Source organism: Rheinheimera riviphila, assembly GCF_004005945.1.
In the GTDB taxonomy this organism is placed as follows: domain Bacteria; phylum Pseudomonadota; class Gammaproteobacteria; order Enterobacterales; family Alteromonadaceae; genus Pararheinheimera; species Pararheinheimera riviphila.
In genome coordinates this window covers 57,672-115,342 of the sequence record NZ_SACS01000015.1, presented here as the reverse complement: position 1 = coordinate 115,342, position 57,671 = coordinate 57,672, and the positions used below count along the sequence as shown (strand labels likewise).

41 protein-coding genes (1 of these 41 only partly in view) are annotated in these 57,671 nt (G+C 50.0%); 28 read left to right on the top strand and 13 right to left on the bottom strand.

Features of this window, described 5'->3' with window-relative positions; all coding sequences use genetic code 11:
• The 4 genes from EOE67_RS14065 to cysW all read left to right on the top strand — a co-directional run.
• Positions 1-91 carry the 3' end of a hypothetical protein gene (locus tag EOE67_RS14065; RefSeq protein WP_127699966.1) on the top strand. 230 nt of this gene lie to the left of the window's left edge, so the window shows 91 of its 321 coding nt (coding positions 231-321); the start codon falls outside the window, past its left edge; its stop codon occupies positions 89-91.
• A complete protein-coding gene (locus tag EOE67_RS14060) occupies positions 88-1,512 on the top strand; it encodes a PepSY-associated TM helix domain-containing protein (protein WP_127699965.1) in 1,425 nt (474 codons plus the stop codon). Before EOE67_RS14065 ends, EOE67_RS14060 begins: the two co-directional genes overlap by 4 nt.
• Positions 1,513-1,752: 240 nt before the next feature.
• The gene (cysT, locus tag EOE67_RS14055; protein ID WP_240652822.1) at positions 1,753-2,595 is read left to right on the top strand and encodes a sulfate ABC transporter permease subunit CysT; all 843 of its coding nucleotides are present in this window, start codon (positions 1,753-1,755) and stop codon (positions 2,593-2,595) included.
• On the top strand, positions 2,592-3,491 hold the full coding sequence (cysW, locus tag EOE67_RS14050) for a sulfate ABC transporter permease subunit CysW (RefSeq protein ID WP_127699963.1): 900 nt from the start codon (positions 2,592-2,594) through the stop codon (positions 3,489-3,491). Before cysT ends, cysW begins: the two co-directional genes overlap by 4 nt.
• Positions 3,492-3,516: 25 nt before the next feature.
• On the opposite strand, the gene EOE67_RS14045 is transcribed toward cysW, so the two are convergent.
• Both EOE67_RS14045 and EOE67_RS14040 read right to left on the bottom strand, forming a co-directional pair.
• Complete coding sequence (locus tag EOE67_RS14045) at positions 3,517-4,353, bottom strand: polysaccharide deacetylase family protein (protein ID WP_164852342.1); 837 nt, start codon at positions 4,351-4,353, stop codon at positions 3,517-3,519.
• A gap of 119 nt (positions 4,354-4,472) precedes the next feature.
• Positions 4,473-4,835: a hypothetical protein gene (locus tag EOE67_RS14040; protein ID WP_127699961.1), complete on the bottom strand. Its 363-nt coding sequence runs from the start codon at positions 4,833-4,835 to the stop codon at positions 4,473-4,475.
• Positions 4,836-5,525: 690 nt separating this feature from the next.
• Here EOE67_RS14040 and EOE67_RS14035 point away from each other — a divergent pair.
• The 7 genes from EOE67_RS14035 (at position 5,526) to EOE67_RS14005 (ending at position 12,037) form a co-directional block, all read left to right on the top strand.
• Entirely contained in the window at positions 5,526-5,978 is a 453-nt protein-coding gene (locus EOE67_RS14035; RefSeq protein WP_127699960.1) for a hypothetical protein, read from the top strand.
• Between the two features lie 115 nt (positions 5,979-6,093).
• Positions 6,094-6,348, top strand: coding sequence for a type II toxin-antitoxin system ParD family antitoxin (locus tag EOE67_RS14030; RefSeq protein ID WP_127699959.1), 255 nt, complete (start codon positions 6,094-6,096; stop codon positions 6,346-6,348).
• Positions 6,341-6,643: a type II toxin-antitoxin system RelE/ParE family toxin gene (locus tag EOE67_RS14025; protein ID WP_127699958.1), complete on the top strand. Its 303-nt coding sequence runs from the start codon at positions 6,341-6,343 to the stop codon at positions 6,641-6,643. The genes EOE67_RS14030 and EOE67_RS14025 overlap by 8 nt, the downstream gene beginning before the upstream one ends.
• An 84-nt stretch (positions 6,644-6,727) precedes the next feature.
• Positions 6,728-7,012, top strand: a complete 285-nt coding sequence (locus EOE67_RS14020) for a hypothetical protein (RefSeq protein ID WP_127699957.1) — start codon at positions 6,728-6,730, stop codon at positions 7,010-7,012.
• A gap of 565 nt (positions 7,013-7,577) precedes the next feature.
• A complete protein-coding gene (locus tag EOE67_RS14015) occupies positions 7,578-9,977 on the top strand; it encodes a TonB-dependent receptor (protein WP_127699956.1) in 2,400 nt (799 codons plus the stop codon).
• Between the two features lie 30 nt (positions 9,978-10,007).
• Positions 10,008-10,748, top strand: a complete 741-nt coding sequence (locus EOE67_RS14010) for a response regulator transcription factor (RefSeq protein ID WP_476748468.1) — start codon at positions 10,008-10,010, stop codon at positions 10,746-10,748.
• Positions 10,749-10,750: 2 nt separating this feature from the next.
• A complete protein-coding gene (locus EOE67_RS14005) occupies positions 10,751-12,037 on the top strand; it encodes a sensor histidine kinase (protein ID WP_127699955.1) in 1,287 nt (428 codons plus the stop codon).
• A gap of 67 nt (positions 12,038-12,104) precedes the next feature.
• Here EOE67_RS14005 and EOE67_RS14000 read toward each other — a convergent pair whose 3' ends face one another.
• The gene (locus EOE67_RS14000) at positions 12,105-12,932 is read right to left on the bottom strand and encodes a MipA/OmpV family protein (RefSeq protein ID WP_127699954.1); all 828 of its coding nucleotides are present in this window, start codon (positions 12,930-12,932) and stop codon (positions 12,105-12,107) included.
• A 367-nt stretch (positions 12,933-13,299) separates the two neighbouring features.
• Between EOE67_RS14000 and EOE67_RS13995 the strand changes: the two genes are divergently transcribed.
• Both EOE67_RS13995 and EOE67_RS13990 read left to right on the top strand, forming a co-directional pair.
• On the top strand, positions 13,300-13,635 hold the full coding sequence (locus tag EOE67_RS13995) for a hypothetical protein (RefSeq protein WP_127699953.1): 336 nt from the start codon (positions 13,300-13,302) through the stop codon (positions 13,633-13,635).
• A gap of 317 nt (positions 13,636-13,952) precedes the next feature.
• On the top strand, positions 13,953-14,615 hold the full coding sequence (locus EOE67_RS13990; protein WP_127699952.1) for a hypothetical protein: 663 nt from the start codon (positions 13,953-13,955) through the stop codon (positions 14,613-14,615).
• Positions 14,616-15,056: 441 nt separating this feature from the next.
• On the opposite strand, the gene EOE67_RS13985 is transcribed toward EOE67_RS13990, so the two are convergent.
• Both EOE67_RS13985 and EOE67_RS13980 read right to left on the bottom strand, forming a co-directional pair.
• Complete coding sequence (locus EOE67_RS13985; protein WP_127699951.1) at positions 15,057-15,767, bottom strand: LytR/AlgR family response regulator transcription factor; 711 nt, start codon at positions 15,765-15,767, stop codon at positions 15,057-15,059.
• A gap of 5 nt (positions 15,768-15,772) precedes the next feature.
• The gene (locus EOE67_RS13980; RefSeq protein WP_127699950.1) at positions 15,773-17,086 is read right to left on the bottom strand and encodes a sensor histidine kinase; all 1,314 of its coding nucleotides are present in this window, start codon (positions 17,084-17,086) and stop codon (positions 15,773-15,775) included.
• 270 nt (positions 17,087-17,356) lie between these two features.
• Between EOE67_RS13980 and EOE67_RS13975 the strand changes: the two genes are divergently transcribed.
• Complete coding sequence (locus EOE67_RS13975; protein ID WP_127699949.1) at positions 17,357-18,277, top strand: ABC transporter ATP-binding protein; 921 nt, start codon at positions 17,357-17,359, stop codon at positions 18,275-18,277.
• 11 nt (positions 18,278-18,288) lie between these two features.
• Positions 18,289-21,564, top strand: a complete 3,276-nt coding sequence (locus EOE67_RS13970; protein WP_127699948.1) for a M1 family aminopeptidase — start codon at positions 18,289-18,291, stop codon at positions 21,562-21,564.
• A 123-nt stretch (positions 21,565-21,687) separates the two neighbouring features.
• On the opposite strand, the gene fusA is transcribed toward EOE67_RS13970, so the two are convergent.
• The gene (gene fusA / locus EOE67_RS13965) at positions 21,688-23,787 is read right to left on the bottom strand and encodes an elongation factor G (RefSeq protein WP_127699947.1); all 2,100 of its coding nucleotides are present in this window, start codon (positions 23,785-23,787) and stop codon (positions 21,688-21,690) included.
• Between the two features lie 313 nt (positions 23,788-24,100).
• Between fusA and EOE67_RS13960 the strand changes: the two genes are divergently transcribed.
• Positions 24,101-25,870, top strand: coding sequence for a GGDEF domain-containing protein (locus EOE67_RS13960; RefSeq protein ID WP_127699946.1), 1,770 nt, complete (start codon positions 24,101-24,103; stop codon positions 25,868-25,870).
• Between the two features lie 2 nt (positions 25,871-25,872).
• On the opposite strand, the gene EOE67_RS13955 is transcribed toward EOE67_RS13960, so the two are convergent.
• Both EOE67_RS13955 and EOE67_RS13950 read right to left on the bottom strand, forming a co-directional pair.
• Positions 25,873-26,892, bottom strand: coding sequence for a helix-turn-helix domain-containing protein (locus EOE67_RS13955; RefSeq protein ID WP_240652821.1), 1,020 nt, complete (start codon positions 26,890-26,892; stop codon positions 25,873-25,875).
• Positions 26,889-27,803, bottom strand: a complete 915-nt coding sequence (locus EOE67_RS13950; protein WP_127699945.1) for a GGDEF domain-containing protein — start codon at positions 27,801-27,803, stop codon at positions 26,889-26,891. Before EOE67_RS13950 ends, EOE67_RS13955 begins: the two co-directional genes overlap by 4 nt.
• Before the next feature lie 244 nt (positions 27,804-28,047).
• Here EOE67_RS13950 and EOE67_RS13945 point away from each other — a divergent pair, with 244 nt between their 5' ends.
• From EOE67_RS13945 to EOE67_RS13930, 4 genes are all read left to right on the top strand, one after another.
• Positions 28,048-30,840: a TonB-dependent receptor gene (locus EOE67_RS13945; protein WP_127699944.1), complete on the top strand. Its 2,793-nt coding sequence runs from the start codon at positions 28,048-28,050 to the stop codon at positions 30,838-30,840.
• A gap of 9 nt (positions 30,841-30,849) precedes the next feature.
• A complete protein-coding gene (locus tag EOE67_RS13940; protein ID WP_127699943.1) occupies positions 30,850-32,328 on the top strand; it encodes a purple acid phosphatase family protein in 1,479 nt (492 codons plus the stop codon).
• A gap of 53 nt (positions 32,329-32,381) precedes the next feature.
• The gene (locus tag EOE67_RS13935; RefSeq protein ID WP_240652820.1) at positions 32,382-34,367 is read left to right on the top strand and encodes a phytase; all 1,986 of its coding nucleotides are present in this window, start codon (positions 32,382-32,384) and stop codon (positions 34,365-34,367) included.
• Between the two features lie 411 nt (positions 34,368-34,778).
• Positions 34,779-35,504 (top strand): Crp/Fnr family transcriptional regulator, encoded by a 726-nt coding sequence (locus EOE67_RS13930; protein WP_127699942.1) that lies wholly within the window; start codon positions 34,779-34,781, stop codon positions 35,502-35,504.
• 129 nt (positions 35,505-35,633) lie between these two features.
• On the opposite strand, the gene EOE67_RS13925 is transcribed toward EOE67_RS13930, so the two are convergent.
• Positions 35,634-36,449, bottom strand: coding sequence for a class I SAM-dependent methyltransferase (locus tag EOE67_RS13925; RefSeq protein ID WP_127699941.1), 816 nt, complete (start codon positions 36,447-36,449; stop codon positions 35,634-35,636).
• Between the two features lie 279 nt (positions 36,450-36,728).
• Between EOE67_RS13925 and EOE67_RS13920 the strand changes: the two genes are divergently transcribed.
• The 6 genes from EOE67_RS13920 to EOE67_RS13895 all read left to right on the top strand — a co-directional run bounded on the left by EOE67_RS13920 (position 36,729) and on the right by EOE67_RS13895 (position 45,140).
• The gene (locus tag EOE67_RS13920; protein ID WP_206099603.1) at positions 36,729-38,069 is read left to right on the top strand and encodes an amino acid deaminase; all 1,341 of its coding nucleotides are present in this window, start codon (positions 36,729-36,731) and stop codon (positions 38,067-38,069) included.
• An 86-nt stretch (positions 38,070-38,155) separates the two neighbouring features.
• Positions 38,156-39,007, top strand: a complete 852-nt coding sequence (locus EOE67_RS13915) for a MurR/RpiR family transcriptional regulator (RefSeq protein WP_127699940.1) — start codon at positions 38,156-38,158, stop codon at positions 39,005-39,007.
• A gap of 2 nt (positions 39,008-39,009) precedes the next feature.
• Positions 39,010-40,521 carry an N-acyl-D-amino-acid deacylase family protein gene (locus EOE67_RS13910; protein WP_206099602.1) on the top strand — a complete coding sequence of 504 codons (1,512 nt, stop codon included), beginning with the start codon at positions 39,010-39,012 and terminating at the stop codon, positions 40,519-40,521.
• A gap of 54 nt (positions 40,522-40,575) precedes the next feature.
• Positions 40,576-40,959: a RidA family protein gene (locus EOE67_RS13905; protein WP_127699939.1), complete on the top strand. Its 384-nt coding sequence runs from the start codon at positions 40,576-40,578 to the stop codon at positions 40,957-40,959.
• Between the two features lie 42 nt (positions 40,960-41,001).
• Positions 41,002-42,576: a sodium:solute symporter family protein gene (locus EOE67_RS13900; RefSeq protein ID WP_206099601.1), complete on the top strand. Its 1,575-nt coding sequence runs from the start codon at positions 41,002-41,004 to the stop codon at positions 42,574-42,576.
• A 44-nt stretch (positions 42,577-42,620) separates the two neighbouring features.
• Entirely contained in the window at positions 42,621-45,140 is a 2,520-nt protein-coding gene (locus EOE67_RS13895; protein WP_164852340.1) for a beta-N-acetylhexosaminidase, read from the top strand.
• Between the two features lie 99 nt (positions 45,141-45,239).
• Here the strand turns inward: EOE67_RS13895 and EOE67_RS13890 are convergent, their stop codons facing one another.
• The 4 genes from EOE67_RS13890 to EOE67_RS13875 form a co-directional block, all read right to left on the bottom strand.
• Positions 45,240-51,668 (bottom strand): beta strand repeat-containing protein, encoded by a 6,429-nt coding sequence (locus tag EOE67_RS13890; RefSeq protein WP_127699937.1) that lies wholly within the window; start codon positions 51,666-51,668, stop codon positions 45,240-45,242.
• Positions 51,669-52,272: 604 nt separating this feature from the next.
• Positions 52,273-53,706 carry an HlyD family type I secretion periplasmic adaptor subunit gene (locus tag EOE67_RS13885; RefSeq protein ID WP_127699936.1) on the bottom strand — a complete coding sequence of 478 codons (1,434 nt, stop codon included), beginning with the start codon at positions 53,704-53,706 and terminating at the stop codon, positions 52,273-52,275.
• Positions 53,703-55,901, bottom strand: a complete 2,199-nt coding sequence (locus EOE67_RS13880) for a type I secretion system permease/ATPase (protein ID WP_127699935.1) — start codon at positions 55,899-55,901, stop codon at positions 53,703-53,705. The genes EOE67_RS13885 and EOE67_RS13880 overlap by 4 nt, the downstream gene beginning before the upstream one ends.
• Before the next feature lie 177 nt (positions 55,902-56,078).
• A complete protein-coding gene (locus tag EOE67_RS13875; protein ID WP_127699934.1) occupies positions 56,079-56,615 on the bottom strand; it encodes a cysteine hydrolase family protein in 537 nt (178 codons plus the stop codon).
• A gap of 89 nt (positions 56,616-56,704) precedes the next feature.
• On the opposite strand from EOE67_RS13875, the gene EOE67_RS13870 reads away from it, so the two are divergent.
• The gene (locus tag EOE67_RS13870; protein ID WP_127699933.1) at positions 56,705-57,118 is read left to right on the top strand and encodes a DUF3703 domain-containing protein; all 414 of its coding nucleotides are present in this window, start codon (positions 56,705-56,707) and stop codon (positions 57,116-57,118) included.
• Complete coding sequence (locus EOE67_RS13865; RefSeq protein ID WP_127699932.1) at positions 57,115-57,519, top strand: DoxX family protein; 405 nt, start codon at positions 57,115-57,117, stop codon at positions 57,517-57,519. Before EOE67_RS13870 ends, EOE67_RS13865 begins: the two co-directional genes overlap by 4 nt.
• Positions 57,520-57,671: the final 152 nt, after the last annotated feature.

The following is a 57,671-nucleotide window of genomic DNA, read 5'->3' as shown; positions in this document are numbered from 1 at the left end:
GGGGTTATGGCCAAAACGGTTGCGCTGGGTGCTGGCGGCTTTGCTGCTGTTAAGCTGCTTATTGCAGTTTAGCGTCGGAGGCGTGCTGTGAACGGTTTTGTGCAGCGGTTAAAACAGCTACATTTGCTGCTGGGTTTGTTGGTAGGCTGGTTATTGCTGTTAATTATCTTCACCGGCAGTTTGAGTTTTTACCGGGCAGAACTGGATAATATTCAGTTGTTTAAGTTTGATGGTGCGCCGGAGTTTACGTCTACCAGCGCTGCCACTGCCAACAGTGTCGCGTTAGCTCAAGCATTTTTGACGCAGCAGGCGCCAGCTGCGACCCAGTGGTATATCGAGTTACCACAACAGCGTAAACCTTATCTGACGTTGCACTGGCTGCAAGCAGCCATGAGCGGGCAAGGAGCGACTGGTCAGGGTAATTCGCAGCTTTATCAACAACTGCTCGATGCCAAAACCGGTGTGCCAATCACCGAAGCATTGCCCATCAAATTTGGCGCCACCGACCATCAACTCGGTGGTTTATTTTTCCAGCTGCATTACAACTTACTGCAGCTGTTTGGCCCAATCAGTCGCAGTCTGGTGGCGTATCTGGCGCTATTGTGGTTGTTGCTCTCCATCGCCGGATTGCTGAGTTTACGTGGCCGCTGGCGGACTTTGTGGCAGATTAAACCCTCTCCTTCGAACCCGGAAACAGCCCGAACCTTAAGACACAATCAGCTGGCGGTTCTAACCTTGCCGTTTGCATTGCTGTTTGCCAGCAGTGGCTGGTTAACCCAGATGTTTAGCGATAACAGTGCGCCGCAACGCCAACTCTATCCGGATAATCCTTATCAGTTTTATGCCGAATTATTTCCACCAGCACAGCCGTTTGCCGGTGCGAGGCAAGACGATCCGGCGCCATTGCCGAATTTGGCAGCTTTGGTAATCACAGCAGAACAACAGCTCGGACGACCAGTGGGTAAAATCAGTCTGACATTGCCTGGAACAGCCCAAAGCACCGTGCTGCTGAGCGGTAGTGCAGCGGCGCAGATCAGTAACCAGTTACCGAATGTCCTGTTTAGGTTTGACGCTTCAGGCTGGCAACAACATCAACAACATCAACAACATCAACAACATCCATCAGAAGAAGCCGCGCCTGTTGCGGCGAGCTTGTCGCCAATCGCCCAAATCCGTAGTGTCTGGTACGGCTTGCATCAATCGCTTTATGCTGCATCCTGGTTACGCTTTGGTTTGTTTCTTTCCGGCATATTGTGCTGCTGGATGATCTGGCTGGGCCTGTGTAGTTGGTTGCAACGTCAGAGCGCAACTTATTGGCGACAGATAGTCTTGCCTGGAACAGTCGTGGCTTTCGCCTCGTTCGTCTTCGGCTGTGCTTTATTGATTGCGATGCAACTGTTATCGCACAAGCTGCTAACAGGATATTCGTTGCTTCAGCAACTGCTGATGTTCACTGTTGGCACTGCACTATTGTTGTTTTCTAGCCGCTGGCTACGAATAAAACCAAGCTGAACCGAATACCGACGAAGGACAATCGGTATTTTATGCAGATGCTATATTTCTTTTGGTTATACCGAATGCGTTTTTGATTCTTTTTATCCCTGCCAATTTGCATTAGTCTGGCACTCATATAACTGGGTGTTCAGACGTCTGAATATCTGAAAGTGAGTTTTTGCTTGAACTGCTCTGTTACAGACAGAATGCTCAATCTACCCACGACACCAGAGCACAACCAATCGCATGGGGTTTATCTTGGCCTTTTTTTCGAAACGTAAAAAATCGGTTTTACCAGGTTTTGGCCTGTCGATGGGCTTTAGTATTTTTTACTTAAGCCTGATCGTATTTTTACCGCTGTCGGCGCTGGTGTTAAAAACTTTTGAGCTGAGCCTGGACGAATTCTGGCAAGTGGTGGCGAGTGAGCGGGCGATTGCCAGTTATCGCTTAACCTTTGGGGCGTCTTTTGTCGCGGCATCGATTAATTTAGTCTTTGGTTTATTGGTAGCCTGGGTGCTGGTGCGCTACAGCTTTCCCGGTAAAAAAGTCATTGATGCGCTGGTCGATTTACCTTTTGCTTTGCCGACCGCCGTTGCCGGTATTGCATTGACTGCCTTGTATGCGCCGAACGGCTGGATTGGCCAGTTTTTCCATGCTGCCGGCATTAAAGTGGCGTATTCGGCTTTTGGGGTAACGTTGGCCCTGGTGTTTATCGGCCTGCCGTTTGTGGTGCGCACAGTACAACCAGTGCTGGAAGATGTTGAAAAAGAACTGGAAGAAGCCGCTGCCAGCCTTGGTGCCAACCGCTTACAAACTTTTTGCCGGGTAATTTTTCCGGCGTTATTGCCATCCTTGCTGACCGGTTTTGCGCTGGCCTTTGCCCGCGCCATTGGTGAATATGGTTCAGTGGTGTTTATCAGCGGTAATATGCCGTTTAAAACTGAAATCACCCCGCTATTAATTATGACCCGGCTGGAGCAGTTTGATTACGCTGGTGCTGCGGCACTTGGTACGGTGATGCTGCTGATTTCATTCCTGTTATTGTTATTGATCAACCTGTTGCAACACTGGAGCAACCATCGGCACGGAGGTGCAAAATGAGTTCAGTTGTGATAGATAACACCAACAGTACAGCTCGCATCACCATCCGCCAGGCCACTGCTGAGCCGTTGTGGCTAAAAGTGTTGCTGACAACGCTGGCTTTAAGTTTTCTCACACTGTTTTTATTGCTGCCGCTGGTGATCGTGTTTGGCGAAGCTTTTGCCAAAGGCTGGCAGGTGTATGTCGCCTCCATTACCGAACCTGCAGCGGCGCACGCGATTAAACTGACGTTGCTGGCGGCTGCAATCGCGGTGCCTTGCAACGTGATTTTCGGTTTGGGTGCCAGCTGGGCCATCGCCAAATTCCAGTTTCGCGGCAAACAGCTGCTGATCACTTTGATTGATTTACCGATTGCAGTGTCGCCAGTGATCGCCGGTTTGTGTTTTATGTTGTTATTTGGCGCCCGCGGCTGGTGGGGCGAATGGCTGAATGATCACGATTTTGCAGTGATGTTTGCCGTACCTGGCATCGTGCTGGCGACCATTTTTATCACTTTTCCGTTTGTGGCGCGTGAGCTGATCCCGCTGATGCAGGAGCAAGGCCGCGAGCAGGAAGAAGCAGCGCTGACGCTTGGTGCCAGTGGCTGGCAGACTTTCCGGTTGGTGACCTTACCTTCGATTAAGTGGGCGCTGTTATATGGGATTATTTTGTGTAACGCCCGCGCCATGGGCGAGTTTGGTGCGGTGTCGGTGGTATCGGGGAAAATCCGCGAGCAAACCAACACCATGCCGCTGCATATTGAAATTCTATACAACGAATATCAGTTCGCCGCTGCTTTTGCCGTGTCGTCGTTGTTAGCTTTACTGGCCTTGCTGACCTTGGTGCTAAAAAGCGCATTGCAATGGCGCGCAGCGAAAGACTACGCAGAAGCTGCTAAATTGCGGGCGGTGGAGTAAGGTAAATGGTGGCGACTACAGCTGGTTAAATCAGCTGGTTAAATGTCACCATCCGAATATTGCGCGCCTGAACCATTTCAATCACCGTCGCCAAATCGGCTCTAGTGATGGCCCAAACCCCACGATAACGAGCTTTGCTGTCAGTGGCCGGGCGGTCGACGATTTTGTGGCTGGCGAGAATAAGGGTGCCACAACTGCTGTGCAGTTCGTCCAACACCAGCGCCAGTTCGGCAAAATTCAACCGGTGTGAATCAATCGAAAAGGCCATTTGCAAAAACGGGTCCCGATATTTCTGATAGTTTTTAAAGTATTTTTTGCCTTCCATCTCGGTGGTAAAACCCCGTACCCTGGAAAAATGTTGTTTCAGCTGCTTGGTAAAGGCTGGAACTTCGGCACCAAATGGGTAGGCAAAAGTTTGAGGGGCAAAGCCGTGCTGGCGCAGCAAGGCCAGATCCGGGGCAATTTCCTTTTGATAATATTGTTTCCAGCTAACCCCTTGTTGTGACAGTAACTTCGCATTTTTATGCGACGTTGAGTGATAGCCAATTTCATGGCCGTCGTCCCGTAACACCGTCAGTTTGTTCAGTAAGGTCGCATCGGAGCTGCGCAGAATTTTTTTGCCAAAACGACTGACAAAAAAGGTCGCTTTCACATTATAACGGGTAAAAATATCCCGACTGGCGTACCAGTCATCCACCGACGAATCATCAAAACTCAACACCACCCGAGCCTGATCGCAAACCTTTATCGGTGCAACCTGCACAGCAGCGCTGTTTTGTCCGGCGCAGCCCGCAAGCACAAACCCGGTCAGGCAGATCAGGGTTTTCAGGTTCTGCTGCAGAAAGAATTTCTGTAATGTCAAAGGTCTGCTCCAGAGCTGTATAGACCCGTCATCCTTGAAGATTCGGGGTATGTGTTTGTGATCGATCGCAACTGCCGGCAATATCCACTGCCGGTAAGGTCAGATTGACCGCTGGCGGGCTAGTCCGGCTTCGAGGATTGTTGCCGACGTTGTTTTTTCAGTTTGGCAATTTGGTAAATCACCAACAAGTAACTGATTAAAAATAGCAAATTAAAGCTACCAACGGCGGTGGTGGTAAATGCTTGTTCGCTCGGCAACAGCACTATTTTCACCAGTGGTAATAACATCGTGGCAAACATCACGGCCAGCACAGTTCCGCTTTGCACAAACTTCACCAATAACGCCAAACCCAGGCTCGCCAGCGCATATTGCAAATGCCACTTCCCCTGATAAAGGCTCTGGCTGGTCAGCGCAACATACGCCAGCACCAGCAGATAACTCAGCACAAAAAAATACCCCAGATAACGCACGGCGTTTTGCATTTTTGTCTCCTTGGAAGCGTTTTGGCGGCAGTATGCCTGAGTGATGTTGGATCGCCAACAGGCTTTGTTGCATCGGTTTCTGTTTACTCCAACTGCGTTGAGCGGGTTTCGCCTACGGCGAGTTACTTATTTTGCTTCGCCAAAATAAGTAACCAACAAAAGGCGACCCCTGATCGCTCGAAAGCCCGGAAGTTTGTCTCGATTTTGAGGCCGCAGCGCAAACTCGCGATTTGCTAACGTCAAATCGCTCAAACAGTGCGCTGGCTTAAAACCTCAAAACCGGCCAAACCACCGGCTCGCTTTACGGGGACAAACGCGGCTACGACTACGATTTATGCTGGGGTTGTGGTTGTTCTCGAAAACGACTTATCCTCTAATCAATGTTGATACACGGTTGAATCCAAAGTCAAAAGCAGATAGCTTGAATCATAAGTTGATGTGAAATATGGAAAAGTTTTGCAGGTGCGACAACACAAAAACTGTAAGGATGCTGGTTATGACAAATGTAAACAACTCGGTTCAAGATAGATTTTCGGAAATCTTACAGTTGCTCGGCACTTTGTGTGAGTGTTACGACACTACTGGTAAAGAGTATCTTTCATTGTCGCTCAGCGTCGCATCGCAATCCGTATTCTTGTGCATGATACATGGAAAGATGGCAGGCCAAATAGTATATCCCTATTAACCCTGATGCATAAGAAAGAGGGAAAATTCTTATCTACCAACACCGTTAATTCAAAAGAAAGTATTCAACTTGGATTGGTTAAAACAATCAACGTTGGCGTACGTGATGGGCATGGTGGCGAATCTAAATATTGGCCGCTTTGTGATGACCGCTATTTCCCTTCTAAGGGCTCAAAGAGATATTTAGACTTTAATGCTTGGTGGGAAGAAGTTGTTTTTCTAACCCCTAATGCGAGCCTTACAAGACAAGACCTTGTATTGCAAATGGCGAACAAAGATGGTGGTGCACATGTAGACGCCAAAGTTGAAGAGAAATACGACAGGTTTCGCAATAGCTGGGTCGCTGGCTCGTCATTGGTTGGAATTAAGTCCGGGACCGTGAGAGGTTATGACAACATTCCAACTTATCCGGCAATAAGGCAAATTGCATTCGAACTTCTTGCAAGTTTACAGCCCTGAGGCTTAGGTGTTACACCGTTGTGCTGGCAGAAATGCATATCAACCAAATATTGAATTGCGCATGTTATGCGCATATTATGCCTGTAATGGAGGCGTTGGTTGGCGAGGCAAAAAAATGAACATCACTCTTGGTTCTGAATTTGAAAAGCGGATTAATGAAAAAGTTGCTTCCGGCTTATATACCTCTGCCAGCGAAGTGATCCGTGATGGCTTACGTTTGCTGTTTGAAAAAGATCTGGCAAAGCAGCAACAACTGGAGATCCTCAGGCTCGAAGTTGCACGCGGTTTTGAGCAACTAACTGCAGGAGAGAAATCTTCAAAGAGTGCTTTGGATATTTTTGACGAGGTAAATCGGGGAATTCATGGCTGAGTATCAGCTTTCGCCGCTGGCAGAAGCTGATATCCGAGCAATTGCTACCTCAACGTTTACCAACTGGGGTTCCGATCAGGCACGAACATATCTGGAAAGCCTGGATCGAACTCTGCTGTCGCTGGCTGCTAATCCGGGATCGGGCAGGCCTCGTGATGAAATCCATGTCGGTGCAAAAAGCTTTCCGTCGGGCAAGCATGTCATTTTCTACCGTATCTCAGCGTCAGGTATTGAAGTCGCGAGAGTGTTGCACCAACGGATGGATATACAAACTCTATTCAGTGACGATTTCTGACGCGATAGATCATCTGAGTTACCACAGTCGCAATTTAAACTTTCAGGTACACTGATCTTCAGCCATCCCACCACAGGAATAAACATGAATCTGGATAAAGCGAAAAAACGAATCGCAAAACAAGTGAAAAAAGGTTTTGATGGTTATCCTTTGATTTCATTGGCCTATTTTGGTGCTACCGCCGATTATGCCACCGAAGTGGATGTGACTTTTCTGGCGGAAGCCGGTGCTGAGGCGCAGGTGCAGAAATTTACTGGCAGCAGCGATGTGCGCGAAGATGAAACGATTCAGTCGGTGTTGGTGAAAATTATTGAACGGGCTGAGCCAAAAACGGTGACTGAAGTGGCTGGTGTTGCCATTCGTGCTTAGCTGAACTTTATCTGATTTCAGATCTACGGCCTCGTACACACTCTGAGAGTCGTATTGCGCCAACAAAGGTCGACCAAAATTTCTGAAACTGAATCGCTGCTGTTCAATCAAAGCGGGGTTTCTGAGAACAACTGTATTCGAGACTTTCGAAAATTCCGAGTCATCAACGCATTGCCATCACATTAGAAATACCAACAATATTCACTGGTTTTAAGACATCCCACAATACGCCTAAAATAAATTAATCAATACAATCAAATTATTACATTTTTTATGTGGCGAAACGTGGTGGTGTACTTTGTTTCCAAAACATGTTTATCCGCGTTTGACTGCGTGTTGCCGGTATTTTCCACGAGTTGACGCGGCTGGCGGCATCGTGCACTGCTGTAACTTTGATCTTTCGGCGACTTTTTAGTCACATTTACTCTGCTAGCCTGCCTGCGTTTCTGCAAATAGTTTCTTCAAATAAATACGGTCGATTTTTGGAGGTTAGCAAGATGATTAGGCAATTAAAACAGGTACCGTGGTTAACTCTTAGCCAGATGACATTCAGAGGGATAACAGTATGAGCCGGCAATTCAGACAAGTATCCAAACAAATATCGACCTTGACGCTGTGTGCGCTGCTGCTGAATTTGCCACTAGTTACCCACGCAGCTGAGGCACCTGGTGCGCTGACGGTGATCGTCAAAGATCAGCATACGGACCGGCCACTCGCAAATGTGCAGATCACGTTCAAGAAACGGGAAACGGCTGCCGAGCAAACTTTAACAACCGACGACCAGGGTCGTATTGTCGTGGCACAGCTCGATCCGGGTCTTTATTCGGTGAACGTTGCTAAAGGCGGCTTCGCATCTTCGTATGAGCCAAGTGTCCGTGTGGTAACGCGCAAAAATATCCAGCTTGAATTTGAACTGCTGAAAGAAGATGCAATTGAAATCGTCGAAGTTCGGGCACGGCAGGCTGATACCTTTGCATCCGCATCAAGTAGTTATCTCGACCGGGAAACGTTGCAAAGCGCAGTCGGCGGTGGTGCCGATCCGCTGCTGTCGCTGGACGGCTTACCTGGCCTGGCCGCCACCGGTGAATTCGCCAACTTTAGCGTGCGCGGCCGTGGTCCCAGAGATAATTTGTTATTTGTCGATGACCTGCCCTTTGACAAAGCGGTGCACTTTGATGCCACCTTGGGTGAAGACGAAGATGTGGGTGGTGGCGGTCGTTTCTCGATTTTCGCGCCGAACGTGATCAGCGGTGCCGAGTTCTCCCCCGGCGGCTGGGGGCCGGCTTATGGTGGCCGGGCGGCATCGCTGTTGAAATTAGAAGTCGCCGATGGCAATCCAAGCCCTTCCGCCAGTTTCCGCTATGACCTAGCAGGCTATGAAGTGGGTTACGACGGTCCTACCGGGATCACCGATGACTCGACGATGCTCATTTCTGCCAGGCGACTGGATTTCGGCGCTTTTTTTGAAACTATTGAAGAGCTGGATATTGGCGAGCCGGTGTTAAGAGACATCATCGTCAAGTCGGTCGTTCCCATGAATGAAAATCACACGGTTGAAATTCTGCTGATGGACACCTATGAGGACTATGTTCGTGATGTCACTCATGTATTTGCATCGCCGAATTTCGAAGATGCAGCGCTGCTGGATTTCAAACAAGATAGTGATTTGTATGGTCTGACGTTGCGATCATTGGTCGGTGAAAAAGCCGTGTGGACCAATAAGCTTTATTACCGCAACAGCGACAAGTTAAGCTCTGAGGGCGAAGCATTTCCTGATCTGGTCCCGCCGGGTTCACCTGCCGCTAGTTTTCCAATACGGGAGGACATTATCACCATCGGTGAAGCGGAAACGGAGCTAGGCTGGCGCAGCGATTATAAAACATCAAATCAATGGGGTGTGTTTAGTGCAGGTAGCCAGGTCACCCAAATTGAACTGGACTATAGTACGGTGTTAGATGGCAATTGGCAGCGATTTATCTATGACAGCAATGATTTCAGACCAAACCCGGCACAGCGTTATATTGTACTAACGCCTGGTAACATCAACTCTGCCATCAAGCAAAAAGAAACCAGTTATGCAGGTTACGTCGACCAGGTTTTTGAACAGGGGGATTGGGATTTTGGCACTGGCTTGCGGCTCGAACGCGACGGTTTTGCCGATGAAAGCTTTGCGTCGCCAAGGTTTAGCGTCAATTGGCAGCCGAGTAAGACGGTGCGATATTTTGCCACCGCAGGACTCTTTCATCAGTCGCCACGGTTTTTAGAGCTGGCCGCGAACGCGTCAAATAATCTGAAGAACGAAAAAATCACCCACAGTAGTGTTGGTTTTAAATATTTCCTGGACAACAATTGGTCGGTGTTAACGGAGGCCTATTATCAAAGTCTCGACGATCTGGTCGTAGACCTTGATCGGGCAAAGGGTACCTTTGCTAACAAGGGGGACGGCACCTCCTACGGCGTCGATGTTGTGGTCAACGGTACTATTCGCGAAGGTCTTTACACCACCGCGACCTATTCTTACAACGATATCGTTATCGATCAGCAGGACGGTCGTGGTGACCAGGCTGCCGACTTCAGCCGTGAGCATGTCGCGACCCTTGGGCTGACCTGGGAAATCAACGACCGCTGGAAAGTCGCCGGACGCTACAAATATCTTTCTGGTAGGCCAGATCAGGAGTTTGTGATCCACTCAGACGTGTTGGGACCCGGACAACCGCGACGGTTCTCAAAAGAGATCACCCGGCGTAACGTTGGTCGGCAAAGTGGTTACAGCTTGCTGAACCTTCGCGTGGACTATCGGCGGGCATTTGGGCCTATTGATGTCACCGCCTTTCTTGATGTCATCAACGTCACGTCAGCCTCGTCCAGCGACGACACCGAGTTTGACTACCGTCGGGGCGTGGAAGTGGAGGATGATAGCGAAGCCGAGCCACTGATTGGCCTGCGAATGGATTACGCCTGGTAAGAACTGATCGCAAAAGCAGGTAGCAAAAAAGTGGGTAGCAAAAAAGTAGGTAGCAAAGGGGAGAAGCAAATGGTCCGCATACTTGGCGAAGCGCCGATCCGAGTGTTGATTGTCGAAGATAACCGCGACATTTGTGCAAACATTGCCGCCTATCTGGAAAAGCATCCTTATATTCTGGATTTTGCCTACGACGGGGTAAGCGCAATGCACCTGGTGTTGACGAATCCGTTTGACGTCATTGTATTGGATCTGATGCTTCCCGGGATGGACGGCTTAAGTTTCTGCAAAAAGCTACGCGCTGAGGCCAACATCGATAAGCCGGTGCTGATGCTGACGGCGCGCGACACGCTGGACGATAAGCTGAAGGGATTTGCGGCGGGGGCTGATGACTATTTGGTCAAGCCCTTCGCCTTACAAGAGCTGCATGCCAGGTTACAAGCGCTTTACAGGCGCAGTCACGGCAAAACCGACAACCTGCTGACTGTTGGTGAGTTGACTCTGAACAGGTCCACGCTGCAAGTGCATCGCGCGGGACGGCGTGTCGAGCTGAACCCGACGGGCATGAAACTGCTGCAACGATTGATGGAAGAAGCGCCGGCGGTGGTGGATCGCGATGCGCTGGAAACCTTGTTGTGGGCGGACGAACTGCCCGATGGTGATGCGCTGCGCTCACATATGTACAAGCTGCGCCAGGCTATCGATAGGCCCTTTGATAGCCCACTCATTCATACGGTGCATCGCATCGGCTATCGCATTGCACAGGATAGTTAGTCATGTACCGTCGTAGTTTACGCCAGCGGGTCGCCTTTGCTTTTGCTGCCTGTGTTGCTGTGATCAGTGTGGCTTGGGGATTGGCTTTTTTTGCGGCGATCAGGCTCAGCGAAGACCGGGTGTTGACACAACAGCTGCAGGTTGCTGCCAACAGCTATCCGGTCTTGGCGACAAACCTTCGTAGCTACGATGAGATTGCCAGCTTGCCCTTGGCATTGCGGGCATGGGCACAGACTAACCCCGCTGCGGGATTGTACGAATTCGAAGCCGAAGAGTTGCATGTTGCGGTGCTATCTACCAACAACGAAAAGCAGGCTATCAACAATGAACAACAGGCTACCGGCAATCCACAACAAAACGCCTATGTGGTGTTCGACGTAGCTGGCATTGAGGCGGCCTCGTCCGAGGATTGGTGGTTGCTGCTGGTGATCTCAGGTTTGGTCGGAACCCTTGGTGTGCTGGGTTTTGGGCTGGGAATTGTGGTGATGCGTCGCGCAGTCGCCCCTGTTGCACAGCTCGCCAAAGCGGTGGCGGACATCGACCTTGAACACCTCTCGGCCGCTGATCACAAACGTATCGAGTCGGGCCGGTTTGGCGATGATGAGGTTGGCGTGCTGGCACGGACCATAGAGAGCACGCTGGAGCGGATCAGCGCCTTTGTCGCGAGGGAGCGCGACTTTACCAGTTCCGCCAGTCATGAGTTACGCACGCCCATTACCGTTATCACCGGCGCGCTGGAACTACTTGAACACAGTGAGCTGTCAGCGGCCGATGTGCAGGCGCTGGATCGGGTGCGGCGGGCGACGCTCGACATGAAAACCACCATTGAAATGTTCTTGTGCCTTGCTCGCGAAACGGATAACGGTTTGTATGAGGAGCAATTCTTAGTGACACCGCTGGTGCGGCAGGCGATCGATTTACAGCGCCACTTGCTGAGCCGAAAATCCGTTGATGTTGAAATCGAACATCTCGACAACCCTTACGTCCGCGGCCATCAGCAGGCTTTTTCGATTGCGGTGAATAATCTGGTGCGAAATGCATTCGAGCACACGCACACCGGGCAGGGGCCGATTACGATTCTCATTAAAGAAACCGAGCTACTGATTACTAATCAACGCAACACCAATCAACTGCACCAGCACCCTGACGGACAGTACTCACTGACCGAAGCGACCTCTCATGGCTATGGCCTCGGGTTAGGGATCGTGCAACGGTTGTGTGAGCGCAATGGCTGGTCGTTTTCGCTGCGCACTAATGAGCAGCGAGTCGTCGCCCGGCTTTCGTGGTGACGACTCAGACTGCTGTGGTGGACTCATTGATCTAATTCACATTCACAGAGTCCGTCACAACTTCTATTTAGAACAAGTAAATAACGCCGACCCCTATTTCGGCTTCATAGCTACTGCGAGCGATGGGGCTATCCCGCACCTCAGAACTAAAATATTCAAACAGTGCTTCGCCATAAATCTGCCAATGATCATTGAGATCATCGCGGAAATTGTAATTGATCCCGACGGAGCGTAAGCCACCACTCAGGCTGGTTTGATTAAGGCCAGACGCAATGGCCTGGGCTGAGTTGACGCCGAAACCGTGGTTGGCGTATTCGCTGTCGTGAACAACCACCACAACGTTAAGTTCAGAACCGGTGCCGTCGATTTGGTCGCCAAAGCGGCGCCCGACACCAAATAAACCAAGGTTGCCGTTACCACCGGTTACCACCCGACCGACCAGCCAATAACGCCAATCCGCATCAAAAGCCCGACGCGCTTGCAGCACCAGTTCAGCGCCTTCATCTTGTTCACCGAGCCCAGCTAACCGACCGTCATCGGAATCGCTTTCTTTACGACCCTCATCAAACCCAACAACAGCCTCCAGCAACCAGGAATTAGCACGAACACCACGCCAGCCAAGCGCTTCACCGGCAAAGAAGAACACATCGTCACCGTGACGCCACTGCAGCCCGCCAGCAGGCTCGATTTCCAAGCCAAATTCGTCAGACCCTTCGTAGGCTGTTTCATATTCAACACCAAAGCCGAGTCCAAAGCTCCAGCCATCCTCGCCTCTGGAGAAGTCGTCGACCGACGGCAAAGGCACCAAAGCGGCTTTTCCGTCCTGTGCCAATGCTGCTGGCGAGAAAACCGCCTGTACTAACAAAGCCAACAGTACAGCTGTTAATTTTTTCATTTAAATTTTTCCTTGGTGCGATGGAATATTTCAGTACCTCAATACCAGGTTTCTACTTGAGCAGCTTGTGTACAGATCACATGCAACCACTTTTTATTGGTATGTCCATCGTGAAATCGTAGCTATCAATCAACAATAAAGACGTTCTTTAACGTATAGCATTCCGATTGAGTTTTTTAATCACCGTCTTGCGGGTGAGGAACCCTTCCAGCGCTTACCTATTTTGGTGAATATGTTTGGAAGCGATTGAATTAGTGTGAGTTAAAGGTTAACTTCTTCTGAGTAAAATTCATGAACGAAGGCAATAGAATTTGCGTCTTGCGGGTTCTTTGCTTTTGAAAAAATACTGTAAAGGTCTATAAAATTTATGAAAAGTATTACTACCAGCAGTGTTGTCGCTTTTTTATTACTAGCAACAAGTTCTGAGGCTCAAGATCTTAGCCTTACAGATGTTCAAGATTATGATGTTAGCAGTGGGATAGGGTGTCTCAGTCAAAAGCCAGTCACAGAAAAGGCTGACTACTATTTCATCTGCAGGTCAAAAGTATCTGAAGAGCAAGCTTGGGACGCAGCAATTTACCGCAGTAAAGTAGCATGCTCCTCCGATGAAATTTCGGTTCACTTTAACGTATCTCCAGGTGTGCCTCCTGAAAATGGTATTTTTGGCGCGCAAATAGAGGTAAGTTGCGGTAAAAAAACTTAACAAATTGCTCAAGTTCACTCTGGCTGCAAGCGGCCGCCGTGGGACAAACTGCTGCGCAGTTTGTCCCTTAGCAAGGCGTTATGTGCAAAGGAAAGTTCAGTGAAAATTGACGTAAGCCCACTCGTTGGAATTGGTCCTGTCCGTCTCTGCCGCAGAGCGGCTTCGTCCAACAATTCGCTCAAGCACCAGTCGCTACGCGCCTTGGACAGTTTGTAAGTCGTGGTTTCGCTGTGCAAAAGTATTCCACAAAACCGCAACTTAAAAACTGCCGCTTAGATCGGCGTTCGGCCTCACAAGAAGTACGAGGAGTATTAGGAATGACCTATGATGAAGTTGTGTCTCAAGTCGAGAGTGCTGCCCTTCATGTAATCCGGGTGGAAGAAATTACTGATAGTCATGCTGACCTAGAGTTTGCTGGGGAGTTGACTGACTTTCTAAAAGCGGCCAAGGCACTTCGAGCAGAGGTTGCGTTCGTTAGTGTGATGACTCTATCCGAATCAACTTTCTCACCGTATGTTCCGGGCAGATCGAATGAGTACATAGATTATGACAATGAACCCGCGGAAATCGAATTTGATCTCTGTAAGTTATTGCCTGAGCTTGGGAAATATAAAAAGATGGTTGGAATTCCTGGCCATTACGCTTTATTGGTGCCATATCGAGATAAGGGCCTGAAGTTCTCAATTATTGAAGACTGGTGGATCAACTTCGTTGAATGCTTCTCAGAGGCACGCCTTCTCGCTGACCAGCGATATAGAAACTTGGCGGATGAACGTCTAGCAGAAGAGCAGGCTGAGCGAAACAAAATACTGGAGAAGCTACGCAAGTTAGTGTCTGATAAAAACTTTGGTAACTTGCCTACCCAGATCGCAATGCGGGAATACGCATTGGAGAAAATCCCTGAGCTTTCCGAGATTGATGAATCTGAACTTAAGCATGAGATTCAATCGCTTAAGGCAAGAATACTCGCTCGGAGCTGAGTGCGTGTTCCGGCCTAAAGAACAATAGGGACAAGTCTTGCTTTTTGCCTTTTCTTTTCAGATGGTAAAAAGCAAGACTTGCCTCCAATTTGTTTGCACAAGCATCTGTTTTTAAATGAAAAATGTAGGGCGGACTCAGCCGCAGGCTAGTCCGCCGTCAAGCTGGTTAGCATCAAATCACCAACTGGCGTACTGCCGCTGACGCGGCGAGTAGCGCCCTACGCAAGCATCTGTTTTTAAATGAAAAAAACCTCAGCCCTGAGGGATTAGTCTCGTGGTTGCCGGAAATGATAATGGAAAAATATAATCAGCAGATTGGAAAACAGAACAACGAAGTCAAGTCTTGCTTTTTGTCTTTTCTGTTCAGATGGCAAGTCCCCGCAAAATGAGTCGGTTAGTTTGGCCGGTTTTGAGGTGTTAAATGTCCTATTTCAGATAAAGCTATTTAATCCATTCGCTCAGCGTTTTTTTGTAGGTGTGTCCGATTGGAATGGTCTTTTTCTCTAGCTGTAGCTGCGCTGATTCAATAGCCTGAACCTTGGCCTTGGCGACGATAAAAGATTTGTGAATACGGATGAATTGCTCGTTGGGAAGCTGTTTTTCAAATCCGGAGATGGTTTGTTGGGTGATAATTTTGTCATTTTCACAGTGCAAAATGCAGTAGTTACCAAGGGCTTCGATATAAACAATATCCCGCAGAAAGACCTGATGCTGTTTTTTGTCACCTTTGACAAAAATGGCTTGGGGTTCAGCATTTGCTGATTGTGCGACAGGAACTGACTGGCTGGCCGTGGCAGCAAAGGGCGCCGAGACTTTATTCACTGCCATGATAAACCGCGCCAGACTAAAGGGTTTGAGCAAGTAGTCGCATACATTTAATTCATAACCGGTGATTGCGTACTCTTGATGGGCGGAGGTGACAATAACCGGTGGCGGCTGCTTTAAAGTGCGCAAAAACTCAAAACCTTTTAGTTTCGGCATGTTGATGTCGAGAAAAATCAGATCAACCGGATTGCTGTGGAGATACTCCAATGCTGCCAAGGCGTTGTAGCTGTTGTTCACCAATGCTAAATTGGAGATTTCGGCGCAATAATCCTCAATGATCCGATGTGCGATGGGCTCGTCGTCGACGATCATATAGCGAATTGGCATGCTGGTTAGTGCTCCTTTGCTTGTTGATCTGTCAGCGACATTGTCAGGGGCAGCGTCATTGTCAGTGTAAGAGTTGCGCTGTAACAGTTCTCTGTTTGGGTGATTTGTAGCAGATGCCGATCCGGGTAGTGCAGCGCCAGGCGTTTACGCAGATTCGTTAAACCAATACCGGGGTTGTTGGTTGACTCTTCGGGGTCAAAATTATTCACGACGCTAAAAATCAACTGCTGGTGGTCAGCATGAAGGTCAATGTTCACATAGGCATTATCGACCAACTTTTCCACGCCGTGTTTATAGGCATTTTCCAGCAAGTTAATAAACAACAAGGGCGGCAGCTGAATTTCCTGTGGCAAGCCCTGCTGCAAGTCGACATTAAATATCACTTGCAGTTGTTTGTTAAAACGAACCTGTTGTAACTCAATAAAATTCTGTAGATACGCCACTTCCTGCTGCAGGTTGACGCTATCCCGCTGCCCCTGGTAAATGGTGTAGCGCATCAGATCGGCTAAACGTAAGATCAAGTCGGGCGTTTGGTCGGATTTCTCCCGCGCCAGGCCATAAAGGTTATTCAGCGTATTAAAGAAAAAATGTGGGTTGATTTGGCTCTTCAGCAACATTAATTCGGTATTGGTGCGTTCATTGCGTAATTGCTGATTTAATTTCCACAACTGGCTAATCCAACTGAGCAGCAGATGGCTCAATAGCAGCCAAAAGACCAGCCGCAACTGAAAATGCGGGCCGTAGGGGTCGTGCTGATCCATGGTCAGACTGATAAGAAATAACGACAGCAAAAAGATCGCATACCACAGATAAAATCGACGTTGCTGCTGGTCAATCAGCTCCGCGGCTACCGGCATTTTCATTGCCACGTAACTGACCACATAAAACAGCAGCACGGCATAGCCGAGTATCGCCGCACTATTATAAAGCAGCCGATATTGCGGAATATTTTCCAATACCATCAACAAACAGCTCGCCAGCACCAGCGTCAGCGCGGTGTTTATGAGCGGTATGCTGATTTTTACCTGGGTCTGGGCCTGAGTCTGTTTCTGGGACTTTTGCGGTGCTGTGGCATGTCGGCGCCGGATGATGTTAACCGCAAGCAGCACCGCAAACAGGCCGTACGCAAAGGCGATATAAACGCTGGATACCAGGTAAATATCCAGCCCGGTACTGTTGTAAAAGCTAATCAGCAGGCTACAAATGACCAGGGCGGTCAGCAGCACGACAAAGGTGATTTGAGGCTGGCGCTCGCTAAGACGCTCGCTAAGACGCCCGGTAAGACGACCGGTAAGACGCTTGGTAAAAAAGGTTGGCAACTCTGAAACTCCAGCCCGCTGCAATTTCGCTGAAAGTGCGAGACTACGCGTTTTAGCAAGGGTTTTCCATGCCGTCGTTTAGATTTATGCGCAACAGCATTATTTCGAGGACAAACCCCGCTGAGCAGTGGATCAACCTGAACAGAGCAGATTTTTGCAGGTTGAGCATCGGCTGAAGGCAGTTGGTCATATTCACTGGCTGAGCTCTGGCTATCGCCGGTTCATTGGTGATAAATACCGTGCTCCCAAGTTGATCACCATGGAATTCACATGACGCATCCTCAGCATCTGCTTATTCAACAGGTTTGTAAGTCGTATTCGGGCAATCAAAAAGCGCTGGATAATATCAGTCTGGAGCTCAACAACGGTATGTTTGGTTTGCTCGGCCCCAACGGGGCGGGGAAGTCGTCGCTGATGCGCAGTATTGCCACCTTGCAGTCCATTGATAGCGGTAGCATTGTATTTAATGGCAAGGATGTTTGCCAAGAGCCGGACGCTATCCGGCGCATTTTGGGTTATTTGCCGCAGGAGTTTGGCGTTTATCCCAAGGTGTCGGCGGAAAAGTTGTTGCACTATTTGGCGGTACTCAAAGGCGTCCGCGACCATCGACAGCGCCAACGACAGATTGACGACCTGCTGGCGCGCACTCATTTGAGCCAATATCGCCATCAGCCAGTTGCCGAATATTCCGGTGGCATGCGCCAGCGCTTTGGTATTGCGCAGGCGTTGTTAGGCGATCCGAAGATGTTAATCGTGGATGAGCCGACGGCGGGCCTTGATCCGCAGGAATGCCACAGCCTGCACCATTTGTTATGTGATATTGCCCAGTCGATGATTATCATTTTCTCGACCCATATTGTGAAAGACATTCAGGATCTGTGCAGCAATATGGCGGTGCTTGAACGTGGCAAAGTACGCTTTGCCGGCGCGCCGAAAACTCTGATTGAACCTCTGGCGAACCAGCTGTGGCAAGCCGACATTTCACCGCAGCAGATCCCGGTGTTCCAGCAACAATTCCCGCTGTTATCCAGCCGCTTTATTGGCGGCCGTTGTCAGGTGCGTGTTGTGGCACCGCAGGCGCCAGCGCCCGGTTTTATTCAGGCTGCAGCTGATTTGCAAGATGGCTATTTCTACCTGTTGCAACAGCATCAACAGTCAGGCTTGGATCTTCGCCAGCCGCAAGTAGCCTGAGGAACGACAAGATGCCATCACTTCTTGGATTTGAACTCTATTTTGCGCTGAAGCAGCGGGTGCTCATGGTGTTAGCGCTGCTGGCGCTTGGTTACGGTTATCTCATCAATAGCCAGCCGATTGGCGAAGGGATGTCGCAGCTGGCGCTCAATTCGCCTTATCGCATCAGCTATTTTTTAATTCTGGTGTCGATCTTGTTGGCGTTTGTGGTGGCTTTGTTAGCGACCAGCGTGTTGCTGAAGGATCAGGATCATCAATTTGCCGGGATCATCGGGCCTTTGACCAAGCGCCCGCTGTTGCTGAGCCGTTGGCTGACGATTGTGCTGTCGTCAGTGCTGATTTCTTTTTGTCTGATGCTGGGGATGATGGTGGCTCTGCTGCTGGCGGATGCTGATCCGGCGATGATTCAGCCGCTCAACATCAGCGATTTTGGCTGGCCCTGGCTGGTGGTGGTTTTGCCAAACATTTTACTGCTAAGCGCGCTGCTGATTGCGGTGACCACCCGCTGGTGCAATGCCAAAATCAGTTATTGTTGTAGCTTACTGCTGGTCTGCCTGGCCGGGACAGCACTGATCGTGATCAAGGCGCCGATCAGCGGCGAGTCATTATTATCGACATCCGGCTGGACGCGATTGTTTGCGATTGTGGATCCATTTGCAGCCAGTGCTTTTTTTGAGCAAACCCAGTTTTGGCTACCGCAGCAGAAAAATCAGCAGTGGTTGCAACTCAGTGGTTCGATGCTAATCAATAGGTTGTGGGTCGGCGCGCTCACCCTTTTGTTATTTGGTTATTTATGGCGCAATGCAACAGCATCAGCATCTACAAGAGCTCAGTCGCGGCGCCAGGTTGCAGATAAACTTACCGCCACAACAGCCAAACCCGCAAACTGGCAACAAGTTGTACCTGCTGGCAAACCAGCAACGGCGCCACAAGAGCACTCAACCACGCACTACTGGCTGAGTGCACTGATCCGGCAAGTCGCTTTTGATAGTGGGCAACTGTTGGCGAATTGGCCGATCCGAATTTTACTGCTGCTATGGTGGGGCATGGTGCTGATTGGCATCCTGATGGCGGCCGGCGTCTTTAGTAGTGATGAGTTTTCAGGTAAATACATCAGTAGCGCGAGTCTCATTCGCCAGGCTGGCGAGGCATTTAGTCTGTTCGCCCAAGCACTGTTAGTGCTGGTGATTGCCCAAAGCATCTGGCAGGAGCGTGAACTGAAGGTCGCGGGATTGCTGCTGGCGACGCCGGTGCCTGCCAGCACCAGCTACCTCGCCACATTGATCAGCAGTATGACCATGCCACTTGTCATGTTGGTGTTGATGCTGGGTTCTTGCCTGCTGTATCAGCTAGTCTTCACAGACGCTGCTGACGCCACCGGCTCAGGCATAACCTGGTATGTATATGCCGTCAGTGGCTATTATTTTCTGCTGCCGACCCTGTACCAGGCCGTGCTGATATTGTTTATCCTGACGCTGATCGCGCAAAAAACCGCTGCCAACAAGTATCTGGCGATCGCGGTTTGTGCTGCTGCTCTGGTAAGCCTGGATCAGTTGCCGGCTTCCTTGGGCATGGCTTCCCCCCTCTGGCAACTGAATCAGTTCCCTGACTTAAGCCGTGACTATTCGGCGTTTGCTGGTTTTGCTGGTTTCTTTGAGCAATTTAATCTGCTGGCGCTGTATTGGGGAGGTCTGGCTTTGGCCATCGCGCTATTCACCCTGAGATGGTGGTTACGCCAGGAACGGCTGGTACCTACCACCGCGCTGGCAACCAAGGCTGGCCTCAGTATGATGTGCGTATTCCTGTTCGTTGCAGCCTGGTTGCAGTGGACGCTACCGACACAGTTAAGCTCAGCCGATGAGCAACTGGCCGCCAGGGCCGACTACGAAAAAAGCTATCGCGCTTTGGCGACCTTGCCACATCCTGAATTTACTCAGACTTCAGTCTCGCTGGATATCTACCCGGAGCAACGGCTGGTGCAGATCCAATCGCATAATCAGATCACCAATCATTCTGGTCAACCGATGAGCAGTATCTTAGTGACCACTAAACGGCCGCTACAAAACATCAGCATTGAAACTGGCCGTATTAAAGATCAACGTTCTGCAGGACTCTGGCACAGCTATCACCTCGAACTTGCTCAGCCGATGCCGCCAGGTGCAAGTTTAAGGTTTGACTACAGCTTACAGATGCGTTCAGAAGCTTTTGCCGTTGACCGCGGCATCGTGGAAAACGGCATCTACTTTCATCAAGGCGAGTTTGAGCCATTGTTGGGCTATGCGGCGATGCTGGAGATTGACGATCCTTTTAGCCGTAAGGAGTATGGCTTAGCGGAAAAAACTTCAGTGATGCCAAGCCTTACGACCCAAAAACGCACTTTTTCCGCGACCTTATCGACCACCAGAGCGCAAACCGCGCTGACATCGGGGGAGATAGTGCAGCAATGGCAACAGGGCGGGCGATCTTACTATCAGTATGTGATGCCAAAGACTGTTTACCCTGTGGTCGGCTATTTCAGTGCGGAGTTTCACAGCCATCATTTTAGTGCTGACGGCATTCCAGTTACTATCTACTACCATCCTCAGCACCAACGCAATGTTGCTGAAATAGCTAAAGCAGCCGCAGTCACTTTGAAATATATGCAAAAAAACTTTGGCGACTATGCCTACCCATCGCTCAAATTAGTCGAAGTGCCGCCATACCATGCCTTTGGTGGCCGTGCTTCTGCCGGTATTGTTGCACTGAATGAAAGCCTGTTTTTGCAGGATTATCAGGATGGTGCCGCGATCAATAACGTCGCGCGCAATACCATCCATGAAGTCGCGCACCAATGGTTTGGCGAAAAACTGACGCCAAAAATCGCCCGTGGGGAAAAAGTGCTCACCGAGTCGATGGCCAAAGCGATTGAGGCGACTGTATTAGGGCAGATGTATGGCGAAGCGATGCAGCAGAGCCTAATGGCTTACAACTTACGCCGTTACCAAAGTGGTCGTGCCTTTGCCCATCAAGCCGAACCCTCGCTGCTGAATCTTGAGCAGCAAGAGTACATCGCTTATGGCAAAGGCCCGATCGTGTTGCAAGCGCTGCAACAACAGCTTGGTGATGACGCTTATTATGAGGTGTTGAGAAACTTCATCGAACAGCATCAGCACGATATGCAAGCTACCTTACCCGAGTTGGTCACGCGGTTCGCCGGGAAAAGTCCAGCGCCCGCTGAGGTGCATCGCTTATTTAATGAAGCGGGTTTGGCAGATCAAGCATTACCTGTCCGTCGATCTGACGAGTAAAGGTGCGATGGCTGTTGTACCTAGACTGGCGAAAATTACTCCTGCGCTAGCTGACCAAACCTACCGATAAAAAAAGCCCCGCGGTTCACACCAGCGGGGCTTTTTTTGTTAGCTAACGGCTAATTAGTTCTTAGCAGCGGCAGCTTTCTTTTCTTTTTCTTTCTGGATCACAGCGTCAGCCACGTTTTGTGGACATGGTGCATAGTGAGAGAATTCCATTGAGAACTGACCACGACCAGAAGTCATAGTACGCAGAGTAGAGATATAACCGAACATCTCAGACAGTGGTACATCGCCTTTGATCCGAACGCCAGTTACACCAGCTTCCTGACCAGAGATCATGCCACGACGACGGTTTAAGTCGCCGATCACATCACCTACGTGGTCTTCTGGGGTGAACACGTCAACTTTCATGATTGGCTCAAGCAGTTGTGCGCCAGCTTTTGGAATTGACTGACGGAAAGCGCCTTTGGCAGCGATTTCGAACGCGATAGCTGAAGAGTCAACTGCGTGGAAACCACCGTCGAATACTTCAACTTCAACGTCTAATACCGGGAAGCCTGCTAAAGTACCAGTGCTCATCATCGAAGCAAAACCTTTCTCGATGGCTGGCATGAATTCTTTTGGAACGCTACCACCAACAGTAGAAGAGATGAACTTGAAGCCTGAAGCTTGCTCACCTGGACGAATGCGGTAGTCGATCTTACCGTATTGACCTGAACCACCAGATTGTTTCTTGTGGGTGTAGCTGTCTTCAACTTCACGAGTGATAGTTTCGCGGTAAGCAACCTGTGGTTGACCAACAACTAACTCAACACCGTAAGTACGTTTCAGGATGTCTACTTTGATATCTAAGTGCAGTTCACCCATACCTTTCAGAATCGTTTCGCCTGAATCAACATCAGTCTCTACGCGGAAAGTTGGATCTTCTGACACCATCTTACCGATGGCGATACTCATTTTCTCAACAGAACCTTTATCTTTTGGTGTAACACAGATAGAGATTACTGGCTCTGGGAAGATCATTGGTTCTAAAGTACATTCGTGTTTTGGATCACACAGGGTGTGACCCGTTTGCGTATTGTTCTTCAGACCCACTAAAGCGATGATGTCACCAGCCTGAGCAGTGGTCAGGTCAGTACGGTCGTTCGCGTTCATCTCAACCATGCGGCCGATACGCTCGGTTTTACCAGTGAAGGAGTTCAGTAAGGTATCACCCTTGTTCAGAACACCAGAGTAAATCCGGATAAAGGTCAGGGCGCCGAAACGGTCGTCCATGATTTTGAAGGCTAAGGCGCGGAACGGCTCATCTGCAGATACGATGGCGAATTGGCCATTTGGAGCACCCTCTTCGTCCGTTAGTGGCTGTGGGTTTACTTCAGTTGGTGATGGTAAATAATCAACAACTGCGTCCAGTACTAACTGCATACCTTTGTTTTTGAAGGCAGAACCACAGTAAGTTGGGAAGAATGCTAATTCACGGGTACCTTTACGGATACAGGCTTTGATCTGTTCAACAGTCGGTTGTTCACCTTCCATATAAGCCATCAACAGGTCATCGTCTTGTTCCACGGCAGTTTCAACTAACTGGTCACGGTACATCGCAACGTCATCTGCCATATCCGCTGGGATATCCATAACTTCGTAGTTTTCTGGCTTGCCAGAATCATCCCACACGTAAGCTTTTTCAGTCAGCAGGTCAACCACACCAACGAAAGTGTCTTCGCGGCCGATTGGTAAAGTCATGATCAGTGGCTGAGCGCCCAGAACGTTCTTAACTTGTTCTGTTACGCGGATGAAGTCAGCACCGATACGGTCTAACTTGTTAACGAAGATCAGACGCGATACTTTCGCGTCGTTGGCATAACGCCAGTTGGTTTCTGACTGAGGTTCAACACCACCAGAACCACAGAATACACCGATACCACCATCTAATACTTTCAGAGAACGGTAAACTTCAACGGTGAAGTCAACGTGGCCCGGGGTATCGATAACGTTGAAACGGTGACCTTTCCAGAAACAGGTTACAGCTGCTGACTGGATAGTAATACCGCGCTCAGCTTCTTGTACCATGAAGTCAGTCGTAGATTCACCTTCGTGAACTTCACCTATCTTATGGATTTTACCGGTCAGTTTCAGGATACGCTCGGTAGTAGTGGTTTTGCCGGCATCAACGTGGGCGAAGATACCAATGTTTCTGTATAAGGATAAATCTGCTGACATAGTCATCTCGATAAGCTAGGGTTTGAAAATAGTGCGACAATATACAGGAAATTATTCGGTTTTGCCCGAAAAAAAAGCAGCATGGATCGCAAAATTGATCCAGTTGCTGTCAATTGTGTTTTGCAGCCGCAATAAAGCATCGCAAGTTATTGTTTCAGCTTGATGATCCGATAGATCCTTGCTGTTGTTTTCAACCTGAATTCAACGCCGAACATCAGCCGCCTGCCTGATTATCATAAAAGTGTCATACCAGAATGTTACATAGCTAAGCTCGTGGTACTGCCAGCCCAGCTGGTAATGAAAAGGGTTAATCATGCCGTTAAATGAGCATCTGGCCGAGCTGCAGCATATTTTGGATCAGCAGTTGCTGACACCGTTGTTTCAGCCGATTTTATCTTTAACCAGCGGCGAGTTGGTAGGCTATGAAGCCTTGATCCGCGGGCCGTCCGATAGCCCTTTGCATTCGCCGTTATTATTATTTAAAAGTGCCATGACCTTTGGATTGCTGGAACGGCTGGAAATGCTCTGTCGTAAAATCAGCATCAGCGCTTTTGCTGCGGCGAAAGTTGAAGGTTTGTTGTTTTTAAACGTCAATCCACTGTTATTACTCACTTCCGATCACCCAACCGGCCTCACTAAACAGCTTATTCAGCAATCCGGGCTGGATCCATCCCGGGTGGTGATTGAATTATCTGAACAATATCAGGTCGATGACGCCAATTTATTACTGACTGCGGTTTGTCACTACCGTGAATTAGGTTTTTTAATTGCGATTGATGATTTAGGCAGTGGCTTTTCCGGACTTAAGCTCTGGTCGGAACTGAAACCCGAGATCGTCAAAATTGACCGCTATTTTATCGACGAAGTGCACCGCGACCCGACCAAAAAAGCTTTTGTCAAAAACATCATTGCGCTGGCCAAGGCGACCGGATCTAAAGTGGTGGCTGAAGGCATTGAAACCAGCGAAGAGTTGTTATTATGCCGCGAACTCGGTGCTGATTTGGGCCAGGGCTATTTGCTTGGCCGTCCTGCCGCCGGTTTTTTAAAACATCCACAACATCATCTGTTACTGAGTCAGGCCAGTAGCAACGTCAGTTATGCCGACTCGATTTTACCTTTGGTGATGGATCAAATGGCCATCTCTGCCCAAACGCCAAGCAGTCAGGTATTTGAAATATTTCAAAAACGACCTGAACTGCATTGTCTGGCGGTGCTGGAAGGTGAAAAACCGGTTGGCCTGATTAGCAAAGTGGCATTGTACGAGAAATTCTCGCAGCCTTATGGCCGCTCGTTATTTGAGAAAAAACCAGTGCGCGATGGCATGGATAACAATCCGATTATTGTCGATGAACAGGCTTCTTTAGATGAAGTCAGCCAATTGGTGTCAGCGTCAGCCGATGATGACCAAAGTTGGTTTTTTATCGTCACCCGCGATGGTAATTATTTGGGCGTCAGTTCCATCCGGCAGTTATTAAAACGGGTCAGCGACAACAAAGTGCAGCTGGCACGGTACGCCAATCCGCTGACCATGCTGCCTGGCAACGTGCCGATTTACCGCCATATTGATCAGCTACTACAAAGCAGCCAGTCATTTTCGGTGGCATATCTGGATCTCAATCACTTTAAGCCTTACAACGACTTTTATGGCTATAGCAAAGGCGATTTGGTGATCCAGTTGCTGGCGGATGTGATCCAGCAGGAAGTGAACAGCCATTGTGATTTTGTCGGCCATATTGGCGGTGATGATTTTATTATTGTGTTTCCGGAGGACGAAGATAATCCCGGCGCAACCGCTTGTTGCAGCCGCATCGTCAGCCAGTTTCAGCAGCGGATTATGTTTTATTACGAACCCGAACATCTTGCAGCGAAAGGGTTTGCCGCCAATGATCGCAGCGGTGGCACGCATTTTTATCCGCTACTCAGTTTAGCGGTAGGGCTGGTGTCGCCGGACCCACAGCAATGCCGCAGTCATCATGACGTCTCTGCGCTGGTCACTGCGGCAAAACAACAAGCAAAGAAAATTGCCGAAGGCGGCATTTTTGTCTCGCGTCGGCGGCAGCCGCTGTTAGTGGTACAAAGCTGAATTTATACTTTGAACAAACTCGGAATTAGCCCAGTCCAGCGTTTAAAGGCGCGGCGAAAATTGTGCTCGTCGGAATAGCCTAAACGCTCGGCCAGTTGTTTGTTGGACAGTTCATGTTGCGTCAGCAGCGACACCGCCAACTGGTTCCGCACTTCGTCTAACAGCTGGCTGTAACTGGTGTGATGCTGCGCCAGTAAACGTTTTAACGCGCTTGGGGTCAGCGCCATCGCTGCGGCCAATTGCTCTGGTGATAATAGCTGCGGTAGCGCTCGTCTTAAAACACGACCGGCAAACTCCAATACACCAGGTCGTTTTGGCAATAATCGTTGTTGCTGGCGGCAAATGCGCCTGGCGTTTTGAAAAGCTGCGACGTCACAGCCAGAAAAAGGCTGGCGCCACAATGAATTGGCGATTTCAATGCCATCACAAGCTTGCTGATACCGTACTTCGGTCTGCCAGAAGGTATGTTCTGCAGCGGCGGTTTTGGTGGCTAGTTCACGTAAGTAAATCACCGTACCCGCTGTGCTACCAAGCTGATGCCGGATCAGCTGCAGCAACAATGACAACCAAATTTCGGCAATAAATCGCTGCTGTGCACCAAGCCCGATGCCCGGCCTTAATTCGATGCGGGTGCTGTAGGCGCCGCTTTGCAGTTGCACATATAAATAAGGCGCCAGTTGCTGGCGAAAATACAGCAACTGCGCCAAAGCCTGGCGTAAATCGCGGGCGCTGTTGACGAGCTGACATAACGCCAGATAAGGGTTTTGCAATAAAGCGCTGGCGGTCAGAAAAGGTAATTCCGGACTGGGCAATTGCTGACAATTCGCCACCAGTTTCAGCCAAGCGGCCGCGTCAATCCGGTATTGCGGTTTGTGGCAATCCGCTTCAAATAACCGGGTGCCGCTGAGTAACTGGCTGCTGCTCGCGCCGCGCCTTTTCGCCATGTCCAGCAAATCCGGCACCTGGTGCCGCATCAGCAGCACCTTGTCCTGATAGCTAAAAAATAGCGTTTCCGGGTTCACACTGTCACAACCTGCAAAGCTGCAGTCGTGGCTTTGGCTCTGGCCAATTCTTTGCTGGCCAGCTGCAGCGCAGCTTCGGCATTTTGGATCAGTTGGTGATGTTTGATGCTGAATTCCAGCACCACGCCGGTCAGCTCGATGCTGTGCTCGGGCAACCATTGTTGCAGCTGTTGTTGCAGATGACGATTCAGTACTTGCGCAGTGGCGGCTTCGGTTTGTGGCAACAACGCGACAAAACAGTCGCCGGCGTAACGACAAATTAAATCGCGTTGACGCAGCTGATGAGTGAGGAGTTCACTGAACTGGGTCAGGAAGTGATCACCAGCGGCAATGCCAAATCGGCGGTTATAGTCAGAAAAGCCGCTGATATCGAGCATCAATAACGACAACGGTTGTTGCTGTTGCCGGTGTAGTTCCAATTCGCGATCCAGCACCGCCTGCAGATACAACGGACCATAAAGTTGGGTCAGCGGATCCAGCAGTTGGTGATCCCGTAAAAACAGCTCCCGCACCTGCAACTGCCGGTTGATGGCTAACTGCTCGCGATGCCAGCCAAGCAAACCAAAGGTCAGCAGCACCATGCCCAGTGGCGCCGGAAAAGATTCCAGCCAGCTCATCAGCCGGATGCTGTCGGGATAGCTCAGCACTTCGTCCAGCAGATCCAGGCTATAAGAAAACACCAGTAAAAAACTACCGGCAAACAACCAGTTGGTCACAGGCCCACGTGGTCTGCTGCAGACAATCAGGCACAACCAGCTGGCAGCAACCAGCAAAGTGGTGATTTCGCCCAGGCTATCCCACCAATCGACCCGGCCATCGGCTTTCAGGTCGCCGATCTGAAAAGCTAACAAAATTGCCAGCAGCAACAGCAGCAGACTGCCGCAAAGTTTATCCAGATGTTGACGCCACATGCGGTTCGTCCTTGGAAATCAAAACAAAACTTCATCTTCAGCGATCCGGATGACGTCCGCGTGACTGTTGCATGACCAAATTATGACCAAAACACCAGCGGCTGCGCTGCAAAGACCCGGGTCAATCGGGCGCATATTGCTTTATTAGTGACGGCTGTTTTGTCATACAGATTTTTGACAATAGCCGCAGTCACTTAAAAACAGTCACTTAATAACAGTCACTTAATGATTCCGGCAGGATGTTATGAAATATTCCAACTCTTTGAATAAATCCAAATTTAAACTGGCAGCAACCAGCATCGCCTGTACATTGGCATTAGGTCTGGCCACCCCGGCACTGGCGGATGCACCGGTCAGCGGTCGGGTAGTTGATAACCGCCAACAACTGCTGGCGGGCGCTGAAGTCAGTATTGTGGAACTGCAGCTCAAGCGCACCACCGCGGCTGATGGCCGGTTTCTGTTCCCTAAATTACCAAGCGGAAATTACACCCTGCGGGTCGATTATTTGGGCGCAGCTATTAGCACGCTGAAAGTTCAGGTTGCCGATGCGCCATTGCTGCTGGCAGATATTAAGCTCTCGTCAAAATCAGCTGCAAACTCAGCAACCAGCAGTCAGCTGGAACATATCGAAGTCACCGGCCAGTCCGGCGCCATGAGTAAAGCGCTGAACCGGCAACGCAACGCCGGTGGCATTGTCACTGTCGCCAGCACCGACGAGCTGGGGCAGTTTCCGGACAGCAACGTTAGCGAAGCTTTGCAACGCCTCGCCGGTTTATCGGTAGAGCGGGATCAGGGCGAAGGCCGTTTTGTGCGGGTGCGTGGCCTGGCACCGGATTACAACGCCGTGACGTACAATGGCACCCAGCTGGCGGCACCGGAAGCCGGGCGTCGCGCCGTGGCGCTGGATGTGATCCCATCCGATTTACTGGAATCGGTGGAAGTGAATAAAACGCTGTCGCCGGATATGCCGGCTGGATCGCTTGGCGGCACCGTGGAAATTAAAAGTTTGTCGGCCTTTGATCGCAGCAGCGACTTTTATTCGCTGACCGCTGAAAACGGCTATAACGAGCTGGTCAGCGCCCATAGCCCCAAAGTTTCCGGTGTGTACAGCACTATTCTGGACGCTGGTGGTGAAACCGATGCGTTCGGCATTGCGCTGGCCGGCAGTTACGCCAAACGTAAATTTGGCTCTGACAACGTTGAAACCGGCGGTAGCTGGGATTTTGACGAAGGTCTGGAAGAATTTGAACTGCGCGATTATCAAATCAGCCGTGAACGGATAGGTCTGGCGCTGAATCTGGATTATCGCCCGGGCAACAATAGCGAATATTACCTGCGCAGTTTATACAGCCGTTTTACCGATGCCGAACAGCGCCAAGGCTTGATTGTGGAACTCGCCGATCCGCTGCAGGCCGGTCAAACCGGTGAAGCAACGCTGATCCGTTCCTTAAAACAACGGGATGAAGCGCAAAGTATCAGCGCACTGGTGCTCGGCACCAAACAGCTGGTTGGCAACTGGGAATGGCTATTAGAAGCAGGTACCAGCAAAGCCGATGAAGATACGCCTTTTAATATTGCCGCCGCCAATTTTGAGCAGGATTTTGATGAAGGCGTGGGCTTTACTGGCCAACAACAAATTAAGTTAACGACGCCAACGGACGCTTATCTGGCCGAAGGCTATGAGCTGGATGAAGTGGAAATGGGCGACACTTTCACTAAAGAAACCGAACGTAATGCGAAGTTTGATTTAAGCCGCGAAATTATTCAGCCGAACGGTGCTTTGCAGTTAAAAACCGGTTTTAAACTCAGTCAGCGCGAAAAAACCGCCGACGAACAAGTCTGGGCTTTTGGCGACTTGGATGAAGAAGGCGTCAGCAAGCTTGGGCTGAGCGATTACGCTACTGGCACTGTCGACTACGGTTTGGGGCCAATGGGACAGGCGATTGATCCAGCGAAAATTTATGCGCTGGTCAATTCCTTGGATCGCAACGATTTTGTCGACGAGGTTGAGTCGCAAATTAATAACTATCAGGTGGATGAAGATTTATCCGCCGCTTATCTGATGGCGCAGTGGGAACGCGAGCAGTGGCAGTTGATCGGCGGTGTGCGTTACGAGCACGAACAACGCGATGCTCGTGGTGTGCGCTACGATGCTACCACTGAAGTTTTTAGTCAGAACCAGCTGAAAACCAGTGAAGGTTATTGGCTGCCGGCGCTGATTGGCCGTTACAACCTATCCGAGCAAAGCATTGTGCGGGCTGCCGTGAGTACCGGTTTGGTTCGGCCGAACTTTCAGCAACTGGCACCGGCTTATTTGCTGGAAGAAGATGATGGCGATTTAGAAGCCAGTTTTGGTAATCCGGCATTAAAAGCGCTGCGCTCTACCAACTATGACTTAGGGTTTGAGCATTATGCGGATGAGCTCGGCGTGTTGTCCGGCATGTTGTTTTACAAACAAATCAGCAATTTTATCTACGAAGCCGACCTTGCCGGTCAGCCGGGCTATGAAGAATTCGCCAAAGCTGAGACCTTTATCAATGGCGCAGATGCCAGCTTATATGGTCTGGAACTCAATGCTGTGCATCAGGTGGCGGGTTATGGTAACTGGCTGGATCAGCTGTTAATTTCCGCCAACCTGACCATCACCGGTTCAGATGCTGAGCTGGATTGGTTGGATGACGGTGACTGGCAACAACGTAACACCAGTTTGCCGAGTCAGTCAGACCGAACAGCCAACCTGGCGCTGGGTTATGAAAGTGATTTACTGAGCTTACGCCTTGCGGCTAACTATAAATCAGCTTATCTGGCGGAAGTCGGCGATCTCACCGACAGCGCTTATGACGTTTACGCTGATGATCACTTGCAGCTTGATTTCAGCAGCAAATACAAAATTAACAGTGGCATCCAGCTGTACTTTAATGTGGTCAATCTGAACGACGAGCCATACTACGCCTACACTGGCCGTCAGGCTTATAACTTCCAGTATGAAACCTACGGCCGCACCTTTGTGCTGGGCCTGCAGATCACCAACTGGTAAGGGGCGGTGATGCGAACATTTATGGGCTTGAAAACACCGATATTGCTGCTGAGTTTGGTGAGTCTGGTAGGTCTGGCGAGTGCAGCGAGTGTAGAGAGTGTAGAACGCGGCGCAGCAATGGCGGCAAAGGAAGCTGATCCGCAGGGCAATACGCTGGTGCCGGCAGGTGTTAGCCGCTATCAAGCAACGGTATTTCCGGATCGGATTATTCTGATCCCCACCGCAACACCGGCGTTATCGCAAACCGTGAACTGGCGGACTCGGCTGTCGCCGTCGCCGCTGGTCGCCGAAATTGCGCCAGCCGCTGATGGCCCGGCTTTGCATCTTGCGGCAAAACGCGTTAGCGCCCAGAGCCGGCAAATTCAGACTGACAATGGTCCAAGCGCGCACCATCAGCTGACTTTTCCTGATCTGCAGCCAGATACGCTTTATGCCTATCGGGTGCAGGGGCTCGGCACCTGGAGTGAATGGCTGCAGTTTCGCACCGCCAAGGCGGAATTCGCACCTTTTCGCGCCATTTATTTTGGTGATGCGCAAAACTCGTTGAAGTCACATTTTTCCCGTGTGGCCCGCGCTGCTTTGCTCAAAGCACCTGATGCGCAACTGATGATCCATGCCGGTGATTTGGTCAACTCGCGTTACGGTGTGCTCGATAACGAGTGGGGCGAATGGTTTGATGCGGCGGGCTGGCAAGCAGGGATGGTGAATCAGTTGATTGTGGCCGGTAACCATGAATATCTGAAGCTCAATGAAGACACGCCGCAGGAACGCCGGGTGCTCTCGCCGCAGTTTAGCGCCCAGTTTGGGGTGGTGCAAAATGGCCCGCAGCCGCTACGTGACACCGTGTACTTTACCGATTACCAAGGCGTGCGTTTTATTGCGCTCAACTCGACCGAAGCTTTGGAAAACGAAGCGATGGCGAAACTGCAGGCAGAGTGGCTGGAGCAAGTGCTTTCGAAAAATCCGCAGCGCTGGACTGTGGTCAGTTACCACCATCCGATGTTTTCGGTGTCGCAAGGCCGCGATAATCCGCGACTACGGCAATATTGGCAGCCGTTATTCGAAAAATACGGTGTCGATTTAGCGCTGCAAGGGCACGACCATGTATATGGCCGGAATTTTGCCAGCGGCGTCAGTCAGGCGCATGCCGGCACTGTTTATTTGGTGTCGGTGGCGGGGCCAAAAATGTATCTGGTGGCCGATCCGGCGCGTCGTGCCATGCAAAAAGTGGCAGAAGATACGCAGTTGTTTCAGTTGCTGGATTTTGACCACGATGTGCTGCGATATCAGTCGCTGACCGTCAGCGGCAAACTGTATGACAGTTTTGAACTGCAGCGCCAGCCCGATGGCAGCAAACGCCTGCTGGAAACTGCGCCAAGCAAACTGTTACCGCAGCGACGTTGTGGTAATCCGGACAGGACGACGCTTGCCAATAAAAAATGTTGGGAAGGCGATGATTTTGGTTTGGCGTCAAAGGCCAACCGCTGATGTGGTTAGCGGCTGAAAATCAGCCCGTTCATTACGAATTTGGAATAAAAGAAATGAAAAAACTCATGTTCACTGCCGCCATCACCAGTCTGTTATTGGGTTGTGGTACGCAGCATTCTTCGGCCATCAGCGCCGCTGTGGTGCAGGCTGATACCGCGAAAGAAACAACTAAAAATACCGCGGCGATTGTACCGGTACAAACTTTGTTGCGAACTTCTGCCCATCATTATTTGTCGGCTGAAGTGGCCGGACAAAGCTTGCAATTTGTGTTGGATCAGCAAGGTCTGAAAGTGCTGGCAGCTGCTGGCGCAACCAATCAACAACCACTGGCGAGCGCTTCCGGTAACTTTGTCCGACTCACCAGTCAGCTCCTTGCTGATGGCAGTTTGCTGCTGGCGGCGATGGAAGCGGATACGCAAAGCCTGCATCTGTGGCTCTGGCACAACGGCCAACTGCAGCCGCAGTTGCAACAGGTGATTAATAGCCGGGTGGTGGAAGATTTGTGTTTCTACCAAAGTGCGGTAAATCAGCAATTGTCGTTGTTTTTACTTGGTGGCCGTGGTGGCGCTGATCAGCTGTTATTACAACAAGCGGGCAAGTGGCGGCCATCACCTGTGGTGATCCGCGAATTAGCCGTGCCTTATGACAGCAAAGCCTGTGCTGTAGATGCCAATTCCGCTGCTTTGTATGTCAGTGAACCCAATGCCATCTGGCGTTATCAGGCCGAACCCGAAGCTGATGAAGGCCGCGAATTAGTGCAGGTTAAACAGCCGTTTGGGGATATTCAATCTGAGATAGTTGCACTTTCGGTATTGCCGGATAGCAGCGTATTGGCGCTGGAAGAACAGCCGGCGCGGTTGTTGCGGATAGTTGCAGACAGCAAGCAGGCCACCACCAATACATCCGTGCAAAGCTGGTCGCTTGGTGACGATGCTGTGGCGGCGATGTCCGTTGTGACTGGTGTTGCAGCAGCGCAGGTTTTTGTCACGACCGAAGATGCGGTGCCAGTGCAGCAGTGGACATTGCCTGCTGTGATGGCAATTCCAGCAGCAATCAAACCAGCCAAGCCTGTGAAACAAGTCCAACCCACTGCCGAAAGTCATGCCGCTTCACAGCGCGGCGATGTCATTGACGACCCGGCGATTTGGCACCATCCCACCCAACCGCAACTTAGCCGTATCCTCGCCACCGACAAAAGAAATGGCCTGGAAGTATATGACATGGCCGGCAAACGGCTGCAACAGCTGGCGGTTGGGCGGTTGAATAATGTCGACTTGCGCTATGGCTTGCACTTTCAAGGCAAACCACACGATGTCGCTGTGGCAAGCCTTCGCAATAACAATAGCTTGCAGCTGTTTGCGATTGCGGATGACGGCAGCGTTAAAGTCGCCGGGCAAATTCCGACAGCGATGCAGGAGATTTATGGGCTATGCATGTTTCAGCCAACCGCAGCGCAAATTTATGTATTTGTGAACGATAAATCCGGGCTGGTGGAGCAATATCAGCTGCACAGCGACGGCCAAAGCTGGAGCGGGAAAAAAGTGCGCAGCCTGCAAGTCAAAGGTCAGCCGGAAGGTTGTGTCGCCGATGACCAGCGCCAACAGCTTTATGTCGGAGAAGAAGATACCGGTATCTGGCGCTTTGACGCTGCCACCGATGCGGCTGTGATCGGCGAGCAAATTATTCTGGTTGATGGCGTGGAGCTAGTCGATGACGTGGAAGGTTTAGCTTTTGCGCCAGGAAAAACGCCGTATTTACTGGCGTCCAGTCAGGGTGACGACAGTTACGTGCTCTATCAGGGCGTGGCGCCGTACCGGCAACTACTGAAGTTTCGCGTCACCACCAATCCACAGCTTGGTATTGACGGCAGCTCCGAAACCGATGGTCTGGATTTAACGGTGCGAACCTTAGGCCCGGGTTTTGAACATGGGGCGCTGATCGTGCAGGACGGTCGAAACCGGATGCCGGAGCAAGGTCAGAATCTGAAATATGTGCCCTGGCAGGTAGTGCTGGATTTATTACCAAGCAACACAAAGTAGTTTAATCGTCATATAAGTTTGGGGGCTGCGGACATTGGCTGCCCCTAATACCTCAACACATCCCGTTGTTTTCCCTACAATTTTCACGCAGCAATAACCAACTATTTCGAATGCCCTCGTCCATAAAACGAGAACAGCTGTTCAGTGGTTGTTAATCGGCAGGGGCCTATAGCTACTGAACATAAATTCCATGGCAAAGCATCCGCTTTGTTCTGGTCTGTAGCTTAAACCTTAGGACACTGGCTACAGGTGACGAATAAAACTCAGGAATGACAAAGACTTACATCTGTAATCCACAGATGAATGTCATTTGAACTTAATCCTGTGTTCGATGCCCCCGTACTTCAAAGCAGGAATCATTGATCCTGCAGCTGATCGGTATTGAGCGCAAACGTCGATATGGAGTTTAAGATGCCTCACTCAACGACCCTACAGCAAAATCAAATGCTAGCTATCTTGCCGACTGATGTGCAGGAACGATTGTGTCCCCATATGGATTTAATTGAATTACCGCTTGGCAAAGTCTTGTATGAATCCGGTGATACCCAACGTTATGTCTACTTTCCAACCGACGCTATCGTGTCATTATTGCAAGTGATGGAAAATGGCGCTTGCACTGAAATCTCGGTGGTCGGGAGCGAAGGATTGGTTGGCGTGCCACTGATTATGGGCGGCGGCAGCACCACCAATCGAGCCTTAGTGCAAAGTTCTGGTCACGCCTATCGTTTGTTGGGGCAGCGGTTAAAAGATGAATTTAATCGTCACGGCGCTTTACTGCAAACCGTGCTGCGGTACACCCAAACCTTAATCACCCAAATGTCACAAACTGCGGTGTGCAATCGCTATCACACCATAGATCAACAACTTTGTCGGTTGTTGTTAGTATCCCTGGACCGGGTAGACGGCAATGAGTTGGTGATGACGCATGAACTGATTGCCAATATGCTGGGCGTGCGTCGGGAAGGTGTGACCGCAGCTGCGGGCCGTTTACAGCGGATGGGTGTGCTGGAATACCGCCGCGGCCATATTCAGGTGCACGACCGTACTGAGCTGGAGCATTTAAGTTGTGAATGTTATGCCATAGTACGGAACGAATCCGTACGATTGCTGCCTTGGTTCAACAAATTAAACAGTTAATTCGGGCTCTGGTACAGCAGGGCAGTATCAGCCACTTCTTAAGGCATGGATCAGTTCAAACTGGGCCATGGTGCCACTGCCACTCCTATGCTTTTTGCGGGCTTTTTACTGAAGGGGCGAAATAGACCGCTACATGCGCGGTTTTCGGAATTTCAACATCATTTGGGTGGCTTCACCCATGGCCCGGTACTTGGCTTTATCTTTTTCATCACCGGCTAAAGTCGGCGGTAACGACCAAATCCCTGATGGATGATCGGCCGTATCTTTTGGATTGATTAGCAGATCATTGCTGGCTTCAAATGTAAAACCCGCGTCTTTCGCCAGTTTTAACCATAACTGTTGTGGCACGTAACCGGTTTTTTTCCAATCACTTGCCAGCATGTGATCAGGCAAGCGCGGGGCGACGACGCCTAATACACCACCCGGTTTCAGTGCCTGATAAAAGTTGGCCAAGGCGTGTTTTAAGGAAGTTTCGCCATCAAACATATATAACTGGTTGCGGATCGATAACACCACATCAGCACTGCCCGCTGGCGCGATTGCGAAACCTGCCAGCGGCGCAAATTCAGTCACAGTGACATTTTTGTAGATCGGGTGCGACGCCAGTTTTGTCTGGTAGTCAGTGCGGCCTTTTTGCATATAGTCGGCCGGCAGCAAGGTGAATTTATCGGAGAAATGTGCGGCGTACAGTTTGCCTTTGTCCGCCAATAACGGAGCCAAAATTTCGGTATACCAACCCGAGCCCGGCCACACTTCAACCACGGTACTTTGCGGCGTCACTTCAAAAAAACTGAGTGTTTGTAAAGGTTTGCGTGCATCATCTCGTACTTTATTCTCTGCCGTTCGAACTTCATGTAGCAAAGCTTGGTTGATATCGGCAGTGGCAGTAAAACTGGCGTGGCTTGCCAGCAGCAATAGACTAACGTGGAAGAATTGAGTGAGCATGGACAGATCCTTTTGTCGATTATTTGTACTCTAAAAGTGTTTAAAAGGTAACACTGTGAAAAAGAGGGGTACCGGAGTACCCCCAAAACTACATCGCACTTGATAACATCATCGACCACCAGCAAAAAGCGACCGGTGGGTCTTCAGGAACGGCTTGCAACTGATTAAAGTCGCCTGTTACTAAGTAACTTTAATTAATTTGCTTGCCTGTTATCTTTTAACACGATATTTTAGTGAAGTTCAATGATTATTTTTCAGACACCCCGATGCTGGTTTCGGATGGCGGAGAACTCTCACAAGATGCGGATCACCAAAGGCCTGGCTGGGCAGAATGAGTTGCTATTGCCTCCCTCGTCAGCTATTGCAGCAATGCCAAATAACAGCACTGGCGAATTTACCAGTGCCGCACGCAGTTTACTGCAGGGCGAACTGACGTTGCCAATAGCGGTATTGGATCAGCAGAAATTAACCAACAATATCCGCTGGATGCAGCAGTTTGCCGACCTTTCCGGGGTGCAGCTGGCGCCGCATGGCAAAACCGGCATGTTGCCTGCGCTATTTTTACAACAAATCGCCGCTGGAGCCTGGGGCATGACGCTGGCGACCGTGCCACAGGCGCTGGTGGCTGCTGCGCATGGTGTAAAGCGAATTTTACTCGCGAATCAACTGGTTGGCCGTGCTGAAATGCAGCAGGTTGCCACGATGCAGCAACAGGGCATCGAATTTTATTGTCTGCTCGATTCACCGGAAAACCTGACGCAGCTCGACAACTTTTTCAGCAGCCAAGGTTTAACTTTAAAGGTGTTACTGGAAATAGGTGTTGCTGGCGGGCGTAGTGGCGTGCGTAGTTTCGATGCCGCGCTGGAGCTGGCGCAGCAGGTAAAACACAGCAAAGCGCTGCTGCTGGCTGGGGTGGAGTTTTACGAAGGGGTGATTAAAGCGCCGGATCAAAGCGCCGCAATCCGTCAGTTTATACAAAGTTGCATTGGTTTTAGCCTTGAATTGCAGCAACAACAGTTATTCGCCACACCACAAATTTTACTTAGTGGTGCTGGTTCAGCGTTTTATGACCTCGTCAGCGAAGCGTTTCAAGCAGCGGCATTGCCCGACAATTTTATGAAGCTTATTCGCCCCGGCTGTTATCTGTTTTTTGATCTGGGTATTTATCAGCAAGCGCAGCAGGACCTGTTAAAGCGCAGTGCTTTGGCTTGTCAGGTGAACGGGGAGCTGCACAATGCGCTGGAAGTTTGGGCTTATGTGTTGTCCCGGCCAGAACCACAGCTGGCGATTATTGGCTTCGGTAAACGCGATATGGCGTTTGACGCTGGGTTGCCCAAGGTCAGCCAGCACTTTCGGCCAGATGCTGAGCCTGCAAAAAATCAGTCCGCACGCATTCAGCCAACACAACGCCAGCCCAAAGCGGCCGATGCCCGAATGCACATTAGTAAAATCATGGATCAGCATGCGCTGTTACAGCTTCCGCCCGACTGCGATCTAGCGGTCGGCGATATGCTGAGTTTTGCCGGTTCGCACCCTTGTCTGACCCTCGATAAGTGGCGGTATGTCGCGGTGCTGGATGAGGATTATCAGGTCCGGCGTTGGTATGAAACGTTTTTTTAGAAAAATTTCGGGTGTAACCCAGGTCGCTGCTGTTGCGTTGTTTTAGCAAAGTGCGCGCAGCGGCCAAAGCTTAAAGGAAACCTCAGGTGGATATAGTTTCGCGAATTCATGAATGTCTGGCCCATTTGCGGCCATCCGAGCAAAAAGTAGCGCGGTTGATTTTAAGTGATCTGAACTACGCCGCCAGCGCCAGTATTGGCGAGCTGGCCGACAAGGCAGAAGTCAGTCATGCCAGTATTACCCGCTTAGCGCGGGCGCTGCAGTGCAGCAATGTACGGGATCTGAAGCTGAAACTGGCGCAGTCGGTAGCGGTGGGTGAGCGGTTTATCAGCGACTCAACGGTCGAGAAAAAAGATATTCCGGCGATTTATGCCGCCATTAATGAAATTTTGCAGCTCAATACCGGCCTCATCAGCCAGGAGATGATCGACCAAGCCAGCGACTTGATGATCCAGGCGCCGAAAGTGCTGATTTATGGCGTCGGCGGTGGCAGCTCGATTATGGCGCAGGAATGTCATCACCGGTTGTTCCGGCTTTGTGTGCAAAGCAATGCCTATTCTGACCCACTGCTGATGCGGATGACTGCGGCCAGCGTCGACAAAGGTGATGTGGTGTTGTGTTTGTCGCTCAGCGGTTACAGCCCGGAAGTGGAAGCTGCAGTGCAAATTGCCAAAGACTATGGCAGCAAAGTGATTGCGATTTGCCCGGACAGCCGCTTGTCGAAATTGGCCGATATTCATCTGCCGATCCTGACCCAGGAATCGGATTTTATCTATAAACCCAGCGCGTCCCGATATGTGATGCTGGCGGCCATCGACATTCTGGTCAGCCAGATTGCCGTGCTGAATCAGCGTAAATCACGGGAAAAACTACGCCGGATCAAACACGAACTGGATGAACACCGGCACGGCCCGGAACGTCTGCCGTTGGGGGATTAGGCTTGTTACCCGCGGCAACGATCGTTGCAAGGACGCAGCAGCAGGCTGAACTTGAGCCTGAAACGGGCCATCTGCTGTATGACCGGATTTTCTTCGGCGCCAGCGTGATTGATGGCACCGGCGCTGCCGCTGTTGTCGCCGATGTGGCACTGCTGGCGGATCGGATTGCCGCCATTGGCACCCTGACACCCGGCAGTGGCCGCATCGAAATTGCCGCCCAGGGTTTAGTGCTGGCGCCCGGTTTTATTGATGTGCATACCCACGACGATCTGGAGCTCATCCGCAATCCGGCGATGCTGGCCAAGCTTAGCCAGGGCGTGACAACCGTGATCACCGGCAATTGTGGCATCAGCGCGGCACCGGCCGATCTTGATGCGCCACCGCCGGATCCAATGAATTTATTAGGTCAGCAGGCCGAATTTGCCTACCGCAGTTTTGCCGAATACGCCGCGGCGCTGCAGCAAGCCAAGCCGGGCGTCAACACTGCAGCGCTGGTTGGCCACACGACGTTGCGCCATGCGGTGATGACCGATTTAGCCAAAGCCGCTACTGTGCCAGAGCAACAGCAAATGCAGCAGCTACTGCGTGAGGCATTGCAGCAAGGCGCTTTAGGCTTAAGTTCCGGCCTGGCTTATCACAATGCGATTGCGGCTCCCGCTGCAGAACTCGCCGCTGTTGGCGCACCGCTTGGCGAATTCGACGCAATTTACACCAGCCATTTACGCAGTGAATTTGAGGCTATTATTCCGGCATTGGCCGAAGCGGCAGATTTAGGCTTACACCTCAAAGTGCCAGTGGTGATTTCGCATTTAAAATGCGCAGGTATGGCGAATTGGGGCCGCGCCGGGGAAGTTCTGGAATTTATTGGCAAGCGGGCAGCTCAGCAGCATTTTTGCTGTGATTGTTACCCCTATTCCGCCAGTTCCAGCACCTTAGATTTAAAACAGGTCACTGCCGATTTTGAGATTTTTATCACCTGGTCTGAGCCTTATCCCGAGCTTGCCGGCCAAACGTTGGCGCAAATTTCCGAGCACTGGCAGTTGCCGTTACTGGAAACTGCCGCGCGGTTAATGCCGGCTGGCGCTGTGTATCACGGCATGTCGGAAACCGATGTGCAGCAATTTTTAAGTTATCCGCCGACGATGATTGGCTCGGACGGATTGCCTTGCGACCCGCATCCACACCCAAGGCTATGGGGCGCTTTTCCGCGGGTGCTCGGCCATTACAGCCGCGACTTACAACTGTTTAGCCTCAGTCAGGCCATCCACAAGATGACCGGTTTGTCGGCACAGAATTTTAAGCTGGCGCAGCGCGGGAGTATTAAAGTCGGCAACTTCGCCGATTTGGTACTGTTTGATGCCGAAAAAGTCAAAGATAACGCCGATTTTGTGCAGCCTTTTGCGCAAGCTGACGGCATTGTGCAAGTGTACGTCAACGGCGGTTTGGCCTTTGACCAAGGAGTGGCCTGCCCTGATCGGCATGGCCGGTTTTTAGCGCATCAGCCCCAGAGCTGACGAAAGCACTGACGATAGTGCTGAAGCGCGCAGCTGTTCAAACAGGAGGATCAAATGATTAAAAGATTTGGCGCCGAAGGTGGTGTAGGGACCGGCGGGCAACATTTGCCGTTTTCGCGCGCAGTACAAGCGGGCGGTTTTTTGTATGTGTCGGGGCAAACGCCGATGCGTGATGGTGAAGTGGTGGAAGGTGGCATTGTTGAGCAGTCGCGCATTGCCATCGAAAACTGTATTCAAATCATGCAGGAAGCTGGTTATGGCCTGGAGCATGTGGTGCATGTCACCGTGGTGCTGACCGATGCCCGCTATTTCAGCTCTTTTAATAAAGTGTTCCGCGAATTTTTTGCCGCCCATCCACCTGCGCGGATTTGTGCGGTGGCTGACTTGGTGGTGGATTGTAAAGTGGAAGTGGATGTGACTTGTTATAAACAACCCTAGGTCCGGATTCTGAATCGAATTTTATAAAAAAGCAGTCGGCCAATGTCGCAGACTGCAGCAAGCAACATGGGGAAAAAAATGACCGATCAGGCGGTGTTTTTAGTCGGATTTTTGCTGTACTTAGTGCTCATGATCGCAATCGGCTGGTGGGCGGCGAAGCGGCAACAAGCATCTAATCTATTAGAGGGTAAAAGTAGCGCGGCACAAGCCGGTGAAGACTTTTTGCTCGGCGGGCGCAGTTTACCGTTTTGGTTAACCCTTGGCACCACGGTCGCCACTATGGTCGGCACCGGCTCGTCAATGGGGGCGGTCGGTTATGCCTATCACCACGGCTGGGCCGGCACTTTGTATGGTGTTGGCGGAGCCTTGGGAATTTTGCTGCTGGCCTGGTTATACGCGCCGCTACGGCAATTGCGTTTTATGACCATGTCAGAAGAACTGAGTTATTACGTTGGTGCTGATGCGCTGGTGAAAAACCTGGTGGCGCTGATTATTTTTGTCGCCTGTATTGGCTGGCTCGGCGCCCATATTCTCGGCGGTAGCATGTATCTGGCCTGGCTGACCGGTATTGACCAAAGTTCAGCCAAGTTGTTGATTGCTTTTGGCTTTGCCATTTATGTGGTGATTGGCGGTTACACCGCTGTGGTTTGGACGGATGCGATTCAGGCGCTGATTTTATTTGCCGGTTTTATCCTGATGGCGTTATTTGCGCTGCACGCGGTAGGTGGCTGGGATGTGTTGCAGCAGTCGATGCGCGAGCATCAAATTGCCACGCCAAAACTCCTGCCGTCAATATCGCTGGCGGTGGCTATTTTGGTCGGCGTGCTGGCAACGCCATCGTTCCGGCAGCGGATTTATTCCGGCTTAAACGTGTCGACGGTGCGCCGCTCTTTTGTCTGGTCTGGTGTGTTGTATTTAGGTTTCTCGCTGATCCCGGCGCTGCTTGGCGCTGTCGCCTGGTTACTGATCCCGACTTTAGAAAACCCTTCGTATGCCTTTCCTTATCTGGCGCTGGAACTATTACCGGTTGGCCTTGGTGTGTTGGTGCTGCTCGCGGGAATTTCCGCCACCATGTCGAGCGCCAGTTCCGATGCGATCGCGGCGGTATCGGTTTTACTGCGGGATATTTATGCGCTACTGTTCCGGCGTACGCCGCACGCGGAAAAAGTGGTGCGTTGGTCGCGTTTTGGCTTGGTTGGCGTGGTCGGTTTGGCGTTGCTGTTTGCGCTACTCGCCGACAATATCATCAGTTATATCACCAGCATGATTGCGATGTTGCTCTCCGGCATGTGTGTGCTGGCGCTGCTGGGTCGTGGTTGGCAACGGTTTAACCGGTATGGCGCGCTGGCGGCATTGCTTGTGGCGCCTTTGGTGTCGGCTGTGATTTTGCTGCAACCGGACTGGTTAGCTTATTGGGGTAATCCGGTGTTGCCCGCTGTTGCGATTAGCGCTTTGGCGGCGGTGCTGGTGACGTTGTTGACGCCGCAAAACCGGCTTAGCCGTGCAGAAGCTTTGGCGGTGTTGACCGCGCAGCGGGCGCAAATGGAGCATTCAACTGAAGTTTCAGCTGTTGCAACTACCTCCAGTGACAATGCTTTAAAGGCGGAGCTTTCATGATGTTGCGGCGCTGCTTGTTCAGGTTTGGATTGCTGGGGGGATGTTTGCTTGCTGCGCAGCCACTGTTTGCTGCGGACGATCTACCGTTAATGCCTTATCCGCTTAAACTGGAGCGTCAAACCGGGGCTTTGTTGCTGGTGGGTGATCAAACAGAACTGCGTCTTGACGTTGAACTGGTGCTGGCGGACGCGACCCAAAACACAGCCACCGATGGCAAATATTTAATCCAACATCTGCAGCAACGCTTAACCGCCCAGGCCGGTCGGCCGGTATTGCTGCAATCGGTGACTACGGCGGTAAAGCCAACTTTGCGGCTTGAGATTGGCAAACTGCTCACAATCCCCAAACCGGGCGATGATGAAAGTTACCAGTTACAAATCACGCCACAGCACATTCACTTACAAGCCAATACCAGTACCGGCGCTTTATATGGGTTGGAGACCTTAACTCAGCTACTGGATTGCCCGTCGCTGCCAGCAACTTCTTCGCCTACGCCGCACTGTCAGTGGCCAACTGTCACTATCGAAGACCAACCCAGGTTTCCATGGCGTGGTCTTCTCATCGACAGTGCGCGCCGTTTTGTACCGCTGGCCGATTTAAAACGCCAGCTGCAGGGCATGGCTTCAGCCAAACTCAATGTGTTGCACTGGCATTTAACTGATGATCAGGGCTGGCGCTTTGAAAGCTTAAGTTACTCGAAACTGACGCAATTCGCGGGCGGCGAGTTTTATACGCAAGCACAAATGCGCGAGCTGGTCAGCTACGCCGCCAAGTTGGGCATTCGCGTGGTGCCGGAAATTGATTTACCCGGCCACGCCAGCGCCATCGGCCGCGCTTATCCGCAGTTATTGGCTGAGCCGGGTTCAGCGACCAAAGCGGAACGACGTTTTGGCGTGTTTGCACCAGTGCTGGATGTCAGCTCGCCCGAAGTAACCGCTTTTGCTGCGGCATTATTAAAAGAAGTCGCAGCGATTTTCCCCGATCCTTATCTGCATATTGGTGGCGACGAAGTTAAACCGGAGCAGTGGCTACAAAACCCGGCCATTCAACAGTTTATGCAACAGCAACAACTGGCTGATGCCGGGGAATTACATGCCGATTTTAACCGACGCTTGGCGCTACAACTGAAACAGCTTAATCGCACCATGATTGGCTGGGACGAAGTGCTGCACAAAGATTTACCAAAAAATGTGCTGGTGCAGTCATGGCAAGGGCAAAATGCGGTGGCCGAAAGTGTCCGCGCTGGTCACCCGACGATTTTATCGGCTGGCTATTATTTAGATCAGCCGATGCCAACTTCCTATCACTATCGCAACGATCCGGTTGGCGTGGCGCAGCCTTTGCCCCCGCTACCGGCTGACGGCAAGCAAATAGTGCTGGATTTTCAGCTGGCGCGTTTTAATAACAAGCCGGTGAGCGGCCAGTTTATCTTGCTGCCGACAGCTGTCTCACAGAACCTGCAACAGCCACAACTGCGGATGCGGGTACCTGCGCGGGGTGAACTGGCACCACGCTGGGTGCAACAACGCAGCAAAGCCGATGGCAGCAGTGACTGGGTATTTGCCATCGACAGTTGGTTAGGGCCGGCGGAAATTCAGCTGCAGGGAAGAACTGACGGCAGCTGGCATGCCAGTGCAATGCTGGGCAATACACGCTATCCGTTGACGGTAAAGTTAGCGAGCAATAGCAAACAGCAACTGGCCTTGCCCGTACTTCCTACCTTGACTGCAGCATCCCAACAACAGCTGATTTTAGGCGGAGAAGCCGCGCTTTGGGCCGAATTAGTCCCGGCAACGCTGTTGGACTTAAAACTGTGGCCACGGTTATATGCCTTTGCCGAGCGGCTATGGTCGCCTGCTGATATGCGTGATGAAAGCTCAATGTATCAACGGTTGCAGCAAATGGACGACTACGGCAGCCGCATTGGTTTATTACATCAACAACAGCAACGCCAGGGTTTAGCTACTTTGGCCAGTAATGAAGCAGAAGCCGCCGCTTTGTTGGTGCTGAGTGAAACTGTCGAACAAAGCCAATATTACAGTCGCCATCATCTGAAAACCGTGCGTGGTCAGTATCATTTGGACGCTGAGCTCGCTCGGTTCGCCGACGCATTACCAGCGGAAAGTCTAGCGCTGGTGGTGCTACAGAAGCAGCTGGCGACAAACGGTTGTGCAGCAATCGGCACCTCGTCCGACAGGGCACCGCAAACCGCAGCACAGCGCGCCAGCAGCATCCACGCCTTGCAGCAACAATTTCAGCGCTGGCAACAAGCTGCGGCGCAGTTAAAAAACTATCAGGGCAAGCAACAAGCCCGAATAAAGCACCTCACGGCTCAGCTCGCTATTACCAGCGATATCGCGCTGCAATGGCTGGCGGAGCAACAACGGCTAACTCAGCAGCCAACGACTGGCAACAAGGTCAGAAAAACCTGGGATTTGCAGCGCCAACAACTGCAAATCATCATCAACGAAGTCGACGAAGAGCTACTGGCGCTGGCGCAACCGGTGCAACAGATGTTGGAGTGCCGTGAAGCTGGAATTTATCTATGGAAGGGAAATAGCTAATTTTTTTGGATCTCAAAAAGCAGTTTCAGACAAAGAAAAGGCCAGTCAGTGTGGACCTGACTGGCCAATTTTGATTGCTGGTAAAGCAATAAAGTGTAGTTACAGAGCGTATTCCTCAATCATTAATCTGCTACTGATTGCAACGTCAACTTCGGTGTCAGTGTCTGTATCAAAAGCATTCAACGCATCTATCAGGTTTGCTACTTTTGCATCAACACCATATATATCAATCAGATATTTTTCTGATGTAGCATCTTTCCAGAATTGTTCAGATCCGGGTTCATCCGGTAACGGTGAAAGATCAATAGGTGCAATGCTACCATCTGCAAATTCTAAGCTTTCGATAGCATAACCAGAGTCTGTAAACGCATTTTCGATAGTGATTTGATCTCCGGTTAGTTCGCCACTGTTGTTCAAAAACCTGATGACAAGGTGGTTGTCGGCAGTTCGCTGCAATTGCAAATGTGACTGCGTAATACCAGAGCCAAAAACAAGCTTATCGATACCTCCCAAATCACGAATGGTGTCCTGACCATCGCCCAGATTAAACATGTAAGTTTCCAAACCAAAACTTCCTTCAAGTCGGTCGTTGCCGATGCCACCTATCAGAATATTATGGAAATCTTTGGCTAATTCTGGTGTTGAAACGATTTTCAAGGTGTCATCGCCCGCACCACCGACTAGTCTGTTGTGGCCTAAACCACCGCTGAGGGTGTCGTTACCTTCCATGCCAAATAACCAGTCAGCTTTGTCGCCGCCAGTGATGACATCATTATTGTTAGTGCCGATCGATGTAGAACTTAATTGACTATGCCAGTCACCATTGATCACAGTGCCGTCAGCAAACACCATCTGTTCGATACGACGTAAAGTGTTGGTGGCCGCATCTTCGATAGTAATAGTCGAGATCTCACCGGTTTGCGGGTGGGCGACCATCACCACGAGGTGATTACCAGCGCGTTGCAAGCTGATATTGGCGGCAGTAATGCCTGCACCAAATACCAGTTTATCGACAGTGGTGTAACTCGATTTATCGACAATGACATCATTGCCATCGCCGAGGTTATAGACATAGGTATCGGCGCCGTGAGCGCCTTCCATCCGGTCATTACCGGTACCACCGATAAAGGTATTGCGGAAGTCTTTCGAGTTGGTCGCTGTTGAAGCAATTTTTAAAGTGTCATCCCCCTCGCCACCGTTGAGGATGTTGTTGCCAAAACCACCGTCGATAGTATCGTTGCCAGCCATGCCATAAATGGTTTCGGAGGCGTTAGTGCCAGTAATATTGTCATCACCAGTGGTGCCAGTTAGTGCCAGTTTCTCTAACCAATCGCCTTCAATCACAGTGCCGTCAGCGAACACCATCTGCTCAAGTCGGCGTAATGTATTTGTCATTGCATCTTCGATAGTGATGGTAGAGACTTCACCGGTTTGCGGATGAGTTACCAGCACGACAAGGTGGTTACCATTACGCTGTAAACTAATATTGGCGGCGGTAATACCTACACCAAATACCAGTTTATCGACAGTGGTGTAACTCGATTTATCGACAATGACATCATTACCATCGCCGAGGTTATAGATATAGGTATCAGCGCTGTGAGCGCCTTCGAGCCGATCGTTGCCAGCACCACCGATAAAGGTGTTGCGGAAGTCTTTCGAGTTGGTCGCTGTGGAGGCAATCTTTAAGGTGTCGCTCCCTACGCCACCGTTGAGGGTATTGTTGCCAAAACCGCCATCAATCACATCGTTCCCGGCCAGACCATAGATAGTCTCTGAGGCGTTGGTGCCAACAATATTGTCATTATCATAGGTACCAGTCAGTCCAAGCTTCTCTAACCAATCGCCCTCAATCATAGTGCCGTCAGCAAACACCATTTGCTCAATACGTCGTGTGGTATGTGTTACAGCATCTTCGATAGTGATGGTAGAGACCTCTCCGGTTTGCGGGTGGGCAACCAACACAACGAGGTTGTTGCCAGAGCACTGCAAGCTGATGTTTGCAGCAGTAATGCCCGCACCAAACACTAGCTTATCGACAGTGGTGTAACTCGATTTATCGACAATGACATCATTGCCATCGCCAAGGTTATAGAGATAGGTATCGGCGCCGTGAGCACCTTCCAGACGGTCATTACCGGTGCCGCCGATAAAGGTATTGCTAAAGTCTTTGGCAGCAGTTGCTGTTGAAGCCACTCTTAAGGTGTCATTGCCTTCGCCACCATGAAGCTTATTATTGCCAAAACCGCCATCAATGATATCGTGTCCTGCCAGGCCATAAATAGTCTCATGGGCATTGGTGCCAGCAATATTATCATCACCAGTGGTGCCAGTCAGAGCTAGTTTCTCTAACCAATCGCCTTCAATCACAGAGCCATCAGCGAACACCATTTGCTCTATTCGGCGTAATGCGATTGTCACGGCATCTTCGATAGTGATGGTAGAGACTTCACCGGTTTGCGGATGAGTTACCAGCACGACAAGGTGGTTACCATTACGCTGTAAACTGATATTGGCGGCGGTAATACCCTCACCAAACACAAGTCTATCGACAGTGTTGTAACTCGAATTATCGACAATGACATCATTACCATCGCCGAGGTTGTAGACATAGGTATCGGCGCCGTGAGCACCTTCCATCCGGTCATTACCGCTGCCACCGATAAAGGTATTGCGGAAGTCTTTCGTGTTATTCGCTGTGGGAGCAATCTTTAAGGTGTCGTTCCCTTCACCACCGTTGAGGGTATTGTTACCAAAACCGCCATCAATCACATCGTTACCGGCCAAGCCGTAGATCACATCAGATTTTTCATCTCCGGTGATGGTGTCATTACCTTCGGTACCGTAAGTTGCGTAACTAAGCTGGCTAAACCAGTCCCCCTCAATCACAGAGCCATCAGCGAACACCATTTGCTCTATTCGGCGCAAGGAATTTGTCACGGCATCTTCGATAGTAATGGTAGAGACTTCGCCGGTTTGCGGATGAGCGACCAACACGACAAGGTGGTTACCATTGCGCTGTAGACTGATATTGGCGGCAGTAATGCCTGCACCAAAGGACAGGGTATCGGCTTTGTTGGTGCCCCCAGCTTTATCTGCAATGACATCATTGCCATCGCCGAGGTTGTAGACATAGGTATCGGCGCCGGAAGCACCTTCCATCCGATCATTGCCGGTGCCGCCGATAAAGGTATTACTGAAGTCTCTGGTGTTGTTCGCTACCGAAGCAATCCTTAAGATGTCATCACCTTCGCCACCATCCATCGTATTGTTACCGAAACCGCCTTCGATGATATCGTTCCCCGCCAGGCCGTAGATCACATCTGACTTTTCATCTCCGGTGATGGTGTCATTACCTTCGGTACCGTGAGTTGAGTAACTAAGCTCGCTAAACCAATCGCCTTCAATCACAGTGCCATCGGCAAACACCATCTGCTCTAATCGGCGTAAGGCATTTGATACTGCATCTTCGATAGTGATGGTAGAGACTTCACCGGTTTGCGGATGAGCGACCAGCACGACGAGGTGATTACCAGAGCGTTGTAAATTGATATTGGCGGCAGTAATTCCTTCGCCAAATACCAGCTTATCGACAGTATCGTGGCTCGATTTATCGAGAATAACATCGTTGCCATCGCCGAGGTTGTAGAGGTAAGTATCGGCACCTAAAGCACCTTCCATCCGGTCATTACCAGTGCCGCCGATAAAGGTATTACTAAAGGCTCTGGTGTTGGTTGCTAGTGAAGCAATCTTTAAGGTGTCATTACCTTCACCACCAATAAGGGTATTGTTACCAAATTCACCTTCGATGATATCGTTACCGGCCAGGCCGTAGATGGTTTCTGAGGCATTAGTTCCGAGTATCTCGTCTGATTCTTTTGTTCCAACCAGATTGAACTTCTCTAACCAGTCGCCATCAATCACAGTGCCATCAGCAAACACCATCTGCTCAAGTCGGCGTAAGTTATTTGTCACAGCATCTTCGATAGTAATAGTGGATACTTCGCCGGTCTGTGGATGAGTAATCAGCACAACGAGGTGATTGCCAGAGCGTTGTAAAGTGATATTGGCGCCAGTGATCCCTTCGCCAAAAACCAGTTTATCGACAGTATCGTGGCTAGATTTATCGAGAATAACATCGTTGCCATCGCCGAGGTTGTAAACGTAAGTATCGGCACCTAAAGCACCTTCCATTCGGTCATTACCGGTGCCGCCGATAAAGGTATTGCTAAAGTCTCTGGTGTTGTTCGTTCTGGAGGAAATCTTTAAGATGTCATCACCTACGCCGCCATCCATAGTGTTGTTACCGAAGTGGCCTTCGATTACATCATTGCCGCGTCCGGCAATAATGAGTTCGTCACCATTGTCGCCGTTTATTATATTATTTCGGCTATCTCCCAACAGTACTTCCCAATCAGATGAAATTCCGTTTATGTCTGTGGATTCTTCTGTTGCTTTTTGAATATAGGATCCTAATTTACTTTCCCATATCGATTCATCATCAACAAGTCCTGATGATGTGAGTGTGTTGCAAAACGAGATAAAATCCCAAGAGCCATCCTGAACGAATTCTTTGTAGTATTTTACGATGTCGAATAGATCGGCTAGTCCATCAAGTTTGTTTTTAGAAATTTCAGCTGTTAATTTGCCCTCCAAATGTTCGAAGTTTAAGCTAATTCCAGCTTCATCAAAATTTAGCTCTACTGAATCAATGATGTCAGCTAACCGAGTTTTAAAACTTAACGAACTGAACACCTGATTAAATATTTCCTGATAAGTTGATTCAATGGAACGCTCGGCATTTTGAGCTCGGACCTGGAATGGAAAGTTGGAATGTGCTCCCATGCTTGGGAAGAAAAAGTATGATGTATTTGATCTGGCCACCGAGCCCGCACCACCTCCACCCCCGCGGTATTCCGAATAAACAATATTTTCTATAGGCCGACCATTAAATGCTTCGATTACACTGTAGCGACCAGTTAGATATTCTTTTCCAAGTGGAAACATCGATACAGTATTATAAGGGTCGAAATAACTGCGATAAGCAATTTTCGCCATTTTGTCGTGAAATGTTTCCAGCTCGCTTCCTAAATGCCATTGCCATAAAATATCATCGACCAGAGCCAATTGTTCTGAACGCGTGGTAGCTTTAGAAAAGGTCTCCAATAGACTTGCAAGGTTGTCGTCTAATGTTGCGGCTTCACGTAAACTACGCAGCCCACCTGAACCAGCAAAGTCAGGCAATTTCTCTGTTCGCTCAGTAAGAGGTATTTTGTCATTGAAGCTATTTCTAAAAGTATCTGCAGCGAAAAACAGCGAGCTCATTTCATGTTCGCGGCCGTCTGAAAACTGGAAGCTGGAGACAGAGTCGACACGGTTACCGTGTTGAGTGGTACCTTTATTTTTATTGTCTAAATTAATCGAAGAAATGCCTAATTCAGCCAGTGTCTTTAATTCCCCTTGCTGCGTTACCCCATCCTGATTCAGGTCTTGCCATACTTTTAACCGCGAAAATATTTTGTCTTTCGCATCGATAACACCATCACCTTTCCAAGGTTGGCCATTTGCATCATTTCCATCAAATGCTTTTAACGCTTCAAAACCATCTTTTGCTTTGCGCTCAACACCGTTATAACTTACATCTACGATGGTATTGTCGCCAAACAACTCTTTACCGCTATCGATCACACCATTTTCATTCCAGTCGACTACTAATAAACCATCGTCTGGTTTTACCCAGCCAGTGCCATGTTTAAGTCCGTCACCATTATGGTCAAACATAATACCGGCATTGGTGCCAACGGTTTCAACGCCGTCACCATCTAAATCTAATACCAGCGGGTCGCGAGGGGCGTTGACTGCGCGGTCGATCATATTAAATAAACTATTGATGTCGTTTGGAAGGTAACCTGTAGGATTAGCGCCAAAAAATGATTGAATTTTACGCAGACCGTTTGATAAATTCAGTAAACCATCAAGAATTGATGAGTCAATATTATCGAAAAAACCAGATAAGTCGTTAATTCTATCTAAAATATCTCCCACGTAACCAGACAAATTATCTGACAAACTAGTAAATTTATCAAAAACGGATTTCATTGCCTGAATCGATTCTATATGCGCTTGGTATTGAGTTGGAGTAAAGTAATTTTCAAATTTATTAATGCCACCTGCCTTTAAAATGTCGCTGACAACGGTTGCACAGTTACTGCCTAAAATAGAATGTGCTAAGTTTGGTGCATCTACCAAAAAATATGGTGGTGGACTTGCTTTCAAAGCGTCGGCTTTTGACTTCATTGAATCGAACATGTCTTTTGTGATGTCAATGTTAATTTTGTAGTCGCTCCTCCCTTCCGCCTCTGGTAAATCTCTAAAAGCGCCTGGTCCATTGAATGGGTTTTCAGCTGGTCCATAGCTGTATTGATGTTTACGGCCATTAGCATCAAATAATACGATCCAGACATGATAGCCGGCCTTGTTTTCATGAGAACCGCTGTCAACATGTATAACTGCTTTATAATCGCTCATTTTACCTCCTTATTGAAAATGTTCCTTAACACAAAAATACAAGCCAACATCAAAAATATAGAATAAATATTGAAAAATATAGTCGTGGACATTTCGTTATTCAAATCAAAAGTAAATTTTTTTCTGGAATGATCCACACTGGTTTCGCCATAATTGACATTGCAAATAGAAAAATTATTTCTTACAATAATTTCAAAACGTTCAGGTGAAGCGGAAACAGAGCATTTAGAGAAACTAAATGGTGAAAAAATTTTTCTAAACTGAATATTGCATTTATTTTTAATACATTCAGAATCGTGAGTGATCTTGTAAATTTGGGTGATTTGTGGGTTTAATCCGACAGTAACTATGTCGCTACCATAGTTGTACGTCTTAGGATAGATAAAGCTCAGGGCAGAATATGACAATATTATATATATCGTGATCGCTACGTATGCATACATTATAGGTTTAGATAACCTGCTTGAGATAAATGCAACCAGCATCATTGAAAAGTATAGCTTTGATGGTATGGCACCAAAAAAAATCAGCAGTAAAAAAGAAACAAACAGATAAAGAAAAAGTCTTGTTATTTTTTCTTTCCAAGGTACATTTTTTATAAAAATCATCGTTCTCTAACCCCTTCATCCACAGCCTTTATCACCGGGGACAATAAAAATTCAATCACACGTCGTTCACCGGTCTTCACTTCAACAGTGACTGTCATGCCAGCCCCTAAAGGCACCGTTTTATTACCTGCCCGAATATTATGCTGCTTTAAGCTCACTTTTAAAGGAAAGACCAAGCCCAGCCCTTCTTTTTCTACCGCATCGGTTGAGACATCAATAATTTCACCGTCTATTACGCCGTATTTGGTAAATTCAAAACTTTCCAGTTTAATTTCAGCTGTTTGACCTACTTCGACAAAACCAATGTCTTTGTTTAATAACCAGGCTTCGGCGATCAGTTGTTGGTCTTGTGGCACTACACGCATTAACTCCTGCGCAGGCGTCACTACGCCGCCAATGGTGGTTAATGCCAGTTGTTCGATGGTGCCGCTGACCGGCGACAAAAGCTGTTGTTGTGAATTGGTGTTTTGCGCTTTAATCAGTTCCTGAGTTAACGCACTGGCATCACGGTGATACTGGTTTTGCGCTTCACTGAGCTGGCGCTGAAATTCGGCTTGTAACACTTGTTGTTGCTGTGCTGATTCACGAATGGCGGCAGCCAGCTGTTGCAGTTTGGCTTTTTCGATGGTCAGGCTTTCCGCCTGATTAATGCGGTTGAGTTCCAGTTCCAGATATTGGCTGCGCGATGCCAGCGACTTCTCCAGTAGCTTCTGCACACTGTCTGCTTGTTCGGTGATCAGCGGCATGGTTTTTTCAATCCGGCTGATATTGAGCTTGGTGGTGTCCACTTCCGCCAGCAGTTTATCGCTTTGGCGTTGTACGCTGAGTTGCCTGGCCTGATATTCCAGCCAGCTGCTGTCTAATGCTTGTTGTTGTGGCAAGGACAATGGCTGCAGCTGTGCTGATGCCAGCGCTGAAGCAGGCCGTTGCGGGGCATGTAACCGTTGTTGCAACAATTCCGTTCGCTGAATATCTTGCTGCACACCTTCAAGCTGCACACGCAGACGTTCCAGCTCGGCTTCGGTGATGGTGCTATCCAGCGTTAACAGCACATCACCGGCAGCGACCTTTTGCCCTTCACGCACATGGATTGCCGTCACCACCCCAGCGTTTAATGGCTGGATCACCTTCACCTGCGAACCGGGTACCAACTTACCCTGGGCACTGGCGGTGATCTCAATTTGCCCCCAGCATGCCCAGGCAATAGCGACGACCAGCAGTAACATAATGGCCCACAAAATTATCCGACTATATGGGGCAGGTGGGGCGGCCTCAATTTCCAATGCTGCTGGCAGAAAGCTCAGCTGCTCGCGGCTAAGTTTTTTCGCCAGCGGCAGTTGCACGACATTCGATGCGGTAGTATTCGATACGATAGTATTCGATGTTGCAGCCGCGTCTTGAGGCACTGAATTTTGTTGCGGCTGGTTCATACAACCTCCACCGGATCAGTAGGGTTGTGGTCTTTTCTGGCAAGGTTGACCGGTTGAGCATTGACGACAACCGGACCGCCATGCTGAATTTGCACCAGATGATGGTAAATGCCCTGCAAGTGCAGTAGTTCGGAATGGCTACCTTGTTCGGCGATTTGGCCTTTATCCATCACTACAATACGATGACAATCGCGTACTGCAGACAAGCGGTGGGCAATGATAAATACCGTACGTCCGGCGCAGATTTCGGCCATATTGCTTTGAATAATGCGTTCAGATTCATAGTCCAGCGCGCTGGTTGCTTCGTCAAAAATCAGGATTTTTGGGTTCGCAATCAAGGCGCGGGCAATCGCCATACGCTGGCGCTGGCCACCCGATAAACTGGAACCATGCTCGCCGACAATCGTGTCGTAGCCCTCGGGTAATTCACAAATAAATTCATGAGCACCGGCTAATTTTGCCGCCCGGATCACCGCTTCAATATCGCTGGCGGGGTCGCTCAGGGCAATATTGTCGCGGATGCTGGCGTTAAATAAAAAGCTCTCCTGCAGCACCACGCCAACTTGCCGACGCAACCAGGCCGGTTCCACCAACGAAAGGTCAATACCGTCGATTAACACGCGTCCACCCTGTGGCACGTACAAGCGCTGAATCAATTTGGTTAAAGTACTTTTCCCCGAGCCCGAACGACCAACGATGCCAATTCGTTCACCAGCATTGACCTGTAACGACACCATATTGAGGATGGCCGCTGAATCAGGGCGGTAACGGAAGTTTACTTGTTCCAGCGTGACACAACCCGTCACATTGGGCAGGACGGTGCGGTTTGGGTTGTAACCAGGTTCAGTCGGAGCATTGAGTACATCGCCCAAACGCTCAATTGACACCTTGGCTTGCTGAAAATCCTGCCACAAGTTGACCAAGCGCATGATTGGGCCAGACACCCGCTGCGCCAGCATATTAAACGCAATAAACTGCCCGACAGTGAGCGAGCCTTCCACCACGGTTAAAGCGCCAAAATACAACGTCAGCAGGGACACCACTTTGTTGATGTAACTGGCAATACTTGAATAGATGTTATTGATATGTGAAGCGTCGAACGAGCTGGAAACATAATCCGCTAACTTTTCTTCCCATTTATTACGCATTTGCGGTTCAACAGCCAGCGATTTTACCGTTTCAATGCCGGAGACCGATTCCACCAAAAACGAATGGTTTTCGGCGCTTTTCTGGAATTTTTGTTCCAGCTTGTCCCGCAGTGTTGGCGTGATCAGAATCGACAGCAGGATGTAACAAGGAATTGACCCGACGACGATCCAGCTCAGTAGCGGTGCGTAATAAAACATCACCGCAAAAAACACCACACTGAACAACACGTCCAATACCACGGTTAACGATGAGCCGGTGATAAATTCGCGGACTTTATCCAATTCTTTAATACGGGCGACCGTATCGCCAATCCGGCGCATGGCAAAGTACGAAATCGGCAAGGCCAACATATGGCGGTACAACAAACCACCCAATTCCACATCAACTCTGTTGGTGGTGTGGCTAAACACATAGGTGCGTAAAGCGGTTAATAAGACTTCAAAGGTAATCACGGCAAAAAAGCCAACGGCCAGTACATCTAAAGTAGTTAAACCTTTGTGTACCAATACTTTATCGATAGTGACCTGAAAGAAAATCGGCGTGGCCAGACCAACGAGTTGAATAAAAAACGATGCCAGGAGTACATCAGCAAACAGATGACGGTATTTCAGCAACGCCGGAATAAACCAGCGAAAACCAAAACTGGTGTTGCTGGCCACGATGCTGGTGCGCTTGGCCAGATGAAGTAATTCACCGGTCCACATTGATGCCAAAAATGTTAATGAAATACTCTGCGTCTGCCCGGTTTCCAGATCCTGAATCAGCGCACGCTCGCCTTTGATTCTGGCCAGCACAAAATAGCTGCCGTCTTTGGATTTACCGACAGCCGGTAACAAGAGCGGATCAAGTTTTGCCGGTTCGGCATGAATAAACTTCGCTTTAAAGCCAAGACTTTTGGCGGCTTTAATCAGATAAATATCTGTGAGGTCATCATTTTGCGGGGCGAATTCTCGGATTAGAGCATTCGGTGAAACCGGTATTTGATGCATCCTTGCGACAACAGCTAAACATTTTACGCCAACAGCAAACGGCGAAGAATGTGACATACAATCCCTGTATAAGTGACAAAAAACAGGAAAATGGTACACATGTTTATTTAATTAATCCACTAAAAATCACATTAATTTCACAAATTTGAGTCGCGCTTTGATCGCGTTATTCAGTTTTAGTTTTAATAACAAGCTGTTGACGTGCCGCCGTTGTATCGGCCATTTGGAAAAATTTTATGACGCCAACAACTCCGCCGTCGAAACCGCTTGAATCCTCACCCCAAAACTACTAATCGCAGGCAAGGTGGCGTTGTGGTGGGTGCTGATCGTGGCAGCGCTGGCGTGGGTTTTGTCGTGGGTGGTGTGGGCGTCGGCGACCAGCGTCACGGGGTAGCCAAGGGCGGCGGCTTTGCGGACTGTGGTGTCGACGCAAAATTCGCTGGCGTAACCGCAGATAATGAGCTGATCGACCGCCAGACTTTGCAATAAGGGTTGCAGTTCAGTGTGTAAAAAGGCGTCTGGGGTGGTTTTTCTACTGATTAGGTCGCTCGGTTGCTGCTCTATAGCTGCGGGTAATTGCCAGCCGGCGCTTTGGTAAGCGAGCACTGAGTCGGCTTTTTCGTGCATCACAAAAATTACCGGCAGTTGTTGCGACCGCGCCCAGCTGCTGAGCTGGTTGATATTGTTGATCACCGTCGCCGCCTGCGCTGGTGGCGGCTCAGTGGCAAATAAGCCTTGTTGTACATCAATTATCAGCAGCGCTGTTGTCATCAGCTTTGGTCTCAAAGGTTGTGTTTGCGGGTTGCACCATTGTAAGCTGGGTGTTAGGTTTTTTTACAGCGTAATTTCGAGCAGGATTTATGCACCAGATCCAACAACACGCCTACGATCAGGCCATGCTTCAAGCGCAGCAGGCGATGGCGCAACAGCAATGGCAGTCGGCAATGGAACAGTTAAAATGGGCGCATGTGCTAGGGCAGTTGGCGGTGCGGCCGCATGTCTACACCCATTGGCTAATGCTGGTGGTGGAATGGCGTCGCCATCGATTTGGCGCTGTGGTTGGGCAGTTTATTCGCATGCTGTTAGGCGCTATTGGGTCGGCGCTGGGTAAAGTGCCGACCGGCAATACTGGCGACAGCGACATCAGTATGTTTCAGTCGTTGCCGATTGCACCTGAGCTGCAGCAGATTATTGATGGCAATATGGCGGATAGTACTCATAGCAGCGCTAACGATACTTCAACTTCAGGGCCACACAAGGACAACCCATCATGACCGAACAATCTCGCAATAAACTGGCATGGCTGATCCTGCGTTTGACCTTAGCCGTCCTCATCGCAGCGCACGGCTGGTTCCGGCTGTTAAATGGTGGTGTTGAACCCTTCGGCGTTTGGCTGAACGGGCAGGGCATTCCCCTTGGTTATTGGGTGGCCGCTGCTATTACCGGGGTGGAAATTCTCGGCTCGGCACTGCTGGCTTTTCGGCGCATGGTGCGACCGCTCTGTGGTTTATTCGCGGCGCTGTATGCGATGGGCATCCTGATGCTGCATGCCGCTGAAGGCTGGTTTGTGGTCGGCGCCGGGCGTAATGGCGCTGAATATAGCGTGCTGCTGATTGTGGCTTTGTTGTGTGTTGGATTGCAGCACAGCACCAAAAAAGCCAATTATCTGGATTAAACCCTTCATCCTTGAATATTCGGGGTTGTTGTCTTCAGTCGCTCGCTGAAGCGTCAGTCCGACCCAGTCACATAGGACTACTATGCTCCTGGGGTCTCGCTCCTTCGTCACCTACCCGAATCTTCAATGATTTGGGGTATAAACAGCACGCC

What these genes read in the sequence shown, in the direction of transcription:
- cysW (WP_127699963.1), top strand. Translation starts at nt 2,592, where the DNA reads ATGAGTTCAGTTGTGATAGATAACACCAACAGTACAGCTCGCATCACC.
- EOE67_RS14040 (WP_127699961.1), bottom strand. Translation starts at nt 4,835, where the DNA reads ATGCAAAACGCCGTGCGTTATCTGGGGTATTTTTTTGTGCTGAGTTAT.
- EOE67_RS14035 (WP_127699960.1), top strand. Translation starts at nt 5,526, where the DNA reads ATGCATAAGAAAGAGGGAAAATTCTTATCTACCAACACCGTTAATTCA.
- EOE67_RS14030 (WP_127699959.1), top strand. Translation starts at nt 6,094, where the DNA reads ATGAACATCACTCTTGGTTCTGAATTTGAAAAGCGGATTAATGAAAAA.
- EOE67_RS14025 (WP_127699958.1), top strand. Translation starts at nt 6,341, where the DNA reads ATGGCTGAGTATCAGCTTTCGCCGCTGGCAGAAGCTGATATCCGAGCA.
- EOE67_RS14020 (WP_127699957.1), top strand. Translation starts at nt 6,728, where the DNA reads ATGAATCTGGATAAAGCGAAAAAACGAATCGCAAAACAAGTGAAAAAA.
- EOE67_RS14015 (WP_127699956.1), top strand. Translation starts at nt 7,578, where the DNA reads ATGAGCCGGCAATTCAGACAAGTATCCAAACAAATATCGACCTTGACG.
- EOE67_RS14005 (WP_127699955.1), top strand. Translation starts at nt 10,751, where the DNA reads ATGTACCGTCGTAGTTTACGCCAGCGGGTCGCCTTTGCTTTTGCTGCC.
- EOE67_RS14000 (WP_127699954.1), bottom strand. Translation starts at nt 12,932, where the DNA reads ATGAAAAAATTAACAGCTGTACTGTTGGCTTTGTTAGTACAGGCGGTT.
- EOE67_RS13995 (WP_127699953.1), top strand. Translation starts at nt 13,300, where the DNA reads ATGAAAAGTATTACTACCAGCAGTGTTGTCGCTTTTTTATTACTAGCA.
- EOE67_RS13990 (WP_127699952.1), top strand. Translation starts at nt 13,953, where the DNA reads ATGACCTATGATGAAGTTGTGTCTCAAGTCGAGAGTGCTGCCCTTCAT.
- EOE67_RS13985 (WP_127699951.1), bottom strand. Translation starts at nt 15,767, where the DNA reads ATGCCAATTCGCTATATGATCGTCGACGACGAGCCCATCGCACATCGG.
- EOE67_RS13975 (WP_127699949.1), top strand. Translation starts at nt 17,357, where the DNA reads ATGACGCATCCTCAGCATCTGCTTATTCAACAGGTTTGTAAGTCGTAT.
- EOE67_RS13970 (WP_127699948.1), top strand. Translation starts at nt 18,289, where the DNA reads ATGCCATCACTTCTTGGATTTGAACTCTATTTTGCGCTGAAGCAGCGG.
- fusA (WP_127699947.1), bottom strand. Translation starts at nt 23,787, where the DNA reads ATGTCAGCAGATTTATCCTTATACAGAAACATTGGTATCTTCGCCCAC.
- EOE67_RS13960 (WP_127699946.1), top strand. Translation starts at nt 24,101, where the DNA reads ATGCCGTTAAATGAGCATCTGGCCGAGCTGCAGCATATTTTGGATCAG.
- EOE67_RS13950 (WP_127699945.1), bottom strand. Translation starts at nt 27,803, where the DNA reads ATGTGGCGTCAACATCTGGATAAACTTTGCGGCAGTCTGCTGCTGTTG.
- EOE67_RS13945 (WP_127699944.1), top strand. Translation starts at nt 28,048, where the DNA reads ATGAAATATTCCAACTCTTTGAATAAATCCAAATTTAAACTGGCAGCA.
- EOE67_RS13940 (WP_127699943.1), top strand. Translation starts at nt 30,850, where the DNA reads ATGCGAACATTTATGGGCTTGAAAACACCGATATTGCTGCTGAGTTTG.
- EOE67_RS13935 (WP_240652820.1), top strand. Translation starts at nt 32,382, where the DNA reads ATGAAAAAACTCATGTTCACTGCCGCCATCACCAGTCTGTTATTGGGT.
- EOE67_RS13930 (WP_127699942.1), top strand. Translation starts at nt 34,779, where the DNA reads ATGCCTCACTCAACGACCCTACAGCAAAATCAAATGCTAGCTATCTTG.
- EOE67_RS13925 (WP_127699941.1), bottom strand. Translation starts at nt 36,449, where the DNA reads ATGCTCACTCAATTCTTCCACGTTAGTCTATTGCTGCTGGCAAGCCAC.
- EOE67_RS13920 (WP_206099603.1), top strand. Translation starts at nt 36,729, where the DNA reads ATGGCGGAGAACTCTCACAAGATGCGGATCACCAAAGGCCTGGCTGGG.
- EOE67_RS13905 (WP_127699939.1), top strand. Translation starts at nt 40,576, where the DNA reads ATGATTAAAAGATTTGGCGCCGAAGGTGGTGTAGGGACCGGCGGGCAA.
- EOE67_RS13900 (WP_206099601.1), top strand. Translation starts at nt 41,002, where the DNA reads ATGTCGCAGACTGCAGCAAGCAACATGGGGAAAAAAATGACCGATCAG.
- EOE67_RS13890 (WP_127699937.1), bottom strand. Translation starts at nt 51,668, where the DNA reads ATGAGCGATTATAAAGCAGTTATACATGTTGACAGCGGTTCTCATGAA.
- EOE67_RS13885 (WP_127699936.1), bottom strand. Translation starts at nt 53,706, where the DNA reads ATGAACCAGCCGCAACAAAATTCAGTGCCTCAAGACGCGGCTGCAACA.
- EOE67_RS13880 (WP_127699935.1), bottom strand. Translation starts at nt 55,901, where the DNA reads ATGTCACATTCTTCGCCGTTTGCTGTTGGCGTAAAATGTTTAGCTGTT.
- EOE67_RS13875 (WP_127699934.1), bottom strand. Translation starts at nt 56,615, where the DNA reads ATGACAACAGCGCTGCTGATAATTGATGTACAACAAGGCTTATTTGCC.
- EOE67_RS13870 (WP_127699933.1), top strand. Translation starts at nt 56,705, where the DNA reads ATGCACCAGATCCAACAACACGCCTACGATCAGGCCATGCTTCAAGCG.
- EOE67_RS13865 (WP_127699932.1), top strand. Translation starts at nt 57,115, where the DNA reads ATGACCGAACAATCTCGCAATAAACTGGCATGGCTGATCCTGCGTTTG.